The organism is Gordonia sp. NPDC003950, assembly GCF_053605205.1.
In genome coordinates, this window is sequence record NZ_JBSGIT010000001.1 from 1 (window position 1) to 57,274 (window position 57,274).

The window sequence follows — 57,274 nt, forward strand, 5'->3', positions numbered from 1 at the left end:
AGCACACTGGCGTGGTGATCGGCGAGGTTGCGGATCACCACGATGGCGTGCAGCGCACTCTTTGCGTCCTCGTGGGTGAGGCCGCCGGTGGTGAAGTCGAGTTCCGCCAACAAGTCGATGGTGATGTCAAGTTCCCCCGATGTCATGTACACCACGGTACGCCTCGTTGGCGGTCGGCGCAAGGGTCGGTTTCGTGAATCCTGTTGCTGTGCATAACGTTTGGTCTGTGGATAACTTGTTGTCGGCGGGATTTTCTTGTCGGTGGGGTGTGGTATGGGGCGGCGCGTTTCGTGGGAGGTGTTGTGGTGGTGGGGGTTCCAGCGTCATGTCACCTGGTCTCGACTCGACCCTCCGTTTCGACGGAGCTCAACGCGGCAGCTAGCGCTCCGGGTCGGCTCGACCGGCGGGATAAACGCGGCTCGACCGGCGGGATGGGGACGCCTCGACCGGCGGATTGGGGTCGGCTCGACCGGCGGGATGGGGACGCCTCGACCGGCGGGATGAGGTCGGCGCGACCGGCGGGATGAGGTCGGCGCGATCGGCGGGATGAGGTCGACGAGAACGAGATTGGATTGTTGTCAACGTAATTCGGAGCGTTGTCAGCGCAACCGAAAGCACTGTCAGTGATGAGGAGAGCCGTCACCGGCAAGATGCGTAGCCCTCTGGCTTTGTCGGTGGGCGGGTGCACTATGGACGTATGCGTAGTCGACATCTCAGCACCGTCATCGCCGCGAGCCCGCAGCGGGTGTACGAGTTCGCCGCCGAACCCGACAACCTGCCGCGGTGGGCTGCGGGCCTTGCCACCTCGACGGTGACCAGGAGCGGTGACGACCTCTTCGTCGAGTCGCCGATGGGCACGGTGACGGTTCGCTTTGTCCGACACAATGATCTCGGGGTCCTCGATCACGACGTGATCCTGCCGAGCGGGGCCACGGTGACCAATCCCATTCGGGTGCTTGCTCATCCCGATGGTGCCGAAGTGGTCTTCACTCTTCGCCAGCGCGAGATGTCGGACGCAGAGTTTGAGCGGGACGCCGAGATGGTCAACGCCGACCTGGCGATGCTCAAATCGATACTGGAACAAGGTGACTGACCAGATCGAGGCAGGTGCTCAGCCGCGCGTCAGCACGAGGCCGGCGGCGAGAACCGCCACCGACGTGGTGTGCAGAACGGCGCGAAGGGTGTTCCAACGCACCCACGGCACGATGTAATCCGACCACACCTGCTGCGCCGCAACAGGTTCGATCGTTCCCACATCCGCCAGCCGGTCGTTCAGCGGAACATTGGCCATACCGGTGACGAGAAACGCGACGATGTAGAGTACGGCGGCGGCAAGCACCCACCAGCGCAGATCGTCGCGCCAGGTCAGGACGGTCCCGGCAATCGCAAACACTAGTCCTCCGATGAAGATCGCCAGGAAGATCGGATTGACGATCACCACATTGATCCGTTGCATCGCGGCGATGGCCGTGCTCGGGCCGGTGCGGTCGAGGGCCGGCATCACCGCGTAGGAGAAGGCGGCGAAGAGGCCCGCGACGAGCCCACCGGTCACCAGGTTCAGTATCAGGGTGATCGCTCGAAGGATGGTCACGAGATCAACTTCACTACGAAGCGATGAGCGTTTCCATTATCCGAAGGATCGATTCCATTATCGATCGTCTCGAGCAAGCGCTATCGTCGGGCAATGGATGCTCTCGGTCTGCTGTTGAACGGCCCCCGTGCCGTCGATCCGATGATCCTGCGAATGGTGATGACCGGCGACTGGGCCGTGCGCATCACCGATCGTGCCCCGTTGACCGTCGTCGCGGTCACCCGCGGCGACGCGGTGCTGAGCTACGACGACGGCACGACGTCACCACTGAACGTCGGCGACGTCGCGCTCATCCGCGGCACCGAACCGTACACGATTGGCGCCACAGCGAACTGCCCGCCGATCGCGATCATCGATGAGAGCGGGCACTGCCTGGATCCCACGGGACGCCACAGCGTGGCCGAGCAGATGAGTTTCGGCGTTCGGTCCTGGGGTAATACGGACGCCGTCCGGGACACCGACACCGTGATGCTGGTGGGCACGTACCAGACCGGCACCGTCGGACGACACCTGCTCGACTCACTGAACCGGATCACCGTCGTCGCGAGCCACGACGACCCGTTGGTCGCGATGACCGAGTCCGAAGCCGTCGTGGACGCACCCGGGCAGGAGGCGGTCCTCAGCAGACTGCTCGACCTCCTGCTGATCACGGCGCTGCGCCGCGCACTCGCCGCCGGACACGGTCCGGCCTGGGTACGGGCCCATTCCGATCGCCTCGTCGGGCAGTCGCTTCGACTGCTGCACAACAACATCGATCATCCGTGGACGGTCGCCTCACTCGCCGAACAGGTCGGGATATCCCGGGCTGTGATGGCCCGCCGCTTCACCGAGCTGGTGGGCGCACCTCCGATGACGTACCTGGCGACGTGGCGGCTCTCGGTGGCGGCAGACATGCTCGACGACACCGACGCGACCCTGGACGTGATCGCCCGGCGAGTCGGCTACGGAAGCGCTTTCGCCCTGAGTACAGCGTTCAAACGCCGGTACGGCGTGAGCCCGGCAGTCCATCGACGACGGGCCACCGACCGAACCGCACACACCACGGAACAATCCGGACCCCAGTCCGGTTAAAGGTGTCATGACCAAGAAGATCGGTTTTCTCTCCTTCGGACACTGGGCCGCCTCGCCCGGGTCACAGACGACCTCCGGCGCCGACACCCTACTGCAATCCATCGACCTAGCCGTGGCCGCCGAAGAGCTCGGCGCCGACGGTGCCTACTTCCGTGTTCACCACTTCGCACACCAGCTCGCCTCGCCGTTTCCCCTGCTCGCCGCGATCGGCGCGAAGACCAGCAGCATCGAGATCGGCACCGGCGTCATCGACATGCGCTACGAGAACCCCATGTACATGGCCGAGGACGCGGGCGCGGCGGACCTCATCGCCGGAGGGCGCCTGCAACTCGGCGTCAGCCGGGGGTCCCCGGAGCAGGTCATCGAGGGCTACAAGTACTTCGGATACATTCCGCCGGAAGGGGTCTCCGACGCCGACATGGCCCGCCAGCACACCGACGTCTTCCTCAAGCTGATCGACGGCGCGCGGTTTGCCGAACCCAACCCGTCCCCGATGTTCCCGAATCCCCCGGGCCTGCTCGGCATTGAGCCGCAGTCGCCGGGACTGCGGGAGCGGATCTGGTGGGGTGCCGGAACCCGGGCCACCGCCGAATGGACCGCCGAACAGGGCATGAATCTGATGAGTTCGACGCTGCTCACCGAGGACACCGGCATCCCGTTCCACAAGCTGCAGGCCGAGCAAATCCAACGGTTCCGCGACAAGTGGGCCGAGGCCGGACATGAGCGCGAACCCCGAGTATCGGTGAGCCGCAGCATCTTTGCGCTCACCAACGAGATGGACCGCGCCTACTTCGGTCGCGACCGCCACAGTTCGGATCAGGTCGGCCACATCGACGGCGGACTCGCCCGATTCGGACGCAGCTATGCCGACGAACCCGACAAACTCATCGAACAACTCCGAGAAGACGAGGCCATCGCCGCCGCGGACACCCTGCTGCTGACGGTGCCCAACCAGCTCGGCGTCGAATACAACGCGCACGTCATCGAGTCGATCCTCACGGAGGTGGCGCCCGCACTCGGCTGGCGCTGAGGCGTGCGGCGGGGTGGCCTCGATACGGCCCTCGTTCCTCGGGCCACTCGGCCGGCGGGGCGTGGGTCTCCGGTGTGACGGTTCCGGCGTGACGCTGCGGAGGTGACCTCGATACGGCCCTCGTTCCTCGGGCCTACTCGGCCGGCGGGGGGAAGGTCGGCCCTGCCGGAGGGAGGTGCCTACTCGGCCGGCGGGAGGCGGGCCACCCAGCCAGTGAAGACCTACTCGGCCCAGCGGCGGCGGGCCACGCGGACAGCGGGGGCGGCCTCGCCGGCGGAGAGCGGAGGGAGACCCACTCAAGACGGACCATGTAGCAGATCTACATCGTTCATCCAGTTAAATTCGCTTGTCCTTCATCGATATGGGCTCGACGATGGCTGCATGACCACACGCGATCGCCTGCTCGGACTCACCGTCGTCGTCCTGTGGGGTCTGAACTTCATCGCGATTCGCGTCGGCCTCGATCACTTTCCGCCGTTCTTCTTCGCCGCCCTGCGGTTCGCGGTGATGGCGGTGCCGGTGATCGCGTTCGTCCGCTTCCCGAAGGTGCAGATGCGCTGGTTCCTGCTCTACGCCGTCGGATTCGGCTTCGGGCAGTTCGCCTTCCTGTTCCTAGCGATGGATCTCGGTATGCCGACCGGCCTCGCCTCCCTCGTCCTGCAGACCTCCGCGCCGTTCACAGTGCTCCTGGGCGTGGTGTTCCTGCGTGAACGTCTGGTGCCCGCCCAGGTTCTCGGCATCGCCGTCGCCGTGGCGGGCATCGTCCTCATCGGCGCCGACCGCGCCGGACACTCCGCGATCGGACTCGGCATCGTGGCACCCATGGTGCTGACCGTGCTGGCCGGACTGTCCTGGGCGTTCGGCAACATCGGCAGTCGCCTATCCCAACCGGACGACGCACTTCGCATGACGCTGTGGATGTCGGTGGTCCCGCCCCTCCCCTTCCTGCTGATGAGCCTGGCGACCGAGGGCCCCGCGGCCGATCTCGCGTCGCTCACCTCGCTGAGCACGTCATCGGGACTACTCGCCCTGGTCGGGCTGGCGTACGTGGTGCTGCTCGGCACCATCGCCGGATCCGGTCTGTGGACGATGCTGATGAAACGCTACGAGGCCAGCCGCGTCGCGCCGCTGTCACTGCTGGTGCCGGTCGTCGGGATCAGCGCGTCCTGGCTGTTACTCGACGAGGTCCCGTCGCGGGTCGAACTCGGCGGCGCCGCACTCGTCATCGCCGGCTGCGCCGCCGGGGTGATCGCGTCGCCGCGCTCGCGGCCGAAGCCCGCCAGAACTCAAGAGCACGAGCTTGTCTCGTCAGCCTGACGTGAGCTCGACGATCTCGGCTGCCACATTGCGCCGCGCATCGGCCTCCCACAGCCGCCGCGCCGTCGCGGTGACATACAGATGATCGTGAGACAGCAAGTCCCGCAACAACTGTGCACGCCCGCTGCGGAACAGGTCGTCGGGGACCGCCTGATACTCGTCCCGCACCGCATCGACGTACTCGCGGTACCGCGCCGGATCGGCACCCAGAATCCACAGATCCGCATCCGACAACACCCCACCATTGCGGTCGTCGGATGACGGGTCGTGGGTCCGGGTCAACTCGACGAGGCGGACCACCTCGGTGACGTCCGGGTCGTCGGCACCGAGAAGATCGGCGGCCAGGCGCGCCGACGCCCCCTCGTTGTCCTCGCCGAACACCTCGTACACCGCGTCGTGAAACCAGGTGGCCAGCACCACCGGGCGAACGTCGAACTCCTCACCTGCTTCCGCCAAAACATCGAGCGCGCTCAGCATTTCGTCGCGATGCCGGGCATCGTGGTGTCGACGGTGTGGTTCGTTCCAGCGTGCGTCGAGGTCGGCGACGAGCCCGACCGGCATGTCCACCTGCATGGCCTCACGGTACCCGCGGCTTGCCCTGCCGGTCATTCCGGCGACGTACGCCACTCAGCTCAGCGCGGCCGCGATCGTCTCGTGGATGCGGGACACCGCCTGCCGCGCCGACGGACTGTACCCGGTCATGTTGGCGAAACCGTGGATGAGTCCGCCGTCCCGTTCCAGGGACACCGAAACCCCGGCTGCGACAAGCGCATCCGCGTACGCGATGCCCTCATCACGCAACGGGTCGAAGCCGGCCACCACCACGTGGGCGGGCGGGAGGCCGCTGAGATCGGTGGCCAACAGCGGCGAGAGCCGCGGGTCGGTGCGGTCGGCGTCGGCCGGAACGTAGTTCTCGTCGAACCAGTCGATCCGCGCCTTGGTGAGCAGGTACCCCGTTGCGAACTCCTCCCGGGAGCCACCCTCCCGGGTGTGGTCGGTGATCGGGTAGAGCAGCACCTGCAGTCGGGGCGTCACATCCTCACCCCGCACCTGCTGAGACACCACCGCCGCGAGGTTGCCGCCCGCGCTGTCACCGGCGACGACGAGGCGGTCGGCGGGCACACCCCACTCCGCGGCCTTTGCCACCGCGAAACGCCAGGCGACCAACGCGTCGTCGACCGCCGCCGGGAACGGATGCTCGGGCGCCAGGCGGTAGTCGACGGAGAGCACGTCGGCGCCGGTGTCGATCGCGAGCCGTCGGCAGTACCCGTCGTGCGTGGCCGGGGAACCGAGGACGAATCCACCGCCGTGGAAGAACACGATCAACCCGGTGGTGGTGACCTCGGCGCGGTAGCGGGTCGCGGGAATCGGCCCGTCCGGCGAGTCGATGGCGAGGTCCTCGACGACCGCGAGTGCCGGTGTCTTCTCGCCGCCGACCCCGGCGTTCACGACGAGGTTCCTACGGGCGTGTTCCGGGGTGACCCCACCGAGATCACCACCCGGGATGAGGCCCATGACGACCGCGGTGGCGAGCATATCCGGGGCGATGTGCTCGCCGTCGGCGTTGACCGGGCAGAACCGCGCGAGGGTTCCCGGCACCACCGCAGGAATGTGGCCGATGCGGCTCAGAGCCGCGCGGACCGGTCGTAACGGAAGCGGAAGTGTCGATGTCGTGGCCCTGCTCACACCCCGCGACACTACTCGCCGGTTCCGTCACGGCACCGCGCGCATCGCTGTGCCAGACTCGTCCACATGCCCGACCGCGACACCCCGTCATCGTCCGCGACGCGCGTCCCGCTGCGCACCTCGGTGGCCCTGGCCGCCGCCGCATCCGCTCGATGGGCGTCCCGCACCGCAGGCCGCGGAAAGGGCTCAATGATCGGCGGCCTGGTCGCCGAGAAGATCGACCCGAAGATCATGTCGCGCCTCGCGGCCGGCAAGCGGACTGCGCTGATCACCGGCACCAACGGCAAATCGACGACCACCCGGATGACCGCCGCGGCCCTCGCCGAACTCGGTGAGGTGGCCACCCAGGCCGACGGCGCCAACATGGATGCCGGGATCATCGCGACACTGAGCCTGCAACGCTCGGCGCCGGTATGCGCACTCGAGGTCGACGAACTCCACGTCCCACACGTCAGCGACGCCACCGACCCCGAGGTGCTGGTGACGCTGAACCTGTCCCGCGATCAGCTCGACCGCGTCGGCGAGATCAACATGATCGAACGTCGGCTGCGCGCCGGGATTGCCAGACACCCCGCCATGACCGTCGTCGCCAACTGCGACGACGTCCTGGTGACCTCGGCGGCGTTCGACGCACCCAAGGTCGTCTGGGTGGCCGCGGGTGCGAGTTGGGTGGGTGACTCGGTGAGCTGCCCGCGGACCGGAGAGCCGATCATTCGCGGCACGGATGGTGACTGGCGTTCCACCGGCGATGAGAACTTCCGTCGCCCGTCACCGGACTGGTGGTTCGACGACGAGAACCTGTACGGCCCGGACGGATTCACCTCACCGATGTCGCTGCTGGTACCCGGGCGCGCCAACCGAGGCAACGCTGCGCAGGCGGTGGCCGCCGCCGTCGTCATGGGCGCCGACCCGGCCAAGGCCGTCGCCGCGGTGCAGACCGTCGGCGAGGTCGCCGGGCGTTACGGCATCCATCAGGTCGGCAATCATTCGGTGCGCACGTTACTGGCGAAGAATCCCGCGGGTTGGCAGGAGGCGCTGTCGATGATCGATCAGGACGCCGACGGTCTGGTCATCGCGGTCAACGGGCAGGTCCCCGACGGGGAGGATCTGTCGTGGTTGTGGGATGTGCGATTCGAGGCGTTCGAAACCATGCAGGTCGTGGCCTCCGGTGAGCGGGCCGCCGATCTGTCGGTGCGACTGCTTTACGCCGGCGCCGAACACACCACGATCGACGACCCCATGGCCGCCATCGCATCCTGCCCGCCCGGGCGGGTCGAGGTGCTCGCCAACTACACCGCGTTCCGCGACCTGAACACCGCCATCGAACGCGCCGAGCGTGCCCGGAAGGCAGAACAGTGAGCGAATCGACCCTGCGGATCGGCCTCGTCCTGCCCGACGTGATGGGCACCTACGGCGACGGCGGCAACGCACTGATCCTGCGTCAACGCGCCCGGATGCGCGGGATCGACGCCGAGGTCATCCAGATCACCCTCGACGACGAGGTGCCCGATTCGCTGGACGTGTACACCCTCGGTGGTGCCGAGGACTACGCGCAGCGCTTGGCGACGCGGCACCTCACGCGATTCCCCGGACTGCAGCGGGCCGCGGCCGCGGGACGGCCGGTGCTGGCGATCTGCGCGGCCATCCAGGTGCTCGGACATTGGTATGAGACCTCGGCCGGCGAACGCGTCGACGGCATCTCAGTGTTCGATCTGACGACGTCACCGCAGGCGACACGGAGCATCGGCGAACTGGTCACCGAACCCGTCCTCGAGGGTTTGACCCAGCCGTTGAGCGGTTTCGAAAACCATCGGGGCGGAAGCACGTTGGGTTCGGACTCGTCACCGCTGGGGCGGGTGAGGCACGGCGTCGGCAACGGGGTCGGCGACGGCACCGAGGGTGTGGTCAGCGGATCGGTCATCGGTACATACATGCACGGACCGGCGCTGGCACGTAACCCCGAATTAGCCGATCTTCTCCTGGCCCGGGCCATGGGGACCGATACGCTTGCGCCGCTTGACCTCCCAGAGGTTGACCGGCTGCGCACCGAGCGTCTCGCCGCCGGCCGGCGGGGCTGAATCGGCACGCGACCACCAGTACATCCGGCGAAACCTGGGGCATCGGTCCGCGCCGCAGATCGCGCAATCTGTTCCGGCACGGTAATGCTCATGTGCTGACTTCGGATGACTACATCGACAACGGTGATCTGCGCGCCCGACCATTACGACACCCTACGCTCTGCGCCGATCACCGAACGGCGGTATGCACGCTATGTCCCCTTTTCGGGTGAGCTCAGCCCGCGCGCCGATCGTCGTCGGCGACGACCCGAACCGGGTGGCGTCGCGATCCCGTGACCTCGGGTGCGGTGTTCTCGGGTGCAGTGGTCGTGGGAACAGTGGCCATGGGAACAGCGGGCGCCAGGCGCAGTGCGGGGCGCCGCGCGGCCGCCTCGTCCCGAGCGATCGGTCTGCGCGTCTTGCGGAACTTCGCGCACCCGGCGAATCCGCAATGTCCGCAGTCCGATCCGGCTCGGTAGTGCTCGTGCATGGCGCGGGGATGTCCGCAGCGGCAGACGTCGTCGTCATTTCTCATCGGCGGTCCCTGTCGTCGTCTCATCGCATCGGGGGTATTCGATGTCCGCCTTCGACGATGCCCACCGACACTGGCCCGATCCTGGCATCCACCGGTGGGCCGGCTGTCAACGCCGCAGCGTGGGCAGTCCCGCGGTCCGGGCGGCGTCGACGATCACCTCGCGGAGCATCGCCGGCGTGAGGCGACCCGTGAAGGTGTTGTGCTGGCTGACGTGATAGCTGCCGACGACGGTCAGGTGATCGTCGCCGGCGGTGATGACCGTGCGGGCGCCGTGACCGAACTTCGGTCGTGGCCGGGCCACCTCCCAGCCGAGGTCGGCGAAGGTTCGCAATCCCACCTGCCAGCCGAATCCCCCGAGCACCAGCACCGACCGCAGCGTCGGTCGCAGCAAGGCGAGTTCGGCGGCCAGCCACCGCGAACAGCGATCACGTTCGGCCGGTGTGGGTTGATTCTGCGGTGGCGCGCAATGCACCGGCGCGGTCATCCGTACCCCGAACAGTTCCATGCCGTCGTCGGCGGAGATCGCGTCCGGACGGCTTGCCAGCCCGACGTCGTAGAGCGCGCGGAACAGGACGTCGCCGCTCTGATCGCCGGTGAACATCCGGCCGGTGCGATTGGCACCGTGGGCGGCCGGCGCCAAACCCAGGATCAGCATCGCGGCGTCGGCCGGTCCGAACCCGGGAACCGCTCTGCCCCAATAGGTCTGGTCGGCGAACGCCGCACGCTTCTCGCGCGCGACCCGTTCCCGCCACGCCACCAGCCGTCGACAGGCCCGGCACTCGACGATCGCGGCATCGAGGTCGGCGATGTCGGTGAAGGTGCGGCGTCGGCCCATCGGGATCTGCTCAGTCCAGCACCCGGCATCGGTCCCGGGTGCGGTCGACGGCGAACCAGCCGCGTTCGAATTGTTGCCACCGCTGCAGAAACGGTCGGGACTCCTCGCCGTCGCGGGCGACGGCCCGTTCGAGCCGTTCGGCGGCGGGCGCACCGTCGAGCCACAGCGAGTAGGTGAGGCGGTCGGCGATGCGTCGCCGCGCCGCGGAAACCCCCTCGATCACCAGCAACGGTTCCCAGCGATACCAGATCCGGCTGCCGATCTCGGGGACGCCGTCCACCCACACGCGCGGCCGGTACCGATAGTCGCGTCGGCGGATAAAGGCATGCACCACATCGGTTTCCAGCTCCGGCCACCACGCCACCGGATTGTCCCAGGTGGCGAAGTCATCGGTGCGGACCAGCACCACACCGGTACCGCGGGCTCGTAGCTTGGCGACCAGCGCGTCGGCGACCGTCGACTTGCCCGCACCCGACGGACCGTCGATCGCAACGATGCCGGAGATCATCTCGGCGGCGAGATCGTCGAGGCGGGCGTCGAGTTCGTCGGGCAGTGGCGGTCCGGCGGTACCGGTTTGACCGGATGCAGCGGCGGTCGCGGACACGGGCGGTCTCAGGCGAGCGCCCGGCGGCCCGACAGGGCGCGACCGAGGGTGAGTTCGTCGGCGAATTCCAGGTCGCCACCCATCGGGAGCCCGGACGCCAGTCGGGTGACGCTGAGCCCTGGGAAATCCTTGAGCATGCGCAGCAGATAGGTGGCGGTGGCCTCGCCCTCGGTGTTGGGGTCGGTGGCCACGATCACCTCGGTCACGTCATTGCCGTCGGGGGTGTTGGCCAGTCGACGCAACAGTTCACGGATGCGGAGTTGATCCGGGCCGATCCCGGACAGCGGGTCGAGGGCGCCACCGAGCACGTGATAGCGCCCGTGGAACTCCTTGGTCCGCTCGATGGCGTGCACGTCCTTGGGTTCCTCGACGACGCAGATCGTCGTCGCATCCCGTCGGGCGTCCGAGCAGATCCGGCACAGCGTGTTGGCCGACACGTTGCCGCATTCGGCGCAGAAGGTGACGTCGTCGCGGACGTGGCCGAGCGCCGAGATCAGCCGATCGATCTCCTTCTTCTCGCCGGCGAGCAGCGCAAAGGCGATGCGCTGGGCTCCCTTGGGCCCGAGGCCCGGCTGTTTGGCCAGCTCATCGATCAGATCCTGGATCGGCCCCTCGTACACGTCCGCCCTCAGCCGAGTCCGGGCAGTCCGCCGCCGAGTCCGCCGGCCAGGGGCCCCATCTTCTCGCCCGCGAGTTCCTCGCGCTTGCGCGCCAGATCGGCCAGGGCGCCGAGCAGAAGATCCTGCAGTGTCTCGACGTCGTCGGGATCGACGACCTTGGGGTCGATGGTCACCGCGGTGACCTCACCCGTCCCGTTTCCAGTGACGCTGACCAGTCCGTTGCCTGCGGTTCCGGTCACCTCGGTCGCGGCGATCTCGTTCTGCGCCTCGAGGAGCTTGGCCTGCATCTGCTGGGCCTGCTGCAGCAGACCCGCCATCGGGTTCTCGCCGCCGGCACCACCGCCGCCGAAGAGGGCACTCGGGTCGAAAGGTTGATTCACGGGCTCCAGAGTAGTCGCCGTGCTGCGGGGGGTCCGTGGGCGCGCCGGGTCAGCGCAGCAGACGCGCGACGTGATCGACGATCTCGTCGACGGTGTCGTCGCCGACCGGGGTGATCTCGAAGGACAGGTCACTGTCGCCGAAGAGGCGTCCCGCGCGCTGGGTCAGCACGAACTCCAGCCGGTTGTCGTCGACGCGTCGCCAGTCGACGATCGCGTCGTAGATCGGTGCGGAGGCGCCGGTGGAGATGCAGTACCGATCATTCGCGCGGTCGCTGCCCACCAGATCGCGCTGGATCTGGAAACAGGCCATCGACTCGTCGTCGATGAACACCACCGCCTCGCAGCCGAGGTCGGGGTGGCGTTCGTAGGAGGCCCGGATCGTCACAGAACGCAGGGTAGCGGGGAGGGAGGTTACTGCCCGTCGAGTGGGCGCTGTTTCCCGTCGAGTGGGCGCTGTTTCCCGTCGAGTGGGCGCCGCATCCCGTCGAGTGGGCGCTGTTTCCCGTCGAGTGGGCGCTGTTTCCCGTCGAGTGGGCGCCGCATCCCGTCGAGTGGGCGTTCAGGCCTCCACCCGCGCATGGCGATATGCACACTTGATCTGATTCGACGCACACTCGACGCAGATCAGCGCTCACTCGACGGGAAGTAGCGCCCACTCGACGACGTCAGCGCACGCTCCGGCGGGAGGTGAAGCACCGGTGCTCCCCGCTGATCGGGTCGGTGAACGCCAACGAGTACGCCACCAGACGCAGCGGTTGCGCGAAGTCACCGTGATCGGGCCGCGCGGCGAGGTCGGCGTCCACCTCCGGATAGAGCGGATCGCCGACGATCGGCACGCCGAGCGAGGCCATGTGCAGCCGGAGTTGGTGGGTGCGGCCCGTGTGCGGGACGAGGCGATAGACCGAGCCGTGGACGGATCGTTCGACCTCGGTGATGTCGCTGATCGCGTTGACCGGGCCGTCGACGACGCGTGCGCGCAGGTCCCCGGCCGTCTTCTCGATGCGATCGCGCACCGTCCGCGTCCCGGACCAGTCGGCCGGCGGGGCCAGAGCGCGGTACTCCTTGTCGACGCGGCGCGTGGCGAACAGGTCCTGATAGGCGGCCCGCACTTCGGGGCGAAGGGTGAACAGCAAGACGCCCGCGGTGAGGCGGTCGAGACGATGCGCCGGGGCCACGAGGTCCGTGCCGAGTTCTCGTCGCAACCGGACCAGCGCCGTCTGCGTCACATGCCGCCCCCGGGGCATCGTCGCCAGGAAGTGGGGTTTGTCGACGACGACGATGTCGTCGTCGCGGTGGAGGATCGGCAGGTCGAACGGGATCGGCACCTCGTCGGGCAGGTCCCGGTAGAGGTAGATCGAGCTGTTCATGGTCGCCGGCGCGGACAGGTGGACCGGCACGCCCTCCGCGTCGACGATCTCGCCTCGCTCGGCGCGCGCCTGCAGTGCCTCGTCGGACATATCCGCCAGCGACGGGGTGGTCCGAAGGCAATCGCGGATCGTCGACTCCGGCCCGGAACGCAGCACCACGCGGGTGGCGTCGACCCCGTCGCGGGGCGGCAACGGCGACGGCCGTGACCGACCCCGACGACGCGGGCGTTCAGGGATTACTTCTCCAGCCGGGTCTTGAGATTGGCCAACAGGGCGGCCTGGATCTTGGCGAGGCCCTTGGGTGCGAAGGTCTTCTCGAAGAAACCACCGATGCCGCCGGCATTGCTGTTCCACGTGGTCGTGGTGGTGACGGTGCTGCCCGCTCCGGCGGCAGCGACCTTGTACGTCGTCACCATCGTCGAGTTCTCGTCGCGTTCGGTGATGGTGTCCGGGGAGACGGCCACGGTGGCCTTCACGTCGCGCTGACGTTTAGAGGTGGCCTGCAGGATCCAGTGCACGACGGTGCCGTCGCCGTTGCCTCCGCTGATCACCGAGTAGTCGCGGTACTGCTCGGGCAGGATCGCCGGGCGGACCTCGTTGTAGTCGGCGAGCGCGCCGATCACGGCGTCCGGGGTAGCGGCGATCTCGGTCGACTGGCTTGCAGAAATCTGACCCACGGGCCGGGCTCCTTCGTCAGGTATTGATTGGCGGGCATGAGGCTCAGGTCCTAGGCTAGCCAAGTGAGCTCTGCAGACTTGGAGATGGGGGCAGCGGCATTCGAGGAGGGCGTGGCAACCCTCCTGAACAGTTATCGCGCCATCCCCCCGCAGGCCACCGTCCGACTCGCGAAGAAGACCTCGAATCTGTTCCGGGCGCGAGCGAAGAATCCACACCCCGGCCTGGATGTGTCCGGTCTGGACCGGGTCATCTCCGTCGACGCCGAGGCCAAAACCGCCGACGTCGCGGGCATGTGTACCTACGAGAACCTCGTCGCCGCCACGCTGCCCTACGGCCTGGCGCCGAAAGTCGTTCCGCAGTTGAAGACCATCACGCTGGGCGGCGCGGTCACCGGATTGGGGATCGAGAGCACCTCCTTTCGCAACGGCCTTCCGCATGAATCGGTGCTGGAGATCGACATCCTCACCGGCGACGGCGAAATCGTCACCGCCACACCCACCAACAGCTACGCCGACCTCTTTTTCGGATTCCCGAATTCGTATGGCACGCTGGGATATTCGGTACGTTTGAAGATCGAACTGGAGACAGTGCAACCCTTCGTCGCTCTCCGGCATGTGCGATTCACCGATCTCGCCGAACTGCAACGCACCATGGACGTCATCGTCGGCGACCGCACTTACGACGGCGAACGCGTGGATTACCTGGACGGCACCGTGTTCACCGCCGACGAGGCGTATCTGACACTCGGGCGCCAGACCGATGAGCCGGGCCCGGTCAGTGACTACACCGGCATGGACATCTACTACCGGTCGATCCAGCATGCGCCGCAGATGACACCCAAACGCGACCGGTTGACGATCCACGACTACCTGTGGCGCTGGGACACCGACTGGTTCTGGTGTTCCCGCGCCTTCGGTGCCCAGAATCCGCGCGTGCGTCGAGTGTGGCCGAAACGCTTGTTGCGCAGCAGTTTCTACTGGAAGCTGATCGGCTACGACCATCGGTTCAACATCGCCGACCGGATCAACGCCCGTAAGGGCCTACCCGCGAACGAGCGGGTGGTGCAGGACATCGAGGTGCCGATCGAGAACACCACCGCCTACCTCGAATGGTTCCTGGAGAACATCCCCATCGAGCCGATCTGGTTGTGCCCGTTGCGTCTACGGGATGATGCCGGCACGAAGGGCGGACCGACGGATACACCCGACGTACAGGGTGAGCACACTCGACGTGATGCGTCCCGCCCGTGGCCGTTGTATCCGCTGGAGCCGCACCGAACATATGTCAACGTCGGTTTCTGGTCGGCGGTGCCGGTGACGCCGGGTGATCCCGGATACGCCAACAAACTGATCGAACGAGAGGTGGCCGAACTCGATGGCCACAAGTCCCTGTATTCGGAATCCTTCTACAGTCCAGAGGAATTCGATGAGCTCTACGGGGGCGAACACTATCGGTTGCTCAAGAAGCGGTACGACCCCAAGGGCCGACTGCTGGACCTCTATGCGAAAGCGGTGAAACGGCAATGACGACCTACAAGGACAGCGCGTCGACCAACGGCGTCATCACGAAAACCGATGCCACACAAGGCAAACTCAATCTCGCCCAGGTCTTCGAATCCATCATGGGCGGCAGCCTCAACATACGGATCACCGCCTACGACGGCAGTTCGGCCGGACCTGAGGACGCCGAGTTCGGCCTCAACCTGAAAACACCGCGGGGAACCACCTATCTCGTCACCGCCCCCGGCGATCTCGGACTCGCACGGGCATATGTCGCAGGCGATCTCGAGTTGATCGGTGCACATCCCGGCGATCCGTACGGAGCACTGCAGGCACTTGCGTCGGACCTGGAGTTCAAGCGGCCGTCGCCGCTGACGCTCGCACAGATCGCCCGATCCCTCGGTATCGAACACTTCAAGCCCATCGCCCCACCCCCGCAGGAGGCCCTGCCGCGGTGGCGACGCTTCGCAGAAGGCCTACGGCACAGCAAGGCTCGCGACGCCGAGGTCATCCACTATCACTACGACGTCTCCAACACCTTCTACGAGTGGGTCCTCGGACCGTCGATGACCTACACCTGCGCTGTCTACCCGGACCACGATGCATCGCTGGAAACAGCGCAGGACAACAAGTATCGACTGATCTTCGACAAGCTCCGCCTCAAGGCCGGTGACCGCCTCCTCGACATCGGTTGCGGCTGGGGCGGAATGGTGCGGTACGCCGCCCGTCGCGGCGTCAAGGTGCTCGGCGTGACCCTCTCGGCCGAGCAGGCCGAGTGGGCGCAGCGGGCGATCATCGACGAGGGTCTGTCCGATCTGGCCGAGGTACGTCACAGCGATTACCGCGATGTGCCCGAGGCCGAGTTCGATGCGGTTTCGTCGATCGGCCTCACCGAACACATCGGCGTCGGCAACTATCCGGCGTACTTCTCGTTCATGCGCGACAAGCTCCGCGTCGGCGGAATGTTGTTGAACCACTGCATCACCCGTCCGGACAACGGGAAGAACATGCGAGCCGGTTCGTTCATCGACCGCTACGTCTTCCCCGACGGCGAACTCACCGGTTCCGGCAAGATCATCTCCAAGCTCCAGGACATCGGTGGCGTCGAGGTGATCCACGAGGAGAACTTGCGTTATCACTACGCGATGACCCTGCGCGACTGGAACCGCAACCTCGTCGAGCATTGGGATGAGGCGGTGGCCGAGGTCGGCGAGGGTACTGCCCGCCTGTGGGGTCTCTACATGGCAGGCTGCCGCATCGGCTTCGAGCGGGACATCGTGCAACTGCATCACGTCCTCGGCGTCAAACTCGACGCCGACGGCCGTCAGGACCTTCCGCTGCGCCCGTGGTGGAACGCGTAGTCACGCAGTCGCTTGGCCCCAGTCGGTCGAGTAGCCCCACTGGTCGCGGTACCGCACCGCGAACGTTCGGTGACGTTGCGTGCGGCGGACGTACGTCCGCCGCACGATCGTTGACAGCGCTCTCCCACCCGTTGACAGCGCTCTACGGTGCGTTGACAGCGCTCTCCCACCCGTTGACAGCGCTCAACGCTGAATCCGCAGACCACGCGGACCATCAATCCGAGCGCCGTCAGTGACTACGTAAGCGCCGTCAACGTCCTACGAGGCGCTGTCAGTGCAGGACAGAGCGCTGTCAGTGACTACGCGAGCGCTGTCAACGTCAGACAGAGCGCTGTCAGTGCGTCGTCAGAGTCCGTGTTCGGACGAGTCGATCGGCGTAGCACCCAATTCCGTCTGCAGCAGGTCGAGGGCGAGCTTGTCGGGATCGATTCGGGCGTCGGGCGTCGCGTTGTGGGCGTCGGCGACCATCTCGGCGCGTTCCGCGTCGGGGATCTCCTCGTCCGGTCGTGGCGGCTCCGGTTCGGGTTCGGGCTCGGGTTCCGGTTCCGCAGCTACCGCCTCGGAGCCCGCCTCGGGTTGGCGGGCACGACTCGGCCGCGCGTAGGTCTGCCGCTTGGCCGCGCTCGCCCCCTGCTGCGGTGCGGTCGAGGTGGCCGGGGCCGCGGCGGTGGCGCCACGAAGGACGATGCGCACCTCGAGATCGCCACCGAAGGTCTCGCTCAGTGCTTCACGGATGATCCCCACCGCGTGCTGCGACGACAATCGACCGACCAGCACCTCGATGGGATGCCCGAGTGTGACCGTGGTGCCGTCGAAGTCGTCGACAACGGCCGCCGACAGCATCGGCTCGAGGCTCTTCGACCGCGACCTGACCGCGGTGCGCACCTCTTGGAACCGCTTGCGCACGGTGTCGAGGTCGAGACCGGTCGACGGTGCCGGCTCCGGGTCGGGCACAGGTGTCGGTGCGGGCCGCGGCGTGGCCACACCCGGCTCGTCCGGCGGCACCTCGTACTCGTCGACGGGTTCGTCCGGCAGTGGGATGTCGTCAACGGCGGCGACGGGCGCCGGGGTCGGTTGCGGGCGTGACGGTGGTTGCGGGCGTGACGGTGGTTGCGGCGCAGTCGGATTCCCGCCTCCGCGCGGACCCGGCATGGTGGTGCCGGTTTCCGGTGCGGAAGCAGGGGCGGGCCGGGGTTCGTCGGGTCGCGGCGGCTCCGGCTTCGGCGCCACCTCCACGGGGGTCGAGTCCACGGGGGTCGACTCCACGGCGGGGATCGACTCCGCCGGAGCCGGGTCCGGCTGCGCCGGTTGGACTTCGGGTTCCGGCTGGGCCACGGGTTCCGGCCGGGCCACGGCTTCCGGTTCCGGTGCAGCCGCACGTTCCTCTGCGGCCTTGCGTTGCGACGGACGGACGTACTTCGGCGGCGGCTCGTCGGCCGGCGAGGCGGACACCGGCGCCTGCGGCACAGGTGAGGACGACACAGACGTCGGCGGCACCGTCGGCGCGGATGCCGCCGCAGCACCCGACGCTGCGGGCCCGGCCACGACCACCCCGGATTCGAGCCGTTCCAGACGCTGCAGCAACGCGGCGTCGTCGGCGGAGGTGGTCGGCAGCAACATGCGTGCGCACATCACCTCGAGTAGCAGTCGCGGCGAGGTGGTGCCGCGCATCTCGCCGAGCGCGTTGTGCACGATCTCGGCGAAGCGGGTGAGTCCGCCCGGTCCGAGTCGTTCGATCTGCGCGGTCATGCGCGCGAGCTGATCACCGGGCGCCTCCACCAGGCCACGTTCGGCCGCGTCCGGAACCGCCTGCAGCAGAATGAGATCGCGAAGTCGTTCCAGGAGATCCACGGCAAAGCGGCGTGGATCGTGTCCGGCGTCGACGACCTTTTCGACGACGGCGAACAGTGCGGCACCGTCGGCGGTGGCCAGGGCGTCCACGGCGTCGTCGATGAGCGCGATGTCGGTGACGCCGAGCAGCGCGAGCGCCCTGTCGTAGGTGACGCCCTGTTCACCGGCACCGGCCAGCAACTGATCCAGAATCGACAGCGAATCACGTGGCGAACCGCCACCGGCGCGGATCACCAGAGGGTAGACGTCGGCGCCGACCTGCACGCCTTCCTGCGCGCAGATGTTCTCCAGCAGTCCTCGCATCACCGGCGGCGCCAGCAGCCGGAATGGATAGTGGTGGGTACGCGACCGGATGGTCGGCAGCACCTTCTCCGGCTCGGTGGTCGCGAAGACGAAGATGAGGTGCTCCGGCGGCTCCTCGACGATCTTGAGCAACGCGTTGAAGCCCGCGTTGGTGACCATGTGGGCCTCGTCGACGATAAACACCCGGTACCGCGACTCCGAGGGAGCGTAGAACGCGCGATCCCGCAGCTCACGGGTGTCGTCGACGCCGCCGTGGCTGGCCGCGTCGAGTTCGATGACGTCCAGATTGCCCGGACCGCCAGGTGCCAGGGCGACACACGACGCGCACTCACCGCACGGCGTCGACGTCGGACCCTGTGCACAGTTCAGCGACCGCGCCAGGATGCGGGCCGAGGACGTCTTGCCGCATCCGCGCGGCCCCGAGAACAGATAGGCGTGGTTGATCCGGCCACTGTCGAGCGCGCGGCTGAGGGGATCGGTGACATGCTCCTGCCCCACGACTTGGGCGAATGTCGCCGGGCGATAGGTGCGATACAGAGCCACGCGTCGAGAGTACCGGCGATCACCGACAGTCCGATCCTCTCCCCCATAGGGCCTCTCGTCGGTGTAGTTTGACTATTCGTATCTAACACTTACGGGTGATTCGTCTACTTGGCATAGAGTTAAGTGAGTCTTGGGTCATTTGCCATCCGAGTTGTGCAGATCACAGTTCGGCACCAGGCGAGATCCCCACCGCCGAACCAGGCGTTGTGCCGGAGGTTGCTCAAGACCAATAAGCCGCTGACCAATAGCCCGCTGACCGAACTCCCGAGGACCGACACATCACCGACGACCGACGGTCCCGACCGTCCGGCACTGGCGCCGCCGCAGGAAACGGGCTCACTCGTCGCCATGTCCGCCTCGACGATCCAGATGATGTGGGTGGCCTCGGGCGTCAACGGACTCGGCGCCGGTGCCGTCTTCCCGGCCTCACTCGCCCTCGTCGCGCCGGTCGCGACGACGGTGCCCGAGCGGGTTCGTGGCATCGCCGTCGGGGCGGGCTTTCTGTCCGCCGGTTCGGCCGTCTCGCCACTTCTCGGCGGCGTACTCGCCGACCTCGGCTGGTCGCAGGCGTCGTATCTGGCGGTCGTCGTCGTATCGATCCCGGCCGCCGGGCTGACCGTGGAGCCCGCTGTACTCCGGCCTGATCTTCCTGCTGTTGCAGGGACCCGCGTTCGTGTTGATGCCCGTCCTCAGTCGCCTGCAGATGCGGATTCCCTCGCACCTGCTGCTGACCGTCGGCTTCGTCTCGATGGCCGCGGCCATCCCCAGCCTCGTCGGACTTCGCCCGGGCGCGATCCGCGAAGAGATCGTCGAACCGAACACCGGCGAGCTCCCGGCGACGGGCATGCCGGCGGTCTGACCGGCCACCGGTGAACCCGCCGTCATCGACCGTGTGAGCTGCGTGCTCACACGGTAAACACTCACACGGTAGACACGCTGGTGAACTGTTCCCGCAGTTGGTATTTCAACACCTTTCCGGACGGGTTTCGGGGCAATGCGTCGACGAATTCGAGGCGCAGCGGCAGCTTGTACCGCGCCAACTGTTCCGCCGCAAACTCGCGCAACTCCTCCAGCGAGACCTCGTGTCCGGGGGCGGTGGCGATCACCGCGGTGACGGCCTCACCCCACTTGGCGTCCGGCAGACCGAGAATCGCGATCTCGGCGATCGCCGGATGACTGTAGAGGACGCTTTCCACCTCGGCAGGGTAGACGTTCTCACCGCCGGTGATCACCATGTCCTTGACGCGGTCGACGACGTAGATGTAGCCGTCGTCGTCCTCGCGCCCGACATCGCCGGTGTGGAACCATCCGCCGTCGTCGATCGCCGCCGCGGTGGCACCCGGATTGTTCCAGTAGCCGACCATCACCTGCGGTCCGCGCACACAAATCTCACCCGGTTGCCCCACCGCGACAGGCGAATTCGCCGCATCGACGAGTCGTACGTCGGACAGCGGCAGCACCTTGTTGCCGGCCGCGCCGATCTTGGCGGCGGACTCGTCGACGCTCATCACCAACGCCAGGGGCGCAGTCTCGGTGAGGCCGTACCCCTGGGCAAATGCCAGACCCCGCTCGGCGTAGCGTCGCATCAGGGGTTCGGGAACCGGTGCACCACCGCACACCAGGTAGCGCAGCGAGGAGAGGTCCGCGGTCTCGAACTGAGGCACCTGACTCATGAACAGGTACATCGCCGGAACGCCGAACATCGTGGTGACGCGGTGCTTTTCGATGTCGGCGAGGGCCGCCACCGGATCGAAGGACTGTGCCAGGACGATGTGCCCACCCTTCTGCAGGGTGATCAGCGTGGTGACGTTGAGACCTCCGATGTGGAACAGCGGTGCGGCACAGTAACTGATGTCCGACGAGTCGACGTCGAGGCAGAACAGCGCATTGACGTTGTTCCAGAACAGATTACCGTGCGTGAGCATGGCTCCCTTGGGGCGACCGGTGGTCCCCGAGGTGTACATGATCACGGCCACTGCGTCGGAATCTGGTTGCGCCGGAGCCGAAATCGGCTCGCTGCCGGCGATGAGTTCCTCCACCGAGGCCCAGCCGTCCCGCGCGCCGACTGCGATGCGACGCTGCAGGGGCAGCGGTTCGTCCACGGCGTCGACGACCGCGGCGAGATCCGGGTCGGCGATCAGGGTGTGCGCCCCGGAGTCGTTGATGATGTAGGCCAACTCGGTTCCTGTGAGCCGGAAGTTCAACGGCACGAACGTCGCACCGGCCCGGGCGGCGGCGAACATGGCGGTGAGGAACATCGGGTTGTTGAGCCCGAGGTAGGCGACGCGGTCGCCGGCACCCACGCCACCGTCGACGAGGGCGGCGGCCAGGCGGTCGATCCGATCGGAGAGGTCACCGAAGGTGAGCGTGTGGTCACCGAACGTGATGGCGGGTCGATGTGGACCGATCGCGGCGCGGCGCGCGATCCAGGAGCCGAGATCCATGGTTTCCGGGGTCCTCACGCGGGTCATGACGATTCTCCTGTGACGAGGGATGCGCTGACGGGACGGCCGCTCGGGGCCGCCGACGCTGACAGCGTAGAACGTAACCCGCATCACAGGAGAGGTTTCGGTGAATTTCGACTAACTCAATTTCTCGGGATGTGGCGTCACCGGTGTCACGTCGGCCGGATCCGGCACCGCGGACCGTCGCCCCAGCACCACGATGGTGGCCAGCACCGTACCGAGGAAGATCGCGTTGTAGGGGTATACCAGGAAGAACTGTGCCCAGGCCGGGCCGGTCTCGGCCTTGAAGAACAGACCCATCAGGTACGCGTCGGGCATGACGCGGTTGACGAACCACATCGGGTACGCGAAATGCGTGCGCCACGCGAACGCCACCAGGATCACGAGCACACCGCCGGCTCCCGCGAGCACCCGTCGGATCGGCGAGAGATCGGTACGGAGCACCAGGTCCACGCAGATCACCAGCACCGGGACGAACCACACCCAATGATGTCCCCACGACATCGGGGAGATCGCGCAGGAGGTCATGCCGACCACCGACAACGCCAAGAGCTCATGCCCGTTGCGGTGGGCGAGGACGGCCGCGGCCATGCCCAGCCCGAGGGCGATAAGGACCACCGTCAGCCACAGCAACTGATTGGGGGCGTCGGAATGTGCGAGGTTGGCGATCATGCCGCGCAGTGACTGATTCCCGAGGGTCTGGGGCGCCCCGACCCTATTGGAGTCGAAGAGTTTGTCGGTCCAGTACGACCACGAGGCGCTCGGCAGGAAGACGAAACCGACGACCATCGTCAGCAGAAAGCCGCCCACGACCCCGGCCATCGTCCGCCATCGACGCAGCAGCGCGTAGTACAGCAGGAAGATCAGCGGGGTGAGTTTGATCCCGGCGGCGATGCCGGCACCGATGCCCTTGAGTCGTGAACCGTCGGGCCGGAGCAGATCGGCGAGGATCACCAGCAGCAGAAAGACGTTGATCTGGCCGTACCAGATCGTCGTGCGCACCGGTTCGAGCAGCATCGACACCGCGACCAGCCCGACGGCCAGGCTCCGCAGTGGCCACGTCGCGCGTCGACCCAACGCCGCGAAGCACAACATGATGACGACGTAGAGCGCGACGATGATGCCGATACTCCACACGATCCGCGCGGCCCCGAAGGACATCCACGCGAACGGCATCAACACCACGACCGAGACCGGCGCATAGGTGTAGTCCATCTGCCCGAGCAGTTTCGCGTCGTAGAGGCTGCCGCCGTCCCAGACGGTCCGGGCGCCCTCGCGATAGACGTCGAGATCGAGCTGGTAGTCGAACAATCCCCAGAACGGGGTGGTGAACGGCATGATCGCGTGCTGACACCACAGTGCGCCCGCGGCGAGGATCAGTCCGAGCGCAACCAGGCCCACCTGCCGGGCGATGAGCGTCGGGGTGCGGCGCACCCGGTCGGTGGTCGGCTCACCGTCCGTCAGCATCGGCGTACCGGCACACCCACTCCTCAGGAGTCGATCGCGGAGATCAACGTCTCCGTGGCGGCGAGCAGTACGCAGGTGGCGACGCCGTCCATCGCGACCTGGAGGTCATCGGTGCTGGGGAAGGTCGGTGCGAGCCGGATGTTGCGGTCGTGCGGATCGTTCTTGTACGGGAATGCCGAGCCTGCGCCGGTCAACGCGATACCGGCCTCCTTCGCCAGGGCGATGGTCCGCTTGGCGGCACCGTCGATGACGTCGAGATTGATGAAGTAGCCACCCTCGGGTTCCGACCAGGATGCGACCTTGGATTCGGCGAGCCGGTCGGAGAGGATGTCGAGGACCATCTTGAACTTCGGCGCGAGAATCTCGCGGTGCCGGGCCATGTGGGCGCGCACGCCGTCGGCGTCGCCGAAGAACTTCACGTGCCGCAGCTGATTGACCTTGTCCGGGCCGATGGTGGCGAAGCCGACGTTCTTGACGAACCAGTCAACGTTGGCCTTCGACGACCCGAAGAAGGCGACGCCGGCACCGGCGAAGGTGATCTTCGACGTCGAGCCGAGCACGTACACGCGGTTCGGGTGCCCGGCCTCGGCGGCCCAGTCGAGCACCGGGAACGGTGGCGGCGGGGCGTCGACGAGAGTGTGGACCGCATACGCGTTGTCCCAGAAGATGCGGAAATCGTCGGCCGCGGGCATCGACAGCAGCGCTCGGGTGACCTCCTCGCTGAAGGTCACGCCGGTCGGGTTGGAGTAGGTGGGGACCGCCCACATGCCCTTGATGCTCGGGTCGGCGGCGAGGAGTTCGGCACACACCGCGACGTCCGGGCCGTCGGGGTTCATCGGCACGGTGATCATCTCGATGCCGTACTGCTCGGTGATCGCGAAGTGGCGGTCGTAACCGGGCGCGGGGCACAGGAACTTGACCGGCCCCGAGCCCCACGGCTGCGCCGCGTCCGGGGTGCCCTTGAGCAGGCCGAAGGTCACCAGGTGATGCATCAGGTCGAGGCTGGCGTTGCCGAAGGCGATCAGGTTGGCGGGGTCGACGGCGAGGAGCTCACCGAAGATCGCGCGGAGTTCCGGAAGTCCGGTCAGGCCCCCGTAATTGCGGGTGTCGGTGCCGTCGGCGGCCTTGTATTCGTCACCGGGCAACGCGAGCAATTCGTTGGACAGGTCGAGTTGCTCGGGCGCGGGCTTGCCGCGGGTGAGATCGAGTTTCAGGCCGGCCGCGCAGAGCGCGTCGTAGAGCTTTCGGAGGTCGTCCTGGGTGGCGCGGAGTTCGTCGGCACTCTTCGAGTGAAAGTTCAACGCGGGACCTCTCGCGAAGCCGACGCATGGGGTGGGCGTCGGCGAAAGTGATCTGGTGTTGGGAGATCTGTAGGGGACCCCGCGCACCCGAGAGAGCCCGTTGACCCTTGCTGCCTTCCGGCCCTGGGGGAGTTCACAGGATGCACGCCGCGCGGGATCCGTCGTCAAGTGTAGCGAGTCGGACCGGGCCCGCATCACCACCCCCGAAACTGCGCCCACAAACGGTCAAACCCGACCATTGCGGCATCGGCTGCGCGGTGGGTGACGCCGCCGTAGCGTCGGGCAGATCCCCACAAGGGATCGTCCATCGCACGACAACATCTCACCACCCAGGAGATTGAGAACCCATGGCCTCTGTCGACCAGAAGGCGCCCGCGTCCACCGGGCACGGCTCGCTCGGATCGAGCCTCAAACCACGTCACATCACGATGATCTCCATCGCCGGGGTCATCGGCGCCGGCCTGTTCGTCGGCTCGGCCAACGCGATCGAGAAGGCCGGGCCCGCCGTCCTCATCTCCTACGCGATGGCCGGCACGCTCGTCGTTCTGGTGATGCGGATGCTCGGCGAGATGGCCACGTCCAACCCCGACACCGGATCGTTCTCGGTCTACGCCGACCGCGCGCTGGGCCGCTGGGCCGGATTCTCCGTCGGCTGGCTGTACTGGTGGTTCTGGGTACTGGTCATCCCGGTCGAGGCCACGGCGGCCGCGGCGATCCTCACCGACCTGATTGGTGGGGCGCAATGGATGTGGGCCCTGGCGGTGACGGTGCTGCTGACCGTCACCAACCTGGTCAGCGTCGGCAACTACGGCGAGTTCGAATTCTGGTTCGCCCTCATCAAGGTCGTCGCGATCGTCGCGTTCATCGTGATCGGTGTCGCCGCCATGCTCGGCTGGATTCCCGGCTCCGAGGTGAGCGGGATCAGTCACCTCTGGGAGCCGGACGGCTTCATGCCCAACGGTTTCGGCGCGGTGATCGCCGGCATGCTCATCACCATGTTCTCGTTCATGGGCACCGAGATCGTCACCATCGCCGCGGCCGAATCGCCGAACCCGGAGAAGGGCATCACCAAGGCCGTCAACTCGGTGATCTGGCGTATCTCGCTGTTCTACCTGGGCTCGATCTTCGTGGTCGTCGCCCTGCTGCCCTACGATCAGTTGCCCGACGGGTCGTATCAGTCGGTGCTGCAGGCCATCGGCATCCCGGGCGCCGCGGTGATCATGGACATCGTCATCCTGACGGCCGTCGCGTCGTGCCTGAACTCGGCGCTCTACACCGCCTCCCGCATGCTGTTCTCCCTCGGCACCCGGCACGACGCCCCGTGGGCGGTGCGACGACTGACCGGCAACGGGGTGCCGTGGGTGGCGGTCCTGCTGTCGATGGTGGTCGGGTTCGTCGCGGTGATCGGCAACTACGTCCTGCCCGACAAGATCTTCGCGTGGCTCCTGGCCACCAGCGGTGCGATCGCCCTGTTCGTCTATCTGACCATCGCCGCGAGCCAGCTGAAACTCGGACGCAGTCTGCGGTTGGAAGGGCATCGGCCGCCGGTCAAGATGTGGCTGTTCCCCTACCTGACCGGCGCCGTCATGGTGTTCATCGTCGCGATCCTGATCCTGATGATCTTCGACGACGGCCAGCGCCAGGCCATCCTCTTCTCCGCGATCTCGGCCGCGATCATCGTCGGCGCGGGTGTGATCGTGCAGAAACGCAGCACCGATCCGCATCCGGTGGCGCCGGCGGAGGACTGATATCCACCGCCGATGAGAAAAGCCCCGGTCCCGCTGGATCACAGCGAGGCCGGGGCTTCGGCGGAGGATAGGAGATTCGAACTCCTGAGGGCTGTTAACCCAACCCGCGTTCCAGGCGAGCGCCATAGGCCACTAGGCGAATCCTCCAACGTCGGTCGATGATACTGGTCGGGCCGTCGCAACCCAAACCGCCCGGTGCCGGCTCCGCCGATCCCGCCGACGATGAGCTGCCTTCAGCCGGGCACGGGTGCCGTCATTCAGCCCTTCACCGACAGCGGCTGCCCGGCGACCATCAGCACCACCGACTCCGAGGCATCCGCGATCGCCGTGTTCAGACGCCCCAGCGCGTCCCGGAACAGCCGGCCCGATTCCGCGGCCGGAACCACGCCGCTGCCCACCTCGTTGCTCACCGCGACCACCGGCTGCGGGCAGGCCGTCCATGCCGACACCAGTCCGGCGACGTCGGCCTCCACCGCCGTCAGGTCACCGCTGTCCCACGCCCTGTGCAGATCCATCCGTGCCGTCAACCAGGTGCCCAGGCATTCAACGAGTACCGGACCGGTGGCCTCGCGCAGCGCCGCGGTCACGTCGGTCGTCTCGACGGTCACCCAGGCGGCGGGGCGTCGATGCTCGGCCACCCGTGCCGCCCACTCGGCGTCGCCGTCGGACGCGGCGCCCGCCGCCACCACCGTCACATCGGATCTGTCCGCCAGCAACGACTCCGCATACCGCGACTTGCCCGACCGTACCCCGCCGAGTACCAGCGTCCGCGTACCCCGACCTGCACCATCCTTCACGGTCACCTCCATGACATCGCCCGGCCCGCGCAGCGGCACCACCGCCGGACCATCGGGCCGGCCCAGCACCTCGACCCGAGCACCGTAGACTTCCGAAACACGTTGTGCGGTCAGCACTTCTGCCGCAGACCCGTCGGCGACGATCCGCCCCTGCGCCATCATCACAAGCCGCGCCCCGTAGTGCGCGGCCGCCGTGAGATCGTGCATCGCGGCGATCACTGTGATGCCCGCGTCCCGCCGCATGGAATCGACGAGGTCAAGCACCTGCTGCTGATGCCCGATGTCGAGTGCGCTGGTCGGCTCGTCCAACAGCAGGACCCGCGGCTCCTGCGCCAGCGAGCGCCCCAACACCACCCGTTGCAGTTCTCCACCGGAGAGCGCCGTCGCGAGGCGGTCGGCCAGACCACCGAGACCGAGACGGGCGATCACCGCGTCGACGACCTCGTCGTCGTGCGCCGTCTCCGTGCCGAAGCGCCGAATGTGCGGTGTGCGGCCCAGCCGGATGAGTTCGCGCACCGTGACGCCCTCGGGTGCCACCGGTCGCTGTGGCATCAGGGCCACGGCCCGGGCCACCGCGCGCCGAGGTGAGCGTGCCGGCATCAGCCCGGCGACCTCGATCTCACCGTCGAAGGGCACCAGGCCCACCATCGCGTGTAGCAGAGTGGTCTTGCCACAACCGTTGGGCCCCACCAGCGAAACCCACTCGCCAGGGGTAACCGCCAGATTCACCTCGTGCAGTACCCGCCGGCCGCCGCGCTGCACCGCGAGGCCCGCACACCTCACCGTCCCGGTCATGCCGCGCTTCCGGCTGCGGCGCAGGACCAGCAGGAAGAACGGCGCACCGATGGCCGCGGTCACCACGCCGATGGGAAGTTCGCCGGGCGCGGTCACGGTCCGCGCGATCACGTCGGCCAGCACCAGGAACGCACCACCCACCAGGAGTGACAGCGGCAACAGCAGACGATGCCCCGGCCCCATCATCAGCCGGACGGCATGGGGTATCACGATGCCCACGAAACCGATGAGCCCGCTCGCCGACACCACCGCGGCGGTACCCAGGGTCGCCACGCCGATCAGCAAGAGCCGCACCCGTTCCGGCGCGATGCCCAAGCTCGACGCCTCGACGTCACCGACCGCCATCACGTCCAGCGTCCGCCGGTACAGGGTGATGACCGCCACCGACACCACCACATACGGCAGCACCCGGGTCACCTCGGTCCAGCCGTCGGTCGACAACCGCCCCAGCATCCAGGAGTAGACCTGGCGCAGCGTGTCGTCGTGGAGCTGCATGAAGAACGTCTGGATCGCGTTGGTGAAGGCGGCCACCGCGACGCCGGCGAGGATGATGACCACCTCATTGCGCCCACCACCCACGGTCTGCCCCAGGGCGTAGGTGGCGAACACCGCGATCATGCCACCGGCGAAGGCGGCCACCGGAACTCCCGTCGACCCCATCACCCCGCCTGCGACGATCGCCAGCGTCGCACCAAGGCCCGCCCCGCTGGAGACGCCCAGCAGGTAGGGATCGGCAAGTGGGTTGCGAAACACACCCTGGTAGGCGGCGCCCGCGATCGCGAGCATCGCGCCCACGATGGCGCCCAACACCACCCGTGGCATCCGCACGTCCCAGAGAATGGCCTGTTGGCGGGGTGTGAGTCCGGAGTCGATGTTCACCCACGGCAGCCGGTCGGCGATGTCGGCGAGCACGCCGCCCGGCGTCAGACCCGCGGGCCCCACCAGGATGCCGACCAGCATGGCGGCGATGAGTGCGACGGTGGCAATGCTCAGCGCGACCACGCCACGCCGACCCACTCCGGTCATGGTGCGGGCGCGGTGACGGGGAGACCCTTCACGATTCCGGCGACCTGATCGACGAGGTCGACGACGCGTGGGCCCCACCGGCTGGCGATGTCGCCGTCGAGGACATGCACCTGATTGTCCTTGACCGCGGCGATCTGGTCCCAACCCGCTCTCGCCGCAACGCTTTGTGGCGTGACCCCGCAGCATTGCGCGTCGGCGAGGAAGATGACCTGCGGGTCGGCGTCGAGGATGTTCTCGGCCGACAGCTGCGGATACCCGTTGCCGCCGGTCGCGATCGATTTCAGCCCCAGCATTGTCATGATCTGCCCGATGTAGGTGTCGTCGGTGACCGAGTAGAAGGTGTTGTCCAGCTCGTAGTAGTAGGTGAGCGGGGTCTCCCGGGTGGGCACCGACTGCACGGTCTTGTCGATCCGGGTGCGCATGGACGACACCAGTTCGGCGGCATCGCCCACATGTCCGGTCGCCGCACCCACCTGCTCGATCTGCGTGTACGTGTCGTCGAGGGTCTTGGCTGCGGGCAGTTGCAGGACCTCGACACCGGATCGCTTGAGCTTGGCGATGATGCCGTCGCTGTCGTCGGAGAGGACCACCAGGTCGGGGTCGTAACCCAGGATCGCCTCCAGGTTCGGCGTCTAGCCCGAGAGCCTGGTCTTCGGTGCATCGGGTGGGTAGTTCGACTGGTCGTCGACGGCCTTCACCTGATCCCCCGCGCCCACGGCGAAGAGCATCTCGGTGGCCGTGGGGCTCAGCGAGACGATGCTGTCCGGGTGCGCCGCCCCACTCCGGTCCGCCGGGGTGGTGTCGGTGTCCGCGCACGCCGCGAGCAGTGCAAGAACCGCGATGAGCGAGGCGAACAGCGATGATTGGCGTCGTGACACGGCACCGTCCTTCGTCCGAGGATCAGTTGGCTACCCGACGCATCGGCTGACGTGGCTCACCCTCGGGCTCACAGTTGCGCCGACAGCGCCGGATTCGCACCGGCTTCCGCCGAAGTCGCGTCAGGTGTCCCGCCGGGTATGCCTCCGGCAGAACATGTGAAGGGTAGCCCAGCGGCGCACCGCGCCATCGGGATGGCCGCGACCACCCATTCGGGCCCGGACAACGGACGTACGCTCGATGTCGTCGGGTCTGCAACCCGTACCGGTCACCCGACCCGCACCGATGCCGCCGTCGAGAGGAAGCGATGTCTGATCCGTCGAGCCCATCCGTACCGATCGCCGTCCTCGGCGCCACCGGGGGCCAGGGCGGCGCCGTCGTCGACTCACTCCTCGCCGCCGGGGTGCCGGTGCGCGCGGTGGTGCGCACCTCCGGCTCCGAACGCGCCCGGGCTCTGGCCGATCGTGGCGTCGAACTCGTCGTCGGCGACATCGTCAGCGGCAATGGACTGACCGAGGCATTCACCGGCGTCGCGGGGGCGTTCGCGTTGACGACGCCATTCGAGACCGGGGTGGACGCCGAGCTGGTCCAGGGCGACGCCATCATCGCCGCGGCCACTGCGTCGGCACTCCCCTATCTGGTGTTCAGTTCGGTGGCCAGTGCGAACATGAATACCGGTGTGCCGCATTTCGATTCGAAGTACCGGGTCGAACAGCGCTTGGCCGCGACCAGCATTCCCCACACCATCGTCGGCCCGACCTACTTCTACGACAACATCTTCGGCAGCAAGGATGCGATCGACGCGGGACTGCTGCTGATGGGTATGCCGACCGACCAGCCGCTCCAACAGTTGTCGCATGCGGATCTCGGCGACTTTGTCGCGGCTTTGTTCGCCGATCCGCAGGCGCACGTCGGGCAACGCATCGACATCGCATCGGACTCGGTGACGCCGGGTCAGATGGCGGCGGTCCTGTCCTCGGTCCTCGGCACCGAGATCCGCGCGGAAGCCTATGATCCGGAACGGATCTCATCACCGGACATGCGGGCGATGTTCACCTTCCTCGGAACAACCGGCTACTCCGTCGACATCCCGGCACTGCACCGCGATTTCCCCAGCATCGGGTGGCAGTCCTTCGCCGAGTGGGCCGCAGGCGCTTTCGGCTGACCGGTCATTCGATGCGGTTGCCCTTCTCGTCCCAGTGTGCGGCGACCTTCTTGCTCGGCTGCACCCGCGGGGGTTCACCCGGCATCTTCGGATAGCTCGGCGGGTAGGGCATGTCACCGAGACCGTCGGCGTCGTCGCGGTGCACCATCTCCAGCAGTGGCTCGAGACCTTTCCGGTGGTCGGCGATGTCGGCCATCGGATCACCGCGCCGCGCAACGAGATCCGGCACCGACGCCATCGTGCAGTCATCGGGATGCACCTCGGCGAGTTCGGCCCAGGTGACCGGCGTCGACACCCGGGCGGTGGCGCTGCGCCGGACCGAATAGGGCGAGGCCATGGTGCGGTCGCGGGCGTTCTGGTTGAAGTCGATGAAGATCCGTTCGCCGCGTTCCTCTTTCCACCACGAGGTGGTCACACCGCCCGGATCCCGGCGCTCCATCTCGCGGGCGATGGCGATGACGGCACGGCGGGTCGCGATGAAATCCCATTGCGGTTCGATCGGGACAAACACGTGAATGCCGCGTCCCCCTGAGGTTTTCGGGAACCCGGTGTAGCCGAGCTCGTCGAGAAGCGGGGCGAGGATCTCGGTGGCGACGCGTCGCACATCGTCGAAGTCGGTTCCGGGCTGCGGATCGAGATCGATCCGCAGTTGGTCGGGATGGTCGTTGTCGTCGTCGTGGGTGGGCCAGCTGTGGAAGGTGACGGTGCCCAGGTTGGCACCCCAGACGATGTCGGCGGGGACGGTGGGGCGCAGGGCATCTCCGGCGCGGCCGGACGGGAAGGTGATCCGGGTGGAGAGTACGTGCTCGGGACGTTTCTTGGCGATGTGCTTCTGGTAGATCTCGTCGCCGTCCACGCCGTCGGGGAACCGTTGCAGGAACGTCGGGCGGTCGCGGAGCGCGGTCATGATGGGGCCGTCGGCATCGTCATGCGGTAGTGCCATCGTGCGGTAGTAGCCGACGAGATCGCGTTTGCGGCCACCGTTCTCGCCGAGTTCCGGGAAATAGATCTTGTCCGGGTTGCTCATTCGGACGGCGATGCCGTCGACGTCGAGTTCCTCGGCAGGCGATCGCGAAGCCACGTCAGTCCTCCCCTTCGAGCACGTCATGCAGGTCGTAGGTCAACGGGACCTCGAGTTGGTCATAGCCGCAGCTCTCGGGGTCGCGGTCGGGGCGCCAGCGCAAGAACTTCACGGTGTGCCGGAAGCGCCCGTTCTCCATCTGATCGTAGGCGACCTCGGCGACGAGTTCGGGCCGGATCGGAATCCACTCCCCCGACTTCTCCGACCGCCACCGGGTGGGTTCGCCGGCGGCGGGTTTGTCCGGGTCCACCCGCATCGGCTCGAACATCTCCTGCAGTTCGATGCGTTTGGCGTCGGTGAAAGCGCCTGCGCCGCCGACCATCCTGGGTTGTCCGTCGTGGTAGAGGCCCAACAGCATCGAACCGAGTCCGGTGCCGCTCTTGTGGATTCGATATCCGATGACCACGCAGTCGGCGGTGCGTTTGTGTTTGACCTTGATCATCTCGCGTTTGTTCTCCACGTAACGCCCGGCTAGACGTTTGGCGACGACGCCGTCGAGTCCGGCCCCCTCGAACGCCGAGAACCACTCCTGCGCCTGGATCGGGCTGTCGGTGACGCGGCTGACGTGGAACCGGCGATCACGCACACCCGGGCCGATCGCCTCGAGCAGTGTGTTGCGGCGGGTGGTGAAGGGTTCGGCGAGCACGCTGGTGGCGCCCAAGGCCAGCGCGTCGAAGCCGATGAAGATCGCCGGGGTGGTCTCGGCCAGCATGGTGACCCGCGACGCGGCCGGGTGGATACGTTGGGCCAGTGAGTCCCAGTCGAGGCGATGGGTGCCCTCGATCAGGGACGGCACGCCGATCTCACCGTCGAGGACCACCTTGTCGGGCAGTTCGTCGCGGGCGGCGTCGACGATCTCCGGAAAGTACCGCGCCAGGTCCTTGCCGCCACGCGACCCGATGACCACCTCGTCGCCGTCCCGAAAGAGTAACGCGCGGAACCCATCCCATTTGGGCTCGTAGGACCATTCGGGTTCGTCGGCGGGTTGCGGGGGGATACCGGTGGTGGCCTTGGCGAGCATCGGCGCGATGGGCGGGTTCACGGGGAGGTCCACGGGTCCATCGTCGCCCACTTGTAGCCTCGGGGGCAATGATCAACAGTTCCGGCGATTCCGGTTCCCCGGCGCCCGCGGTGACACCGGCGGGCCGATTCGCGCCGTCTCCGTCCGGCGCGCTGCACATCGGCAACCTGCGCACCGCGGTGCTGGCCTGGTTGTTCGCGCGGACCACCGGGCGTCGGTTCCTGCTGCGGATGGAGAATCTCGACCGGACGGCCGTCGGCGCCGATGCCGGGCAGATCGCCGATCTGCGATCACTGGGGATCGGCTGGGAGCCTCCGGTGATCTATCAGACCGATCGGCTCGGCCGGTATCGGGAGATCATCAACGGGTTACGCGCGGCCGGTCGCACCTTTGAGTGTTTCTGCACGCGGCGGGAGATCCTCGAGGCGCCGTCGGCGCCGCACACCCCGCCCGGCGCGTACCCGGGCACATGCCGACACCTCAACCCGGCCGAACGTGACCGCAAGCGGGCCTCCGGGCGGCCACCGGCCATCCGGATCGTCGCCGATGTCCGCGAGTTCACGGTGACCGATGTCCTGCACGGCAACTACACGGGTGCGGTCGACGACTTCGTGATCCAGCGGGGAGACGGCGCACCCGCCTACAACCTCGCGGTGGTCGTCGACGACGCCGAGCAGGGTGTCGATCAGGTCTGCCGGGGTGACGACCTGTTGTCGTCGGCACCCCGGCAGGCGTATCTGGCAACCCTTCTCGGGCATGCGCCACCCACCTACGCGCACGTGCCGATGGTGCTCAACCCTGACGGTGTGCGGTTGAGCAAGCGTGACGGTGCGGTGACGCTCGCCGATCTCGCTGCACGCGGCGTCGACGCCGCAACGGTTCTCGACCACATCGCGACGTCGGCGGCCCTGGCCGAGGCGGGCGAGCACATCGACATCGTCACGCTCGCAGAGCGTTTCGACCCTGCCGCGCTGCCCCGGCAGCCGTGGATCCTGACCGCGGACGAGTGGGACTGAGCCGCCCGTGTGACGCTCATCCCCTGGGCATCAGCCGGGATCAGCCGGCCGTCGCGAGCAACCTCGTCAGCACATCATCGATCGACAGCACACCGGTCACCCGGCCCTCGTCGACGACCACCGCAATGTGATTGCGGTACTGACGCATCCGACTCAACGCGTCGTACACCGGCAGACCCGGATCGAGTTCGAGCACGTCACGCATGAGATCGCCGGCGGTGGCTCCGGTCGGCGCGTCGAGGCTGTCACGCACATGCACCACGCCACACACGCGATCTCCCTCGCGCACCAGCAGGCGCAGATGTCCGGTCTCACGACCGCGGTCCTGGATCTGCTGGGTGTCGGCGTCGGCGCCGACACCGTTGGGCTCGACGAATGTCGCCACATCGCCGACCGTCAGCGCGGCGAGGTCCAAAGCGCTGGTGAGGTGTTCGCGGTAGCGCTCCTCGAGGGTTCCGACCATCGCCGAATGCTCGACGAGCTGCCGCAGGGTCTCCGGGTCTCCGCCGCCGGCCACCTGGTCGACGGCGTCGACGCCGACCATCTTCAGCACCCGGTTGGCGAACCGGTTGAGCACGACGATCAACGGACGGGTGAACCACATGAACACCCGCATCGGAATGGCCAGCAGCACAGCAGATTTCTCCGGATGTGCGATCGCCCACGACTTCGGCGCCATCTCACCGACCACCAGATGCAAGAAGGTGACGATGATGAGCGCCAGGACGAAGCCGGCGACGTCGGCGATCCACAGCGGCGCGCCGATGTGCTCGATCGCCGGGGTCAACCAGTGATGCACGGCCGGTTTGGTCACCGCACCCAGTGCCAGGGTGCAGACGGTGATGCCCAACTGCGAACCGGCAAGCAGCACAGACAGTTCCGAAGCGCTGCGCAGGGCCGCCCGGGCGGAGCGACTCGTTGACGCAGCATCCTCCAGCCGGTGCCGGCGAGCCGCGATCAGCGCGAACTCGACGGCGACGAAGAACGCGCTCGCGGCAATCAACCCCAGCGTGACGGCGACGACAACCCACGGATTGCTCATCGCTCGTCCACCTTCTCGCTCATCTCCACCGTGACCAGCACCGACGAGGGCACCCGATTGGCGACGGACACCACCGTCGCCGTGACGAGCGGCTCCGACGCGGGGGCGTCGTCGGCGAGGGCACCGGGGTCGGGTTCCACGGGCAGCTCGATCGTGTCCCCTTCGGCGGGAAGCTCGCCCGCCGACGCGATGATCAGACCACTGAGGGTTTCGTAATCACCTTCGGGCAGTTCGTGTCCGAGCGCTCGGGAGACCTCGTCGAGGTGGGCGTCGCCACGGATCAGCCAACCGTCGTCGGTCTTTTCGATGGGCCCGGGGGACAGCGGGTCGTGTTCGTCGTCGATCTCGCCGACGAGTTCCTCGGCCATGTCCTCGGCGGTGACAATGCCGGCGAAGCCGCCGTATTCGTCGATGACGACCGCCATTTCGTCGCGGGCCTCGGTGATCTGATCGAGGACACGAGGCAAGGGCAGCGTGGTGGGCACGATCACGGCGTCGCGCACCAGATCACCGGCGATGCGAGCCGTCGGCGTCGGCGTGGCCGACCATTCCAGGACGTCGCGCAGGTGCACGACACCCACGACGTCACCGGATTCGTTGTCGAGCACGGGATATCGTGTGTGTCCGGTGGCCATCTTGGTGCGCACCTCTCCGAGATCGAGCTCGGCCGGCACGGAGTCGACGCGCGGTCGCGGCACCATCGCGTGTTCTGCGGTGCGTTCCGGGAACTCCAACACCCGATCGAGCAGCTGTGACAGTTCCTCGGGTATCTCACCCGACTCGGCGGACTCGGCGACGATGTGTTCGAGGTCGCGCGGGGTGGCCGAGTGCTCGACGTCGTGCACCGGCTCGATGCGCAAGGCCTTCAGCAACAGATTCGACGCGGCGTCGAACAGTGTGATGACGGGTCCGAAGATCTTGAGGTAGGTACTCGTCGACAGGGCCAGGCGGCGTGCCACCGGTTCCGGCCGGGCGATCGCGAGGTTCTTGGGGAACAGCTCCCCGAAGACCATCTGGATCACCGTGGAGAACAGCACGGCCAGCACGGTGCCGATGGCCACACCCACGGTGACCGGGACGCCGACCTCGTCGAGGAGGTCACCGAAGCCCGAACCTATGAGAGGTTCGGCAACGTAGCCGACGAGGAGGCCGGTCACGGTGATGCCCAGTTGCGCGCCGGACAGCATGAACGACGTGCGGCGTGTCACGTTCAGGGCACGTTTCGCGGCGGCGTCGCCGGCCTCCGCCCGCGCCTTGAGGCGCGACCGGTCGACGGCCATGTACGCGAATTCCTGGGCGACGAAGTAGCCGGTCAGAGCGGTGATCAAGAAGACCACCACGATACCGATCAGGATTCCGAGCAAGGTCAGCAGCATGACGCCCCGCTCTCGCGGGTGGCGACCACGGCTCGGTCAGAAGAGGATGCCCCCGATTGGGGGCCGGATCGTCGGGGTCTCTTGCGTTTGCGCTGCGCGCGGGTCATCGCTTCTTTCGGTCGAGAGTGGACGTCGCCGGCTCGAGTCGGCCGGCGCAGGTCCCAGGATACGTAAACCCAACGAATCGCCCGGGTTCGGAGTTCCCGGCGAGCGCTGTCAGTGCGGAGGCGGGCGCTGTCAGTGGTTGCGGGGCGACCCGGCGTAGTAGCGGCCGAGGAAGTCGTCGCGGTAGGCCTGGTAATCGCCGGTCTCGATGGCGCGGCGGGCACCGTCGACCATGTCGATGATGAAGGCGACGTTGTGCAGGGTGGCCAGGGTTGCGGCCAGTCCCTCCTTGGCCTTGAAGAGATGATGGAGGTAGGCGCGGCTGTACTGCGAGGTGTAGTTGGTGATCTCGGGGTCGATCTGGCCGAAGTCCTTACGGAAGCGCGAGTTGGTGATGTTCACCCGACCGTCGCGGGTGTACACGGCTCCGTTGCGGGCGACGCGGGTCGGCGAGACACAGTCGAAGGTGTCGGCACCGTTCTCGATGGCGGTGAAGATGTCATCGGGTTCGCTGATCCCGAGCAGGTGCTTGGGCATGTCCTCGGGCAATTCCTCGTTGACCCAGCCGACAATGGTGCCGAGGTTGTCCTTCTCCAGGGCGCCGCCGATCCCGAAGCCGCCGAAGCCTTTTCCGCCTGCATCGCGGTCGATGCGGGACAGTTCGGTGAGGTCGCGCGCGGCCTTGCGTCTCAGATCCTCGTACTGGGCACCTTGGATGACACCCCACAGCGCCTGCTGTGGCCGCTGACTGCGTTCGGTGGACAGCCGATTGTGTTCGGCCAGACAGCGAATCGCCCACAACCGGGTGCGTTCCAGCGACTTCTCCTGATACCCACGGGTGTTCATCAAGGTCGTGAGTTCGTCGAAGGCGAAGATGATGTCGGCGCCGAGCTGATGCTGGATCTGCATCGACACCTCGGGAGTGAACCGGTGAAACGAGCCGTCGAGGTGCGACTTGAACGTCACCCCGTCGTCGTCGACACGCGACAGCCGTTCCTTGCCCTCGGCGATTTTGTGGTCGTCCTGCTCGCCGGTCACGTCCATCGAGATGACCTTCTTGAACCCGGCACCCAGCGACATCACCTGGAATCCGCCGCTGTCGGTGTAGGTCGGCCCACGCCAGTTCATGAAGGCCCCGAGGCCACCCGCCGCGTCGACGACGTCGGCCCCCGGCTGCAGGTACAGGTGGTAGGCGTTGGCCAGCACGGCCTGCGCGCCGAGTGCCTCGACCGACTCGGGCAGCACCGTCTTGACGGTCGCCTTGGTGCCGACCGGCACGAACGCGGGCGTGTGGATCTCGCCGTGCGGGGTCGAGATGACGCCGGTCCGGCCGAGCGTCCCGGGCAGTCGGGTGCCGACCCGGTAGGAATGCGAGCTCACGCCCAGCATCTTCCCAAGAGGACGGCCGGGTGCCCAAACCGGACGCCGTCGGTGCCCCGGACCGCTGCGCCGGTTCGCTACGGTGAAAACCATGTCGCATCCCACTCGTCGCCGGTCCCCCCGATTCATCACTGCCCGAATTGTCGTCACCGGGATGGCCGGGATCGCCGCCCTCACGCTCGCCGCGTGTGGCAGCGACGAGCCGTCCACCACGACGAGCACCGTCGCGTCCGAACCCGAGGTGACGACGCCGAGCACCAGCGTTCCGGTCGTCGCCGGTCCGAGCCCCCGTTCGCAGAGCGGGTCGAGTTCGGCCGCGACCTCGGCGGCCGTCGGCGGCACCCAGTGCGGGTCGGTGGCCGGCCCCGACGGCTCGCTGGACGTGGTGGTCCTCGCCGGCGACGTCGACTGCGACACCGCCAAGGAGATCGCGAACGAGTACAGCCCGAAGATCGCGACGGGTCGCCAGCAGCGGATCTCGGCGTGGACGTGCGGACCGTCGGAGGTCCGCGGTGTTCTCGCGGCGTGCCAGAACGGCGACAAGGTCGTCGGCTTCATGCCGTGAAGACCTCCCGCCGCACTTGACCCTCACGCGACGTGAGGCCCGAAGGTTGATGATGTGAGCGAAGGACACACCCCGGTACGCCACGGTGAGTTGACCGTCGGCGCGACGGCCCGACTCGTCGGCGTGAGTGTGCGCACCCTGCATCACTACGACGAGATCGCCCTGGTGGTTCCGTCGGGCCGAACGAGCGCGGGGTACCGCATCTACACCGACGGCGATATCGAACGTCTGCACCGCGTCCTCACCTACCGTGAACTGGGGTTTCCACTCGAGCAGATAGCGACCCTGCTCGACGATCCGACCGCCGACGCGCTGACGCACCTGCGTGCCCAGCGTGATCTGCTGAACGACCGCATCGCTGCACTACACCGGATGGTCGCGGCTGTGGAGGACATGATGAACGCGAAGAAGAGCGGAATCTCGCTGTCGGCGGCGGAGCAGGCGGAGATCTTCGGCGACGAGTGGCGCGGCGAGGAGTACGCCGACGAGGCGCAGGAGCGTTGGGGCGACACCCCGCAGTGGGAGCAGAGCCGCAAGCGCACCGCGAAGTTCACCAAGGCCGACTGGCAGCGCATCAAGGCCGAGACCGACGCCTTCGAGGCGCGGCTGGCCGAGGCGATGCGCAGCGGGGTGACGCCCGGCTCCCCCGAGGCGAACACCCTCGCCGAGGAACATCGCGCTTCCATCGAGAATTTCTACGACTGCGGATACGAGATGCAGGTGTGCCTGGCCGACATGTACGTCGCCGATCCGCGCTTCACCGAACACTACGACGCCGTCGAGCCGGGATCGGCCGCCTATCTACGCGACGTGATCCGGGCCAACGCCGAGCAGCAGGGCTGACCGGCGGGCTGAGTTGACCCCGCCGGGATCTGCGGATCACACACCCGACGACGCGGATCGCTCACCAAACGGCAGCAACCCACGCAACAGCCGCATCGAACGTGTCCAGGCCGCCCGGCTCCACCACCGGCTCGACACCTCCTGACCCAGCCCGCCCACCGGCCGGGCCGCACTGCCGCAGAAACGTTGCGGCCGTGGGGAGTTACAGTCGAGCCTCGAGGCCTCGACCTCGACAAGCAAGGGCTCGCCGCCGTTTAGCTCAGCGCGTCGGCCACCCGCTCGAGCGCGGCGACCCGGCTGCCCTTGACGAGCACGGCGTCCCCGTCGCCGACGCCGTCGAGAGCGGCGACGGCCGCATCGATCCCGGAGACGTGTTGCGCGGTGGTTCCGTAGTGCGGTTCGTCGACGGCGATCACCTCGACACCGAGCGACTGCGCCTCCAGCGCGATGGCCTCGTGTTCGCCGGCCGAGTCCTCACCGAGTTCGGCCATGGTGCCGAGCACGGCGAACCGTCGACGCGCATCGAGCGCGGCGAGCGACCGCAGCGCCGCCGACATCGACGTCGGATTGGCGTTATAGGAATCGTTGAGCACGACGAGACCCGAGTCGGTGGTGATCAACTCCATCCGTAACCCCGACAGTGCCGCGCCGGCGAGACCGTCGGCCATCGCCTCCACCGGCACGCCGACCCCGCCGGCCGCGGCCGCCGCGGCCAACGCGTTGGACACCTGATGCTCACCCCGCGCACCGAGGTGCACGGCGGTCGATCCCCACGGCGTGTGCAACCGGAACGAGGCGCGCAACTGGGCGTCGACGCTGATGTCGGTGGCCGACACGTCCGCCGACGGGGTCATGCCATAACTGAGGACCTTCGCCGAGGTCCGCGCCGCCATCGCGATGACGCTCTTGTGGTCGGCGTTGAGGACGGCGAGTCCGTCGGCGGGCAGGGATTCGACGAGTTCGCCCTTGGCACGCGCGACCGCCTCGATGTTGCCGAACAACTCCAGGTGCACGCCCTCCACCCGGGTGACGATGCCGACGGTCGGCTGCGCGATCGAGCACAGGTAGGCGATGTGACCGATACCGCGCGCGCCCATCTCCGCGACCACCGCCTCGGTGTCGTCGGGGGCGTTGGCCAGGGTCAACGGCAGACCGAGTTCGTTGTTGAACGACTTCTCGCTGGCCGCGGTGACGAAGGTGGTCGCCAGCAATCCGGCGAGCAGATCCTTGGTGGAGGTCTTGCCCACCGAGCCGGTGACGCCGACGACCCGTTCGGGCAGGGTGCGGCGGACGAGTCGTCCCACCGAGGCCAGCGCTGCGGCGGTGTCATCGCAGGTGACGGCGGTGGCGTCGACGCCTGCGCGGGGCGGTTCGGAGGTCAGGTAGGCGGTGGCGCCGGCCGCGACGGCCGACTCGATGTAGTCGTGACCGTTGCGCTCGGCGACGATCGGGACGAACAGTTGTCCCGGCGACAGCGCCCGGGAATCGATTGCTGCGCCGTCGACGGTGATCGCGGGCCCGACCATCTGGCCGCCGACAGCGTCGGCGATCTCACTCACCTGCATCTGCACCCCTCAACGCTAGGACATCGGGCCCCGTATCGTGACACCCATGTCCTCTCCCCTGCTGCGTCTGGTGGTGCTCTACGGTGGTGCGTCCGCGGAGCATGACGTCTCCCGGGTCACCGCGGCCCATGTGATCGGTGCCGCCGATCCGGTGAAGTACGAGGTCGTGCCGATAGGAATCGCCAAGGACGGCACGTGGGTCCGCAACGATAAGGTGATCGCGTCGCTGAGCGATGGCACACCGCTCCCGGGTGAACTGCAGATCGAGGGCACGACCGTCGAGCCGCTCACCGAGCTGCGGAGCCATTCCGACGCCGCCGTCACCGTCGTGCTGCCGCTGCTGCACGGCCCGCACGGCGAGGACGGCACCATCCAGGGCATGCTCGAATTGTTCGGTATGCCGTACGTCGGGGCGGGTGTGCTGGGGTCGGCGGTGTGCATGGACAAGGCGATGGCCAAGGTCGTCGCCGCACAGGCCGGCATCCCGCAGTGCCGGTGGATCGAATTCCGGGACGGGGTGGACGATTCACGGACCATCACCTTCCGCGCCATCGAGGAACTCGGAGTGCCGGTGTTCGTCAAACCGGCCAACCTCGGGTCGTCGGTGGGCATCACCAAGGCCCACGACGCCGCCGAACTGGACACGGCGATCAATCTGGCGCTGCGCTACGACGATGTGGTGATCATCGAGGAGGCGGTGACCGGACGTGAGGTGGAGGTCGCGGTGCTGGGCAACGCGACGCCCGAGACGTCGGTGCCGGGCGAGATCTTGCCGGGCAGCGAATTCTATGACTACGAGGACAAATACGTCACCGGTGCGGCCCAGCTGGTGATCCCCGCACCACTGCCGGAAGAGGCGGCCGCGGAGGTGCGCGAGTTGGCCGCCCGGGTGTTCAGTGCGATGCGCTGCTCCGGGATGGCCCGGGTGGATTTCTTCTACGAAGAATCCGGTCGGGGCTGGCTCCTCAACGAGGTCAACACGATTCCGGGTTTCACTCCCGGCTCGATGTATCCGAAGCTGTGGGACGCCACCGGCCTGGCCTATCCCGACCTGATCGACCGCCTGGTCACCCTGGCGATCGATCTACACCGGCGGCGTTCGGGTTTCTCCACCGAACACTGATCCCCGGCCATCACGACATGCTCTCGCCGAGCGCGCTCGCCGAAACACTCTGGCACCTCGGCGATTCGCCCGGTCGGTGACGTAGCATCGACGACGTGACCGGCACCCACGTGACAGCCCAGCCACCGTCGGTGCTGCGTGTGCTGGTCTATTCCGACGATGCCGACACCCGCCGTCAGGTGATCAACGCGCTCGGCACCCGCCCCGATCCGGACCTGCCCGAGTTGAGTTTCCTCGAGGTCGCCACCGGGCCGATGGTGCTGGCGCAACTCGATGCCGGCAATGTCGACGTCGCCATCCTCGACGGCGAGGCGACGCCGGAGGGCGGGATGGGTATCGCCAAGCAGATGAGCGATGAGTACGATCCGCGCCCACCGACGCTGCTGCTGATCGGGCGCACCGCCGACCGCTGGCTCGCCGACTGGTCACGCGCCGACGCCACGGCGTCGCTGCCGGTGGATCCGATCGAACTGCCGGCCACCCTCACGCAACTGTTGCGCGCCTCCGACAACCGCTGATTAGCCCCTGACCTGGGCATTGCCCCCGCACGGTCCGGTCGGCTCGCAAAACTCCGTCAAACCTTCTCGACATCGGCGCCACCGCCGGTAAGGTCGTGGTGTAGCTCACATCAGCCCCAGCGCTGAGCACACGGAGGGTCCACCTGCCCATGAACGCGTACGTCCCGATTCTGGTTCTCGGGGCCATCGCTGTGGGTTTCGCGGTGTTCTCGGTGGTGATCGCCTCGGTGATCGGCCCACGCCGGGCCAACCGCGCCAAACTTGATGCCTACGAATGCGGCATCGAGCCGATCGGCGGCGGGCAATCGGTCCTCACCGGGGTGAGACAGTCTGTTGTGCAACGTATTCCGGTGAAGTACTACCTCACCGCCATGCTCTTCATCATCTTCGATATCGAGATCGTCTTCCTGTATCCGTGGGCCGTCGCCTTCGACGCGCTCGGCTGGTTCGGGTTGGCGGCGATGGCGCTGTTCGTCGTGAACGTGTCGGTGGCCTACGCCTACGAGTGGCGCCGCGGCGGGCTGGGCTGGGATTGATGACCCGAATCCACCTGACGGACAGGGACATCGCACAGAAGCGTGCGTTCCACACCGACGTGAAGCACACAGGGATGGCACTGCGGTGCCAGATCCACGGGAGGTATCGGTAGCGAGCCTGGCACACCCCGTGCCGACCCGTCCGATGCGACGAGGAGGTGAAACGATGGGCCTCGAGGAGAGACTGCCCAGTGGTTTTCTACTGAGCACGGTCGAGGATCTCGCCGGATTCATGCGCAAGGGGTCGCTGTGGCCCGCCACCTTCGGTCTGGCGTGCTGCGCCATCGAGATGATGGCCACCACCTCGGGCCGATACGACCTCGCCCGCTTCGGCATGGAGGCCTTCCGCGCCTCGCCGCGCCAGGCGGATCTGATGATCGTCGCCGGTCGGGTCAGCCAGAAGATGGCCCCGGTGCTGCGCCAGATCTACGACCAGATGACCGAGCCCAAATGGGTTCTGGCGATGGGTGTTTGCGCATCATCGGGCGGAATGTTCAACAACTACGCGATCGTGCAGGGCGTCGACCACGTGGTACCCGTCGACATCTACCTCCCCGGCTGCCCGCCGCGACCGGAGATGCTGCTCAACGCCATACTCGCGCTGCACGCCAAGATCGGCGAGATGCCGCTGGGCGTCAACCGTGCGGAGGCCATCTGGGCGGCCGAGCAGGCAGCGCTGCAGTCAACGCCGACAATCGAATTAAAGGGACTGCTGCGATGAACGAGAAGCCCACGTCGCCGTCCGCGTCCTGCCCGTCGTCGGTTGCCGGCCCGGCCGACGAGGTCATCGGTGTGCGGCACGGCCTGTTCGGGGTGCACGGCACCGGCGACACCTCCGGCTACGGCGGATTGGTGCAGACGGTCACCCTGCCGGCGGCGCAGCGTCCGTACGGCGGGTACTTCGACGAGGTCGTCGACGAGCTGGCGGCCGCACTCGAGAACTCCACCGGACCGGGTTACGACGCACCGGGTTACGAAGAGGCCATCGAGAAGGTCGAGATCCATGCCGACGAGATGACCCTCTACGTGGTGGCACGTCACCTCCCCGCGGTCGCGCTGACGCTGCGCAATCACGAATCCCTGCGCTTCGAATTGTGCCTGGGCGTCAACGGTGTTCACTATCCGCAGGACGATGGCCGGGAACTGCACGCGGTGTATCCGCTCGCATCGATCACCCACAACCGCCGGCTACGTCTGGAGGTCGCGGTACCCGACGCCGATCCACACATCCCGTCCCTCACCGATATCTACCCCACCAACGACTGGCACGAACGCGAGACCTACGACTTCTTCGGCATCGTCTTCGACGGACACCGCGCCCTGACCCGCATCGCGATGCCCGACGACTGGGACGGGCATCCGCAGCGCAAGGACTACCCTCTGGGCGGAGTTCCGGTGGAGTACAAGGGCACACAGGTCGCACCGCCCGACCGACGGAGGTCGTATTCATGACCGATCTGGATCCACGCCCGGGACGCACCACCCGTCCCGAACGCTCCTACACCGTGTCCGGTCAGGACTGGGAGGAGATCGTCTCCGAGGTCGCCGCGCGCGCCGCGGCCCAACCCTCCCAGGAACGGATCGTCGTCAACATGGGACCCCAGCATCCCTCGACCCACGGCGTGCTGCGTTTGATCCTGGAGATCGAGGGCGAAACCGTCACCGAGGCGCGCTGCGGAATCGGCTACCTGCACACCGGTATCGAGAAGAATCTGGAGTACCGCAACTGGATTCAGGGAGTCACCTTCGTGACCCGGATGGATTACCTGTCACCGTTCTTCAACGAGACCGCCTACTGCCTGGCCGTGGAGAAGCTCCTCGGCATCACCGACGACATTCCGGAGCGGGCGTCGGTGATCCGGGTGATGCTGATGGAACTCAACCGCATCTCCTCGCACCTGGTGGCCCTGGCCACCGGCGGCATGGAACTCGGCGCGGTCACCGCGATGTTCTCCGGATTCGGTATCCGCGAACAGATCCTGGACCTGTTCGAACTGATCACCGGCCTGCGGATGAATCACGCCTACATCCGGCCGGGCGGTCTGGCCGCCGACCTCCCCGACGGCGCGGTCGAGCAGATCACCGACACCGTCGACGCCATGCCCGCGCAACTCGAGTCGCTCTCGGACCTGTTGACCGACAACTACATCTGGAAGGCACGCACCTGCGACGTCGGATACCTCGACCTCACCGGATGTATGGCGCTCGGCATCACCGGTCCGGTGCTGCGGTCGACCGGTCTGCCCCATGACGTCCGTAAGTCGCAGCCGTACTGCGGGTACGAGGACTACGACTTCGACGTCATCACCACCGACACCTGTGACTCTTACGGCCGCTATGTGATCCGCGTCCGCGAGATGAGCGAGTCGGTGCGGATCGTGCGGCAGTGCCTGGACCGGTTGCGGCCCGGGCCGGTGATGGTGTCCGAGGCGGACATCGCCTGGCCCGCCGATCTCACCCTGGGGCCCGACGGTCTGGGTAACTCCGCAGACCACATCGCCGAGATCATGGGCACGTCGATGGAGTCGTTGATCCATCACTTCAAACTCGTCACCGAGGGGATGCGGGTGCCGCCGGGCCAGTGCTACGTCGCGGTCGAGTCGCCGCGCGGGGAACTCGGAGTGCACATGATCTCCGATGGCGGAACCCGGCCGTACCGAGTGCATTTTCGCGATCCGTCGTTCACCAATCTGCAGGCGGTGGCCGCGATGTGTGAGGGCGGCATGGTGGCCGACGTGATCACCGCCGTGGCGAGTATCGATCCCGTGATGGGAGGGGTGGACCGATGAGTGAACCCGTCTTCGTCGAACTCGGTGTGGGTCCAGGTGAACCTGCCCGGGAACCGGCCGCGCACTGCCCGTCGACGCCGGCTCCGGCCATCGAATTCGGTGCTCCGGCGGCATATTCGGTCGAGGTCACCGACCGCCTGCGCGAGCAGGCGACCGAGATCGTCGCCCGGTATCCGCGAGCCCGATCGGCGTTGCTCCCGCTGCTGCACCTGGTGCAATCCGAGGACGGGCGGATCTCGCTCGCGGGCATCGGATTCTGCGCCGACGTCCTCGACCTCACCGAGGCCGAGGTCGCGGCGGTGGCGACGTTCTACTCGATGTTCCGTCGCACGCCGACCGGCGAGTACCTGATCGGGGTGTGCACCAACACCCTGTGCGGCGTCCTCGGCGGCGACGAGATCCTGGCGCGCCTGTGCGAACACCTCGGCATCGAACCCGGCGAGACCACGACGGATTCGCGGATCACCGTCGAGCACATCGAATGCAACGCGGCCTGCGACCTCGCGCCGGTGGTGATGGCCAACTGGGAGTTCTTCGACCGGCAGACCCCGGGGTCGGCGATCGAACTGGTCGAGGACCTGCGCGCCGGCGTCGAGGTGATGCCGAGTCGTGGAGACCGTGCGGTCGACGGATTCCGCGGGACGGCACGAACATTGGCCGGGGTCGGTCATGCAGCTTCACTCGAAGGCGATGAGACTCGCTCATCCACTGCCGATTCCGGCGATCAACCACCCGAAGACGAACCGTCCATCCCGCCGGTGCTGTCGCGGCACTGGTCCGAGACGGAATCGTGGACACTGCGAAACTATGAGCGGCACAACGGTTATCGCGGCCTGCGGGCGGCGTTGGAGATGGCGCCCGACGACGTCATCGCACTGGTCAAGGCGTCCGGCCTGCGGGGTCGCGGCGGTGCCGGATTCCCGGTGGGCATGAAGTGGTCGTTCATTCCGCAGACCTCCACCGACCGCACGCCCGATTCCGATGCGCCACCACACTATCTGGTGGTCAACGCCGACGAGTCCGAGCCCGGCACCTGCAAGGACATGCCGCTGATGCTCGCCACACCTCACGCGTTGATCGAGGGTGCGATCATCGCGGCGTACGCGATCCGCGCCCGGCACGCCTTCATCTATCTGCGTGGTGAGGTAGTCGGAGTGTTGCGCCGCCTGCGTGCCGCAGTCGACGAGGCCTACGCCGCAGGGTATCTCGGGGGCAATGTCCTCGGTTCCGGTCTGGACGTCGACCTCATCGTGCATGCCGGTGCCGGCGCGTACATCTGTGGTGAGGAGACGGCGCTGCTCGACTCCCTTGAGGGTCGACGCGGACAACCTCGCCTGCGGCCTCCGTTTCCGGCCGTCGCCGGCCTGTACGCAAGCCCGACGGTCGTCAACAACGTCGAGTCCATCGCCAGCGTCCCCGCGGTCCTGCGCAACGGGGTGGACTGGTTCCGCCAGATGGGTACCGAGAAATCCCCGGGATTCACCTTGTACTCACTGTCCGGGCATGTGAACCGTCCCGGCCAGTACGAGGCGCCGCTGGGAATCACGTTGCGGCAGTTGCTCGACCAGGCCGGCGGTGTGCGCGACGGTCATCGGCTCAAGTTCTGGACGCCGGGCGGATCGTCGACGCCGATGCTCACCGACGAGCACCTGGATGTCGCCCTCGACTACGAGGGCGTCGGTGCCGCCGGATCGATGCTGGGCACCAAGGCATTACAGATCTTCGACGAGACCACCTGCGTGGTCCGCGCCGTGCTGCGGTGGACCGAGTTCTACGCACACGAGTCATGCGGTAAGTGCACCCCCTGCCGCGAAGGCACCTACTGGTTGGTGCAACAACTGCACGCCATCGAGTCCGGTGACCTGGACCTCGACGGGGTCACCGATGCCCTCGACGTCCTCGCCGACGTCACCAACAGCATCGTCGGAAAGTCGTTCTGTGCCCTCGGCGACGGTGCCGGCAGTCCGATCGTCTCCTCCCTGAAGTACTTCCGCGACGAGTACCTCGCGCATGCCCGCAATGGCACCGAGGGCGGATGTCCCTTCGACCACAGTGCCGCAACGGTGTTCACCGATCACCGCACGCCTCACATCCCGGGAGTGAACCGATGACCGCGCTCTCCGATCGACCGACCCCCACCGAACCCCCGGATGTGGTGAGCGCCACCATCGACGGCACCGAGATCCGGGTGGCGCCGGGAACCCTCGTGATCCGTGCCGCCGAGCAAGCCGGCATCCAGATCCCCCGGTTCTGTGATCATCCGCTGCTCGCCCCGGTCGGTGCGTGCCGCCAATGCCTCGTCGAGGTCGAAGGCCAACGCAAACCCCTCGCGTCATGTACCACCACCGTCACCGACGGTATGGAGATCCGCACCCAGTTCGGTTCCGACGACGCCGCACGCGCCCAACGCGGTGTGATGGAACTGCTGCTCATCAATCATCCCCTCGACTGCCCGATCTGCGACAAGGGCGGCGAATGCCCGCTGCAGAACCAGGCGATGACCGCCGGTCGGGCGCAGTCCCGTTTCACCGGGACCAAACGCACCTACGTCAAGCCGCTACCGCTGTCGTCGGCCGTTCTGCTGGACCGGGAACGCTGCGTCCTGTGCGCGCGCTGCACCCGTTTCGCCGATCAGATCGCCGGGGACCCGCTGATCGCACTGGCCGATCGTGGTGCGCTGCAGCAGGTCAGCGTCGTCAATGCCGACGCCGAGGATGCCGGCTCCGGCGTCGCCTTCGATTCGTACTTCTCCGGCAACACCGTGCAGATCTGCCCGGTCGGCGCGCTGACCGGTACCGCCTACCGATTCCGGGCCCGCCCCTTCGATCTCGTGTCGACGCCCAGCGCGTGTGAACACTGTGCGAGCGGATGCGCGCAGCGCGTCGACCATCGTCGCGGAAAGGTGTTGCGCCGCCTGGCCGCCGACGATCCCGCAGTCAACGAGGAGTGGAACTGCGACAAGGGCCGCTGGGCATTCGCCTACACCGCCACCCGGGACCGATTGACGGCACCACTGGCCCGCGACCGGCACGGTGACCTCCGCGAGGTTCCGTGGGCGCAGGCCCTGCGCATCGCCGCCGACGGTCTGCGCGCCGCCCGCGGCCGGGCCGGCGTCCTGACCGGCGGACGCCTGACGGCCGAGGACGCCTACGCCTATTCACGGTTCGCCCGAACCGTGCTGGACACCAACGACATCGACTTCCGCTCCCGCCCGCACAGCGCCGAGGAGACCGCCTTCCTCACCACCCACATAGCCTCGCGAGCCGACGACGTCACCTATCGCGACCTCGACGCCGCGCCCGCGGTGCTGCTCGTCGGATTCGAACCCGAGGAGGAGTCGCCCATCGTCTTCCTGCGGTTGCGACGCGCGGTCCGTGAATCGCGGCAACGGGTGTATGCCGTGGCGGCGTGGCGTTCCCCCGGTGTCGTCAAGCTCGGCGGGACGCTGATCCCCACCGTGCCGGGTGGCGAGTCCGAGGTGCTCGACTCCCCCGATACCACTGCGTTGCTGAGTGATCCGGCATCGGTGATCCTGGTCGGTGAACGCGCGGCGCAGTCGCCGGGGGCCTTGTCGGCGGCCATGCGGTTGGCCGAACGCACCGGCGCCCGGCCGGCGTGGATTCCGCGGCGCGCCGGTGACCGCGGCGCCGTCGAGGTCGGTGCACTGCCCACCCTGCTGCCGGGTGGCCGCCCGGTGTCGAATTCCGCTGCCCGCCGGCATATCTGCGATCTGTGGGAGCACCCGGTCCCCGAGACACCCGGGCGCGACGTCGGCGAAATCCTCGCGGCCGCCACCTCCGGTGACATCGATGCCCTCCTCATCGGCGGAGTCGACCCCGCCGATCTCCCCGACCCTCGCGCGGCCGACAGTGCCATCGACGTTGCCGGATTCGTGGTGAGCCTGGAGATCGCGCAGTCGACGATCACCGAACGCGCCGACGTCGTGCTGCCCGTCGCGGCGACCCCGGAGAAGGCCGGAATGTTCCTCGACTGGGAGGGACGGGCACGTGCCTTCCCCGCCGCACTCGCCGACACCGGACGCCTCCCCGATCATCGCGTTCTCGACGCCCTGGCCCAGTCCGCCGGCGTGGACCTCGGATGCCGCGACATCGGCGCCATCCGAGCACAATTGGCGCGGCTGGGACCATGGACCGGACCGCGGCCGGAGCCCTCGCCGGTGGCGGTGCCGCCGGGTCCGGCCCCCGGCGCCGGCACGGCCGTGCTGGCCACCTGGCATCAACTACTCGATCGTGGCCGACTGCAGGACGGCGAACCCCATCTCGCCGGAACCGCACATCCGCCATTGGCCCGGATGTCGGCGGCCACCGCGGCATCCATCGATGCCCGCGACGGTGACCTGGTCACGATCGGCACCGACCGCGGCGTCATCACCCTCCCGCTGCACATCGAAGAGATGGTCGACGACGTGGTGTGGGTTCCGACCAACTCGGTGGGCTCGCAGGTGCCCTCGACGCTCGGGGTGACCGCGGGAGCGATCGTCCACATCGGTATCGCCACCGGAGGTGACGCATGATCACCGCATCCACCGACTACCCGACCCTCGCCGACTTCGGGCACGACCCGTGGTGGTTGGTGCTCATCAAAGCCGTCGCGGTGTTCGGCTTTCTGGTGGCCAATCCGCTCGTGGCGATCCTCGCCGAACGTAAGATCATGGCCCGGATGCAGGCCCGGATCGGCCCGAACCGGGTGGGGCCACGCGGTCTGCTGCAAAGCGCCGCCGACGGCGTCAAACTGGCCCTCAAGGAGGGAATCACCCCGTTCGGCGTCGACAAGGTCCTCTACTTCCTCGCGCCGATCATCGCCGTCGTCCCGGCGATCCTGGCCTTCGCGGTGATCCCCTTCGGCCCGATGGTGTCGGTCGCCGGGCATCAGACGCCACTGCAGCTCACCGATCTCCCGGTCGCGGTGCTGTTCATCCTGGCGATGGCCTCGATCGGGGTGTACGGGATCGTGTTGGCCGGGTGGTCCTCCGGCTCCACCTACCCGCTGCTCGGTGGTCTCCGGTCGACGGCGCAGGTCATCTCCTACGAGATCGCCATGGGCCTGACCTTCGCCGCGGTGTTCCTCGACTCCGGCACCATGTCGACGTCGGGAATCGTCGCCGGACAGCACAACTACTGGTACGGGCTGGTGTTGTTGCCGTCCTTCGTGATCTATGCGGTGTCGATGGTCGGCGAAACCAACCGCGCCCCTTTCGATCTGCCCGAGGCCGAGGGTGAACTCGTCGGCGGCTTCCACACCGAGTACTCGTCGCTGAAGTTCGCGATGTTCATGCTCGCCGAGTACATCAACATGGTCACCGTGTCGGCGTTGGCCACCACCCTGTTCCTCGGCGGCTGGCAGGCGCCGTGGCCGCTGAGCCTGTGGGACGGCGCCAATTCCGGGTGGTGGCCGATCCTCTGGTTCACCCTCAAGGTCTGGGTGTTCATGTTCGTGTTCATCTGGTTGCGCACCAGCCTGCCGCGCCTGCGTTACGACCAGTTCATGAACCTGGGCTGGAAGGTCCTGATTCCGATATCGCTGACCTGGGTGATGGTGGTGGCGCTGATCCGCGCGTCGTTCCCCGTCGACGCAGGCGTCCCACGCGCACTGACCTCGGCGGCTGTCGGGTTCGTCCTGACCGTCGCGTTGTTCTGGGCGGTGCGCCAGGTGATCCGGCCCCGCACCACCGCGGCCGGGCCAGCGGTACCGGAACGCGCCGCGGCCACCGCGAAACCGCCACCGTTCGACGCCATGGCCGGCGGATTCCCCGTCCCGCCGTTGCCCGGGCAAGCCCGTACGGCCACCGCCACCAACACCCCCGCCACCGGGACGATCGCCAAGGAGACCACCAATGCCTGACTCGCGGAAACCCCCCGACCTCCTGAAGCCGCTGAGCGGCATGGGTGTGACGTTCTCCGGGATGTTCGCGCCGACGGTCACCGAACAATATCCCGAGGAGAAACGGCCCACCGCGCCGCGCTATCACGGCCGCCACCAACTCAACCGGCACCCCGATGGCCTGGAGAAGTGCGTCGGGTGTGAACTGTGTGCGTGGGCGTGTCCGGCCGATGCGATCTTCGTCGAAGGTGCCGACAACACCGACGCGCAACGGTTTTCGCCCGGCGAACGTTACGGCCGGGTCTATCAGATCAACTATTTGCGCTGCATCGGCTGCGGACTGTGCATCGAGGCCTGCCCCACCCGCGCACTCACCATGACCAACGAGTACGAACTCGCCGACGACAACCGGGCCGACCTCATCTACGAGAAGCATCAGCTGCTCGCGCCGCCGGCGCCGGGAACCGAACCGGCGCCGCATGATACGACCGCCGCAGTGGCCGACGGAACGGCACCCACCGAGGCCGAATACTACCAGGGACGCGTGGATCGCACCGGGCACGTGATCCCCGCCGACGCCGGGGCCACCCGGTGACTCCGTCCGGGGTGGTGCTCGCCACGGTGCTCGCCGACGCGTCGCGCACCTCCACCGGTGAGGCGGTGCAGTTCTGGGTGCTGGCCATCGTCGCGGTGGCCGGTGCGCTCGGCGTCGTCTTCGCCACCAAGGCGGTGTACTCGGCCCTGTTCCTCGCGACCACGATGATCGTGCTCGCCATCTTCTACATCGCCCAGGGCGCACTGTTTCTCGGTGTTGTGCAGGTGGTGGTCTACACCGGCGCGGTGATGATGCTGTTCCTCTTCGTGCTGATGCTGATCGGGGTTGACTCGTCGGACTCGCTGGTGGAAACGCTGCGCGGGCAACGTATCGCGGCGGTTCTCCTCGGAATCGGCTTCGGCGCGTTGCTGTGTGGCGGCATCGGTACCGCCACCGTCGCGGCGACTTCCCCGACGCCGCTGCCCACCGGCAACAATGCGGTGGCCGCGATCGGCGAGCTGATCTTCATCCGGTACCTCTGGGCCTTCGAACTCACCGGGGCGCTGCTGATCACCGCGACCCTGGGCGCGATGGTGCTGGCGCATCGGGAGCGATTCGGCCCCAAGCGTTCCCAGCGGCAGATGTCGATCGACCGATTCAAGAAGGGCATCGACCTGACGCCGTTACCCAGTCCCGGGGTCTATGCCCGGCACAACGCCGTCGATATCCCCGCCCGTCTTCCCGACGGCAGCGCGTCGGCGTTGTCGGTCAGTGCAACCCTGACGCCACGGTCACCCGGCGACTCCCCGGTCGACGTGGCCGCCGAGACGGATCGGGGTCGACGATGAACCCGGAGAACTACCTGTACCTCGCGGCACTGCTGTTCGCGATCGGTGCGGCCGGGGTGTTGTTGCGGCGCAACGCGATCGTCGTGTTCATGTGCGTCGAGTTGATGCTCAACGCGGCGAACCTGGCCTTCGTCAGTTTCGCCCGCATCCAGAACAACCTCGACGGTCAGGTCATCGCCTTCTTCACCATGGTGGTGGCCGCAGCGGAAGTGGTTGTGGGACTGGCAATCATCATGATGATCTTCCGGTCGCGGCGTAGTGCCTCGGTCGACGATGCGGCACTGCTGAGGAGATGACGTGAGTACCGACGCCTCTGCGCACCTGCTCTGGCTGGTCCCGGCATTACCGGCGGCGGGTGCGGCGTTCCTGCTGCTCGCCGGCCGCCGCACCGACCGCTGGGGACATCTGATGGCGTGCGTCCTGGCGGTCGGATCATTCTGCGTCAGTGCCGCTCTCATGCTCGGCATGGTCGGCCGCCCGGCCGCGGACCGGCCGGTGCATCAGGTTCTCTACACCTGGCTCGAGGTCGGGCCCGCCGACTCCGGCAGCGGTGGCCTGTCGGTGAGCATGGGGCTCTACCTCGATCAGTTGTCCATGTGTTTCCTGCTGCTGATCACCGGGGTGGGCAGCCTGATCCACATCTACTCGATCGGCTACATGGCCGACGATCCGGACCGTCGCCGATTCTTCGCCTACCTCAACCTGTTTCTCGCCGCGATGCTGATCCTGGTGCTCGCCGACACGTATCTGGGTCTCTATCTCGGGTGGGAGGGTGTCGGCCTCGCGTCCTATCTGCTGATCGGCTTCTGGCAGGACCGGCCGTCGGCGGCCACCGCCGCGAAGAAGGCGTTCGTCGTCAACCGGGTCGGTGACATCGGTCTGGCGGTGGCGTTGATGGTGATGTTCGCGACCTTCGGATCGGTGTCGTTCTCCACCGTGTTCGCCGGCGCCGAGCAGGCCGGCCGGGGCGTGCTCACCGCGATGGGTCTGCTGCTTCTGCTGGCCGCGTGCGGGAAATCTGCGCAGGTGCCGCTGCAGTCGTGGCTCGGCGACGCGATGGAGGGTCCGACGCCGGTGTCGGCGCTGATCCATGCCGCCACCATGGTGACCGCCGGCGTGTATCTCATCGCGCGGTCGAATCCGATCTTCGATCTGGCCCCGGATGCACAGCTTGCCGTCGCGGTGGTCGGTGCGGTCACGCTGCTGTTCGGTGCAATCATCGGTTGCGCCAAGGACGACATCAAGAAGGCGCTGGCCGCGTCAACGATGAGTCAGATCGGATACATGGTGCTGGCCGCCGGACTCGGACCCGCCGGCTATGCGTTCGCCATCATGCATCTGCTGACGCACGGGTTCTTCAAGGCCGGCCTGTTCCTCGGCGCCGGGTCGGTGATGCACGCGATGGACGACGAGACCGACATGCGTCGCTACGGCGGGTTACGCAGCGTCATGCCGATCACCTTCGTCACCTTCGGGATCGGATACCTCGCCCTGATCGGCGTCCCGCCGTTCGCCGGTTTCTTCTCCAAGGACCTCATCATCGAGGCGGCCTTCGGTGCGGGCGGCGCCCGCGGCGCGATCCTGGGCAGCGTGGCCATCCTCGGTGCCGGGATCACCGCGTTCTACATGACGCGCATCATGGTGATGACGTTCTTCGGGGAGCGCCGTTGGGCACCGGAGGCGCGTCCCCATGAATCGCCGCCGGTGATGACCGCACCGATGATCCTGATCGCGATCGGGTCCGCGGCCTCCGGGGCGTTGCTCGTTGCCGGGCATGCGCTCGTCGACTGGCTGGAACCGGTGGTTGGGGAACAACACAGCGAATTGGCCGTTCCGACATGGGTGTTGACGGTCGGGATTCTGGTCGTCGTCGGGATCGGGGTGGCACTCGGGTGGCGCGGATACGCCCGCACCCCCATTCCGCTCACCGCACCCGACAATGTCACCGCACTCACCGTCGCGGCGCGCCGTGACCTCTACGGCGACGCCTTCAACGAGCGGGTCCTGATGCGACCGGGACAACAGCTCACACGTGCGCTCGACGCGGTCGAATCCGACGGCGTCGACGGCGCCGGGGTGCGCATCGGCACCGTGGTCACCGCGTCGTCGACGCGAATCCGGAACTGGCAGAGCGGTTTCGTCCGCTCCTATGCCCTGTCGATGTTGGCCGGTGCGACGATCATCGTCGCCGCGGTGATGATGATGAGGGCGTGGTGATCATGAGCTGGTTGACGATCCTGTGGCTGGTGCCCGCCGTGACCGCGGTCGCCGTCCTCACCGTGCCGGCCGGGCGGCCGGAGATCGCGAAATGGCTGGGCCTGGGTGCGACCGTGGTGGTGCTGGCCTGCTCGATCGGCCTCGCGGTCGGCTACGACCCGAATGGGGCGCGGTACCAGTTCGTTTCCGACGTCAGTTGGATTCCGTCGTTCGGTGCGCGCTACGAACTCGGGCTCGACGGCATCGGGCTGGTGCTGATCCTGTTGACTGCCGTGCTCATGCCGCTGCTGATCGCTGCGGGCTGGCACGACGCCGATCATTCCGGCTCCCTGGACGATTCGGGTGGGCGACGACAGAAGGGACCGCACACCTACGTCGCGTTGATGCTGTCGGTGCAGGCGATGGTGTTGATGAGTTTCGTCGCGACCGACGTGCTGCTGTTCTACATCGTGTTCGAGGCCATGCTCATCCCGATGTACTTTCTGATCGGGGAATTCGGCACCGGCGGCCATCGGGCGGCGGCGGCGGTGAAGTTCCTGCTGTACAACCTCTTCGGTGGTCTGCTGATGCTCGCCGCGGTGATCGGACTGTATGTGGTGACGGCCCGGGCCAACCTCGGCACCGACGGCGGCGGTACGTTCAGCCTGCCCGCCATCACCGCGGCGGTCGCACGCGGCGACCTCGGTGCGAGCACCGGCGTGATGTCTCTGCTGTTCGGCGGCTTCATGATCGCGTTCGCGATCAAGGCACCGCTGTGGCCCTTCCATTCCTGGCTGCCCGATTCCGCGGTCGCCGCGACACCCGCGTCGGCAGTGCTGATGATGGCGGTGGTCGACAAGGTCGGCACCTTCGCCATGCTGCGGTTCTGTCTGCAACTGTTCCCAGAGGCGTCGCGGACCTTCGCGCCGCTGATCGCGGCACTCGCCGTGATCGGTATCATCTACGGCGCGATCCTGGCGATCGCCCAGACCGACGTGATGCGGCTGATCTCCTACACGTCGATCTCCCACTTCGGCTTCATCATCCTGGGCGTGTTCGCGTTGACCACCCAATCCCAAAGCGGCGCAACGCTGTACATGGTCAACCACGGGATATCGACGGCGGCACTATTCCTCATCGCCGGGTTCCTGGTGTCGCGTCGCGGCAGTCGGTTGATCGCCGACTACGGTGGTGTCGCGAAGGTCGCCCCGGTCCTCGCCGGCACCTTCCTCGTCGCCGGCCTGGCCACCCTGTCACTACCCGGGTTGTCACCGTTCATCAGTGAATTCCTGGTCCTGATCGGCACATTCACCCGCTATCCGGTGGCCGCGGTCGCTGCGAGCGGCGCGCTGGTGCTGTCGGCGATCTACATCCTCTGGACGTATCAGCGGATGATGGGTGGGCCACCGAAACCCATCGAAGGTCCGGGCGCGGCGCGCCGGACGATGCCCGACCTCGGCGGGCGGGAACGGCTCGTCGTCGCCCCGCTCCTCGCCCTGCTCCTGATCTTCGGCTTCTTCCCGCAACCACTGCTGAACCTGATCAATCCGACGGTGGCGCACACCGTGTCGACCTCCGGTACCGAGAACCCCGCACCCGCGATCCCCCCGGGAGGTGCCCGATGACCACCGCAACGCTGGCGGCGATCACCCCACCCGACGTCGAATACTCGCTGCTGTCACCAATGCTCCTCGTGTTCGGCTTCGGCGTGATCGGGGTGATCGTGGAGGCCTTCGCACCACGGACGGGGAGGTGGCGGCTGCAGCTCGTGCTGTCGTTGACGGCCTTGGTCGCCGCCCTGATCGCGGTGATCGCGGTGGCGATCGGGGTCACCCGTGACGGCGGTATCGGCCGGTCGGCGATGTCGGGTGCGGTGATCATCGATCGCCCGGCACTGTTCCTGCAGGGCCTGCTGGTGGTGGTGTC

The 57,274-nt window shown here is 67.2% G+C and carries 51 protein-coding genes, 1 tRNA gene, 1 other RNA gene and 4 pseudogenes (1 of these 57 cut by a window edge); 30 read left to right on the forward strand and 27 right to left on the reverse strand.

Features of this window, described 5'->3' with window-relative positions; translation table 11 throughout:
* Window positions 1-697 precede the first annotated feature (697 nt).
* Window positions 698-1,093 carry an SRPBCC family protein gene (locus tag ACWETB_RS00005; RefSeq protein WP_449744976.1) on the forward strand — a complete coding sequence of 132 codons (396 nt, stop codon included), beginning with the start codon at window positions 698-700 and terminating at the stop codon, window positions 1,091-1,093.
* An 18-nt stretch (window positions 1,094-1,111) separates the two neighbouring features.
* Here the strand turns inward: ACWETB_RS00005 and ACWETB_RS00010 are convergent, their stop codons facing one another.
* The gene (locus ACWETB_RS00010) at window positions 1,112-1,591 is read right to left on the reverse strand and encodes an anthrone oxygenase family protein (protein ID WP_452208539.1); all 480 of its coding nucleotides are present in this window, start codon (window positions 1,589-1,591) and stop codon (window positions 1,112-1,114) included.
* A gap of 93 nt (window positions 1,592-1,684) precedes the next feature.
* Between ACWETB_RS00010 and ACWETB_RS00015 the strand changes: the two genes are divergently transcribed.
* From ACWETB_RS00015 to ACWETB_RS00025, 3 genes are all read left to right on the forward strand, one after another.
* On the forward strand, window positions 1,685-2,662 hold the full coding sequence (locus ACWETB_RS00015; RefSeq protein ID WP_449744978.1) for a cupin domain-containing protein: 978 nt from the start codon (window positions 1,685-1,687) through the stop codon (window positions 2,660-2,662).
* Between the two features lie 7 nt (window positions 2,663-2,669).
* Window positions 2,670-3,692, forward strand: a complete 1,023-nt coding sequence (locus ACWETB_RS00020; protein WP_449744979.1) for an LLM class flavin-dependent oxidoreductase — start codon at window positions 2,670-2,672, stop codon at window positions 3,690-3,692.
* Window positions 3,693-4,073: 381 nt separating this feature from the next.
* A complete protein-coding gene (locus ACWETB_RS00025; protein WP_449744980.1) occupies window positions 4,074-5,009 on the forward strand; it encodes an EamA family transporter in 936 nt (311 codons plus the stop codon).
* On the opposite strand, the gene ACWETB_RS00030 is transcribed toward ACWETB_RS00025, so the two are convergent.
* Window positions 5,001-5,582 (reverse strand): HD domain-containing protein, encoded by a 582-nt coding sequence (locus ACWETB_RS00030; protein WP_452208540.1) that lies wholly within the window; start codon window positions 5,580-5,582, stop codon window positions 5,001-5,003. The genes ACWETB_RS00025 and ACWETB_RS00030 overlap by 9 nt on opposite strands.
* 54 nt (window positions 5,583-5,636) lie before the next feature.
* Entirely contained in the window at window positions 5,637-6,695 is a 1,059-nt protein-coding gene (locus tag ACWETB_RS00035) for an alpha/beta hydrolase (RefSeq protein WP_452208541.1), read from the reverse strand.
* Window positions 6,696-6,761: 66 nt separating this feature from the next.
* Here ACWETB_RS00035 and ACWETB_RS00040 point away from each other — a divergent pair, with 66 nt between their 5' ends.
* Both ACWETB_RS00040 and ACWETB_RS00045 read left to right on the forward strand, forming a co-directional pair.
* Window positions 6,762-8,054: a MurT ligase domain-containing protein gene (locus tag ACWETB_RS00040; protein ID WP_452208542.1), complete on the forward strand. Its 1,293-nt coding sequence runs from the start codon at window positions 6,762-6,764 to the stop codon at window positions 8,052-8,054.
* The gene (locus ACWETB_RS00045) at window positions 8,051-8,773 is read left to right on the forward strand and encodes a type 1 glutamine amidotransferase (protein WP_452208543.1); all 723 of its coding nucleotides are present in this window, start codon (window positions 8,051-8,053) and stop codon (window positions 8,771-8,773) included. Before ACWETB_RS00040 ends, ACWETB_RS00045 begins: the two co-directional genes overlap by 4 nt.
* Before the next feature lie 214 nt (window positions 8,774-8,987).
* Here ACWETB_RS00045 and ACWETB_RS00050 read toward each other — a convergent pair whose 3' ends face one another.
* From ACWETB_RS00050 to ACWETB_RS00085, 8 genes are all read right to left on the reverse strand, one after another.
* Window positions 8,988-9,287 carry a hypothetical protein gene (locus ACWETB_RS00050; protein WP_449744985.1) on the reverse strand — a complete coding sequence of 100 codons (300 nt, stop codon included), beginning with the start codon at window positions 9,285-9,287 and terminating at the stop codon, window positions 8,988-8,990.
* A gap of 106 nt (window positions 9,288-9,393) precedes the next feature.
* On the reverse strand, window positions 9,394-10,122 hold the full coding sequence (locus tag ACWETB_RS00055; protein ID WP_449744986.1) for a uracil-DNA glycosylase: 729 nt from the start codon (window positions 10,120-10,122) through the stop codon (window positions 9,394-9,396).
* Between the two features lie 10 nt (window positions 10,123-10,132).
* On the reverse strand, window positions 10,133-10,630 hold the full coding sequence (locus tag ACWETB_RS00060) for a uridine kinase family protein (protein WP_449744992.1): 498 nt from the start codon (window positions 10,628-10,630) through the stop codon (window positions 10,133-10,135).
* 104 nt (window positions 10,631-10,734) lie between these two features.
* On the reverse strand, window positions 10,735-11,346 hold the full coding sequence (gene recR, locus ACWETB_RS00065) for a recombination mediator RecR (RefSeq protein WP_348806318.1): 612 nt from the start codon (window positions 11,344-11,346) through the stop codon (window positions 10,735-10,737).
* Between the two features lie 8 nt (window positions 11,347-11,354).
* Complete coding sequence (locus ACWETB_RS00070) at window positions 11,355-11,726, reverse strand: YbaB/EbfC family nucleoid-associated protein (RefSeq protein WP_449744987.1); 372 nt, start codon at window positions 11,724-11,726, stop codon at window positions 11,355-11,357.
* Window positions 11,727-11,775: 49 nt separating this feature from the next.
* On the reverse strand, window positions 11,776-12,111 hold the full coding sequence (locus tag ACWETB_RS00075) for a hypothetical protein (RefSeq protein ID WP_449744988.1): 336 nt from the start codon (window positions 12,109-12,111) through the stop codon (window positions 11,776-11,778).
* Between the two features lie 280 nt (window positions 12,112-12,391).
* Window positions 12,392-13,285, reverse strand: coding sequence for a pseudouridine synthase (locus tag ACWETB_RS00080; protein ID WP_449744989.1), 894 nt, complete (start codon window positions 13,283-13,285; stop codon window positions 12,392-12,394).
* Between the two features lie 44 nt (window positions 13,286-13,329).
* Window positions 13,330-13,770 (reverse strand): SRPBCC family protein, encoded by a 441-nt coding sequence (locus ACWETB_RS00085; protein WP_449744990.1) that lies wholly within the window; start codon window positions 13,768-13,770, stop codon window positions 13,330-13,332.
* Window positions 13,771-13,854: 84 nt separating this feature from the next.
* Between ACWETB_RS00085 and ACWETB_RS00090 the strand changes: the two genes are divergently transcribed.
* Window positions 13,855-15,297 carry an FAD-binding oxidoreductase gene (locus ACWETB_RS00090; RefSeq protein WP_449744993.1) on the forward strand — a complete coding sequence of 481 codons (1,443 nt, stop codon included), beginning with the start codon at window positions 13,855-13,857 and terminating at the stop codon, window positions 15,295-15,297.
* Window positions 15,294-16,631 carry a class I SAM-dependent methyltransferase gene (locus tag ACWETB_RS00095; RefSeq protein WP_452208544.1) on the forward strand — a complete coding sequence of 446 codons (1,338 nt, stop codon included), beginning with the start codon at window positions 15,294-15,296 and terminating at the stop codon, window positions 16,629-16,631. The genes ACWETB_RS00090 and ACWETB_RS00095 overlap by 4 nt, the downstream gene beginning before the upstream one ends.
* A 345-nt stretch (window positions 16,632-16,976) precedes the next feature.
* On the opposite strand, the gene ACWETB_RS00100 is transcribed toward ACWETB_RS00095, so the two are convergent.
* A complete protein-coding gene (locus tag ACWETB_RS00100) occupies window positions 16,977-19,328 on the reverse strand; it encodes a DNA polymerase III subunit gamma and tau (protein ID WP_452208545.1) in 2,352 nt (783 codons plus the stop codon).
* A 348-nt stretch (window positions 19,329-19,676) separates the two neighbouring features.
* Between ACWETB_RS00100 and ACWETB_RS00105 the strand changes: the two are divergent.
* Together ACWETB_RS00105 and ACWETB_RS00110 are read left to right on the forward strand one after the other, a co-directional pair.
* Window positions 19,677-19,928, forward strand: a pseudogene (locus ACWETB_RS00105) (MFS transporter); the annotation flags it as partial.
* A gap of 73 nt (window positions 19,929-20,001) precedes the next feature.
* Window positions 20,002-20,187: a hypothetical protein gene (locus ACWETB_RS00110; RefSeq protein WP_452208846.1), complete on the forward strand. Its 186-nt coding sequence runs from the start codon at window positions 20,002-20,004 to the stop codon at window positions 20,185-20,187.
* A 61-nt stretch (window positions 20,188-20,248) separates the two neighbouring features.
* Here ACWETB_RS00110 and ACWETB_RS00115 read toward each other — a convergent pair whose 3' ends face one another.
* The 4 genes from ACWETB_RS00115 to ffs all read right to left on the reverse strand — a co-directional run bounded on the left by ACWETB_RS00115 (window position 20,249) and on the right by ffs (window position 24,724).
* On the reverse strand, window positions 20,249-21,799 hold the full coding sequence (locus ACWETB_RS00115) for an acyl-CoA synthetase (protein ID WP_449744836.1): 1,551 nt from the start codon (window positions 21,797-21,799) through the stop codon (window positions 20,249-20,251).
* A 111-nt stretch (window positions 21,800-21,910) separates the two neighbouring features.
* Window positions 21,911-23,131 carry a glycosyltransferase 87 family protein gene (locus ACWETB_RS00120; RefSeq protein WP_449744842.1) on the reverse strand — a complete coding sequence of 407 codons (1,221 nt, stop codon included), beginning with the start codon at window positions 23,129-23,131 and terminating at the stop codon, window positions 21,911-21,913.
* 152 nt (window positions 23,132-23,283) lie between these two features.
* Window positions 23,284-24,561, reverse strand: coding sequence for an aminotransferase class I/II-fold pyridoxal phosphate-dependent enzyme (locus tag ACWETB_RS00125; protein WP_452208546.1), 1,278 nt, complete (start codon window positions 24,559-24,561; stop codon window positions 23,284-23,286).
* Window positions 24,562-24,629: 68 nt separating this feature from the next.
* Window positions 24,630-24,724, reverse strand: an RNA gene (ffs, locus tag ACWETB_RS00130) — signal recognition particle sRNA small type.
* A gap of 184 nt (window positions 24,725-24,908) precedes the next feature.
* Between ffs and ACWETB_RS00135 the strand changes: the two genes are divergently transcribed.
* On the forward strand, window positions 24,909-26,309 hold the full coding sequence (locus tag ACWETB_RS00135) for an amino acid permease (RefSeq protein ID WP_452208547.1): 1,401 nt from the start codon (window positions 24,909-24,911) through the stop codon (window positions 26,307-26,309).
* A 61-nt stretch (window positions 26,310-26,370) separates the two neighbouring features.
* Here the strand turns inward: ACWETB_RS00135 and ACWETB_RS00140 are convergent.
* The 5 genes and pseudogenes from ACWETB_RS00140 to ACWETB_RS00160 all read right to left on the reverse strand — a co-directional run bounded on the left by ACWETB_RS00140 (window position 26,371) and on the right by ACWETB_RS00160 (window position 29,805).
* A tRNA-Ser gene (locus tag ACWETB_RS00140) sits at window positions 26,371-26,456 on the reverse strand.
* A gap of 110 nt (window positions 26,457-26,566) precedes the next feature.
* Window positions 26,567-27,118 carry a bifunctional adenosylcobinamide kinase/adenosylcobinamide-phosphate guanylyltransferase gene (locus tag ACWETB_RS00145; RefSeq protein WP_452208829.1) on the reverse strand — a complete coding sequence of 184 codons (552 nt, stop codon included), beginning with the start codon at window positions 27,116-27,118 and terminating at the stop codon, window positions 26,567-26,569.
* 12 nt (window positions 27,119-27,130) lie between these two features.
* A pseudogene (locus tag ACWETB_RS00150) lies at window positions 27,131-27,901 on the reverse strand (ABC transporter ATP-binding protein); the annotation flags it as partial.
* Window positions 27,902-27,910: 9 nt separating this feature from the next.
* Window positions 27,911-28,861: pseudogene (locus ACWETB_RS00155) on the reverse strand (FecCD family ABC transporter permease); the annotation flags it as partial.
* A 62-nt stretch (window positions 28,862-28,923) separates the two neighbouring features.
* A pseudogene (locus tag ACWETB_RS00160) lies at window positions 28,924-29,805 on the reverse strand (ABC transporter substrate-binding protein).
* A 305-nt stretch (window positions 29,806-30,110) separates the two neighbouring features.
* Here ACWETB_RS00160 and ACWETB_RS00165 point away from each other — a divergent pair.
* A complete protein-coding gene (locus ACWETB_RS00165; RefSeq protein WP_452208548.1) occupies window positions 30,111-30,968 on the forward strand; it encodes an NmrA/HSCARG family protein in 858 nt (285 codons plus the stop codon).
* A 4-nt stretch (window positions 30,969-30,972) separates the two neighbouring features.
* On the opposite strand, the gene ACWETB_RS00170 is transcribed toward ACWETB_RS00165, so the two are convergent.
* Entirely contained in the window at window positions 30,973-32,049 is a 1,077-nt protein-coding gene (locus ACWETB_RS00170) for a DNA polymerase domain-containing protein (RefSeq protein ID WP_449744831.1), read from the reverse strand.
* A 1-nt stretch (window position 32,050) separates the two neighbouring features.
* On the reverse strand, window positions 32,051-33,103 hold the full coding sequence (locus ACWETB_RS00175; RefSeq protein WP_449744830.1) for an ATP-dependent DNA ligase: 1,053 nt from the start codon (window positions 33,101-33,103) through the stop codon (window positions 32,051-32,053).
* Between the two features lie 35 nt (window positions 33,104-33,138).
* On the opposite strand from ACWETB_RS00175, the gene gluQRS reads away from it, so the two are divergent.
* Window positions 33,139-34,086, forward strand: coding sequence for a tRNA glutamyl-Q(34) synthetase GluQRS (gene gluQRS, locus ACWETB_RS00180; RefSeq protein WP_452208549.1), 948 nt, complete (start codon window positions 33,139-33,141; stop codon window positions 34,084-34,086).
* A gap of 40 nt (window positions 34,087-34,126) precedes the next feature.
* Here gluQRS and ACWETB_RS00185 read toward each other — a convergent pair whose 3' ends face one another.
* The 3 genes from ACWETB_RS00185 to tgt form a co-directional block, all read right to left on the reverse strand.
* Window positions 34,127-35,128 (reverse strand): hemolysin family protein, encoded by a 1,002-nt coding sequence (locus ACWETB_RS00185; protein WP_452208550.1) that lies wholly within the window; start codon window positions 35,126-35,128, stop codon window positions 34,127-34,129.
* On the reverse strand, window positions 35,125-36,504 hold the full coding sequence (locus ACWETB_RS00190; protein ID WP_452208551.1) for a hemolysin family protein: 1,380 nt from the start codon (window positions 36,502-36,504) through the stop codon (window positions 35,125-35,127). Before ACWETB_RS00190 ends, ACWETB_RS00185 begins: the two co-directional genes overlap by 4 nt.
* Before the next feature lie 237 nt (window positions 36,505-36,741).
* Window positions 36,742-37,989 (reverse strand): tRNA guanosine(34) transglycosylase Tgt, encoded by a 1,248-nt coding sequence (gene tgt, locus ACWETB_RS00195; RefSeq protein ID WP_449744826.1) that lies wholly within the window; start codon window positions 37,987-37,989, stop codon window positions 36,742-36,744.
* Between the two features lie 91 nt (window positions 37,990-38,080).
* Between tgt and ACWETB_RS00200 the strand changes: the two genes are divergently transcribed.
* Window positions 38,081-38,554, forward strand: a complete 474-nt coding sequence (locus tag ACWETB_RS00200) for a hypothetical protein (RefSeq protein ID WP_449744825.1) — start codon at window positions 38,081-38,083, stop codon at window positions 38,552-38,554.
* Between the two features lie 54 nt (window positions 38,555-38,608).
* Window positions 38,609-39,397, forward strand: coding sequence for a MerR family transcriptional regulator (locus ACWETB_RS00205; protein ID WP_449744824.1), 789 nt, complete (start codon window positions 38,609-38,611; stop codon window positions 39,395-39,397).
* Between the two features lie 254 nt (window positions 39,398-39,651).
* Here ACWETB_RS00205 and ACWETB_RS00210 read toward each other — a convergent pair whose 3' ends face one another.
* The gene (locus ACWETB_RS00210) at window positions 39,652-40,962 is read right to left on the reverse strand and encodes a UDP-N-acetylmuramoyl-tripeptide--D-alanyl-D-alanine ligase (RefSeq protein WP_449744840.1); all 1,311 of its coding nucleotides are present in this window, start codon (window positions 40,960-40,962) and stop codon (window positions 39,652-39,654) included.
* Window positions 40,963-41,008: 46 nt separating this feature from the next.
* Between ACWETB_RS00210 and ACWETB_RS00215 the strand changes: the two genes are divergently transcribed.
* The 15 genes from ACWETB_RS00215 to nuoN all read left to right on the forward strand — a co-directional run.
* Window positions 41,009-42,085 (forward strand): D-alanine--D-alanine ligase family protein, encoded by a 1,077-nt coding sequence (locus tag ACWETB_RS00215; RefSeq protein WP_449744823.1) that lies wholly within the window; start codon window positions 41,009-41,011, stop codon window positions 42,083-42,085.
* Window positions 42,086-42,180: 95 nt separating this feature from the next.
* Entirely contained in the window at window positions 42,181-42,603 is a 423-nt protein-coding gene (locus ACWETB_RS00220; RefSeq protein WP_452208552.1) for a hypothetical protein, read from the forward strand.
* A 149-nt stretch (window positions 42,604-42,752) separates the two neighbouring features.
* Window positions 42,753-43,139, forward strand: coding sequence for an NADH-quinone oxidoreductase subunit A (locus ACWETB_RS00225; RefSeq protein WP_452208553.1), 387 nt, complete (start codon window positions 42,753-42,755; stop codon window positions 43,137-43,139).
* A gap of 166 nt (window positions 43,140-43,305) precedes the next feature.
* Window positions 43,306-43,860 carry a NuoB/complex I 20 kDa subunit family protein gene (locus tag ACWETB_RS00230; protein WP_452208554.1) on the forward strand — a complete coding sequence of 185 codons (555 nt, stop codon included), beginning with the start codon at window positions 43,306-43,308 and terminating at the stop codon, window positions 43,858-43,860.
* Window positions 43,857-44,591 (forward strand): NADH-quinone oxidoreductase subunit C, encoded by a 735-nt coding sequence (locus ACWETB_RS00235; RefSeq protein WP_452208555.1) that lies wholly within the window; start codon window positions 43,857-43,859, stop codon window positions 44,589-44,591. Before ACWETB_RS00230 ends, ACWETB_RS00235 begins: the two co-directional genes overlap by 4 nt.
* A complete protein-coding gene (gene nuoD / locus ACWETB_RS00240; RefSeq protein ID WP_452208556.1) occupies window positions 44,588-45,928 on the forward strand; it encodes an NADH dehydrogenase (quinone) subunit D in 1,341 nt (446 codons plus the stop codon). The genes ACWETB_RS00235 and nuoD overlap by 4 nt, the downstream gene beginning before the upstream one ends.
* The gene (gene nuoF, locus ACWETB_RS00245) at window positions 45,925-48,039 is read left to right on the forward strand and encodes an NADH-quinone oxidoreductase subunit NuoF (RefSeq protein ID WP_452208557.1); all 2,115 of its coding nucleotides are present in this window, start codon (window positions 45,925-45,927) and stop codon (window positions 48,037-48,039) included. The genes nuoD and nuoF overlap by 4 nt, the downstream gene beginning before the upstream one ends.
* Window positions 48,036-50,462 (forward strand): NADH-quinone oxidoreductase subunit G, encoded by a 2,427-nt coding sequence (locus ACWETB_RS00250; RefSeq protein WP_452208558.1) that lies wholly within the window; start codon window positions 48,036-48,038, stop codon window positions 50,460-50,462. Before nuoF ends, ACWETB_RS00250 begins: the two co-directional genes overlap by 4 nt.
* A complete protein-coding gene (gene nuoH, locus ACWETB_RS00255) occupies window positions 50,459-51,790 on the forward strand; it encodes an NADH-quinone oxidoreductase subunit NuoH (protein ID WP_452208559.1) in 1,332 nt (443 codons plus the stop codon). The genes ACWETB_RS00250 and nuoH overlap by 4 nt, the downstream gene beginning before the upstream one ends.
* Complete coding sequence (nuoI, locus tag ACWETB_RS00260; RefSeq protein ID WP_452208560.1) at window positions 51,783-52,364, forward strand: NADH-quinone oxidoreductase subunit NuoI; 582 nt, start codon at window positions 51,783-51,785, stop codon at window positions 52,362-52,364. The genes nuoH and nuoI overlap by 8 nt, the downstream gene beginning before the upstream one ends.
* Complete coding sequence (locus tag ACWETB_RS00265; protein WP_452208561.1) at window positions 52,361-53,152, forward strand: NADH-quinone oxidoreductase subunit J; 792 nt, start codon at window positions 52,361-52,363, stop codon at window positions 53,150-53,152. Before nuoI ends, ACWETB_RS00265 begins: the two co-directional genes overlap by 4 nt.
* Window positions 53,149-53,448, forward strand: a complete 300-nt coding sequence (gene nuoK, locus ACWETB_RS00270; RefSeq protein ID WP_348806279.1) for an NADH-quinone oxidoreductase subunit NuoK — start codon at window positions 53,149-53,151, stop codon at window positions 53,446-53,448. The genes ACWETB_RS00265 and nuoK overlap by 4 nt, the downstream gene beginning before the upstream one ends.
* A 1-nt stretch (window position 53,449) precedes the next feature.
* Window positions 53,450-55,369 carry an NADH-quinone oxidoreductase subunit L gene (gene nuoL / locus ACWETB_RS00275; protein WP_452208562.1) on the forward strand — a complete coding sequence of 640 codons (1,920 nt, stop codon included), beginning with the start codon at window positions 53,450-53,452 and terminating at the stop codon, window positions 55,367-55,369.
* Between the two features lie 2 nt (window positions 55,370-55,371).
* Window positions 55,372-56,973 (forward strand): NADH-quinone oxidoreductase subunit M, encoded by a 1,602-nt coding sequence (locus tag ACWETB_RS00280; RefSeq protein ID WP_452208563.1) that lies wholly within the window; start codon window positions 55,372-55,374, stop codon window positions 56,971-56,973.
* A protein-coding gene (nuoN, locus tag ACWETB_RS00285) for an NADH-quinone oxidoreductase subunit NuoN (protein WP_452208564.1) crosses the window boundary here: on the forward strand, window positions 56,970-57,274 show its 5' portion. 1,429 nt of this gene lie beyond the right edge of the window; only the first 305 of its 1,734 coding nucleotides appear in the window; the start codon lies at window positions 56,970-56,972; its stop codon lies off the right edge, out of view. The genes ACWETB_RS00280 and nuoN overlap by 4 nt, the downstream gene beginning before the upstream one ends.

What these genes read in the sequence shown, in the direction of transcription:
- nuoF (WP_452208557.1), top strand. Translation starts at nt 45,925, where the DNA reads ATGAGTGAACCCGTCTTCGTCGAACTCGGTGTGGGTCCAGGTGAACCT.
- ACWETB_RS00145 (WP_452208829.1), bottom strand. Translation starts at nt 27,118, where the DNA reads ATGGAGGTGACCGTGAAGGATGGTGCAGGTCGGGGTACGCGGACGCTG.
- ACWETB_RS00210 (WP_449744840.1), bottom strand. Translation starts at nt 40,962, where the DNA reads ATGCAGGTGAGTGAGATCGCCGACGCTGTCGGCGGCCAGATGGTCGGG.
- ACWETB_RS00230 (WP_452208554.1), top strand. Translation starts at nt 43,306, where the DNA reads ATGGGCCTCGAGGAGAGACTGCCCAGTGGTTTTCTACTGAGCACGGTC.
- ACWETB_RS00185 (WP_452208550.1), bottom strand. Translation starts at nt 35,128, where the DNA reads ATGAGCAATCCGTGGGTTGTCGTCGCCGTCACGCTGGGGTTGATTGCC.
- ACWETB_RS00055 (WP_449744986.1), bottom strand. Translation starts at nt 10,122, where the DNA reads ATGGGCCGACGCCGCACCTTCACCGACATCGCCGACCTCGATGCCGCG.
- ACWETB_RS00015 (WP_449744978.1), top strand. Translation starts at nt 1,685, where the DNA reads ATGGATGCTCTCGGTCTGCTGTTGAACGGCCCCCGTGCCGTCGATCCG.
- ACWETB_RS00050 (WP_449744985.1), bottom strand. Translation starts at nt 9,287, where the DNA reads ATGAGAAATGACGACGACGTCTGCCGCTGCGGACATCCCCGCGCCATG.
- ACWETB_RS00135 (WP_452208547.1), top strand. Translation starts at nt 24,909, where the DNA reads ATGGCCTCTGTCGACCAGAAGGCGCCCGCGTCCACCGGGCACGGCTCG.
- nuoI (WP_452208560.1), top strand. Translation starts at nt 51,783, where the DNA reads ATGCCTGACTCGCGGAAACCCCCCGACCTCCTGAAGCCGCTGAGCGGC.
- ACWETB_RS00200 (WP_449744825.1), top strand. Translation starts at nt 38,081, where the DNA reads ATGTCGCATCCCACTCGTCGCCGGTCCCCCCGATTCATCACTGCCCGA.
- ACWETB_RS00115 (WP_449744836.1), bottom strand. Translation starts at nt 21,799, where the DNA reads ATGACCCGCGTGAGGACCCCGGAAACCATGGATCTCGGCTCCTGGATC.
- ACWETB_RS00030 (WP_452208540.1), bottom strand. Translation starts at nt 5,582, where the DNA reads ATGCAGGTGGACATGCCGGTCGGGCTCGTCGCCGACCTCGACGCACGC.
- ACWETB_RS00005 (WP_449744976.1), top strand. Translation starts at nt 698, where the DNA reads ATGCGTAGTCGACATCTCAGCACCGTCATCGCCGCGAGCCCGCAGCGG.
- nuoH (WP_452208559.1), top strand. Translation starts at nt 50,459, where the DNA reads ATGATCACCGCATCCACCGACTACCCGACCCTCGCCGACTTCGGGCAC.
- ACWETB_RS00215 (WP_449744823.1), top strand. Translation starts at nt 41,009, where the DNA reads ATGTCCTCTCCCCTGCTGCGTCTGGTGGTGCTCTACGGTGGTGCGTCC.
- ACWETB_RS00060 (WP_449744992.1), bottom strand. Translation starts at nt 10,630, where the DNA reads ATGATCTCCGGCATCGTTGCGATCGACGGTCCGTCGGGTGCGGGCAAG.
- nuoD (WP_452208556.1), top strand. Translation starts at nt 44,588, where the DNA reads ATGACCGATCTGGATCCACGCCCGGGACGCACCACCCGTCCCGAACGC.
- nuoK (WP_348806279.1), top strand. Translation starts at nt 53,149, where the DNA reads ATGAACCCGGAGAACTACCTGTACCTCGCGGCACTGCTGTTCGCGATC.
- ACWETB_RS00280 (WP_452208563.1), top strand. Translation starts at nt 55,372, where the DNA reads ATGAGCTGGTTGACGATCCTGTGGCTGGTGCCCGCCGTGACCGCGGTC.
- ACWETB_RS00165 (WP_452208548.1), top strand. Translation starts at nt 30,111, where the DNA reads ATGTCTGATCCGTCGAGCCCATCCGTACCGATCGCCGTCCTCGGCGCC.
- ACWETB_RS00190 (WP_452208551.1), bottom strand. Translation starts at nt 36,504, where the DNA reads ATGCTGCTGACCTTGCTCGGAATCCTGATCGGTATCGTGGTGGTCTTC.
- gluQRS (WP_452208549.1), top strand. Translation starts at nt 33,139, where the DNA reads ATGATCAACAGTTCCGGCGATTCCGGTTCCCCGGCGCCCGCGGTGACA.
- ACWETB_RS00090 (WP_449744993.1), top strand. Translation starts at nt 13,855, where the DNA reads ATGGGGGCAGCGGCATTCGAGGAGGGCGTGGCAACCCTCCTGAACAGT.
- ACWETB_RS00040 (WP_452208542.1), top strand. Translation starts at nt 6,762, where the DNA reads ATGCCCGACCGCGACACCCCGTCATCGTCCGCGACGCGCGTCCCGCTG.
- ACWETB_RS00250 (WP_452208558.1), top strand. Translation starts at nt 48,036, where the DNA reads ATGACCGCGCTCTCCGATCGACCGACCCCCACCGAACCCCCGGATGTG.
- ACWETB_RS00235 (WP_452208555.1), top strand. Translation starts at nt 43,857, where the DNA reads ATGAACGAGAAGCCCACGTCGCCGTCCGCGTCCTGCCCGTCGTCGGTT.
- ACWETB_RS00225 (WP_452208553.1), top strand. Translation starts at nt 42,753, where the DNA reads ATGAACGCGTACGTCCCGATTCTGGTTCTCGGGGCCATCGCTGTGGGT.
- ACWETB_RS00020 (WP_449744979.1), top strand. Translation starts at nt 2,670, where the DNA reads ATGACCAAGAAGATCGGTTTTCTCTCCTTCGGACACTGGGCCGCCTCG.
- ACWETB_RS00120 (WP_449744842.1), bottom strand. Translation starts at nt 23,131, where the DNA reads ATGCCGTTCACCACCCCGTTCTGGGGATTGTTCGACTACCAGCTCGAT.
- ACWETB_RS00025 (WP_449744980.1), top strand. Translation starts at nt 4,074, where the DNA reads ATGACCACACGCGATCGCCTGCTCGGACTCACCGTCGTCGTCCTGTGG.
- ACWETB_RS00095 (WP_452208544.1), top strand. Translation starts at nt 15,294, where the DNA reads ATGACGACCTACAAGGACAGCGCGTCGACCAACGGCGTCATCACGAAA.